The following is a 57671-nucleotide window of genomic DNA, read 5'->3' as shown; positions in this document are numbered from 1 at the left end:
AAAGTATTGTACCCAATGTTATTGAAATTGTTGATATAGCCGGTTTAGTAAAAGGCGCCAGCAAAGGCGAAGGTTTAGGAAACCAGTTTTTGGGTAATATACGTGCCACCAATGCTATTATACATGTACTGCGTTGCTTTGACAACGATAATGTGATACATGTCGACGGCTCTGTTGATCCGATACGCGACAAAGAGATCATTGATACCGAATTACAACTGAAGGATCTGGAATCGATAGAGAAAAAGATCCAGAAAGTGGAGAAAATGGCTAAAACCGGCGGCGACAAAGAAGCCAAAAAAACCTTTGATGTTTTAACCGTTTACAAAGAGCATATGCTGGCGGGTAAATCGGCCCGTACTGCTCCTGTTGCCGAAGAGGATAAAGAATACGTTGCCGATCTGTGGCTACTTACCGCCAAACCGGTGATGTATGTTTGTAATGTTGACGAAGGCTCGGTAAACACAGGCAATGTCTATGTAGAAAAGGTAAAGGCTGCAGTTAAGGAAGAGAATGCCGAGGTATTGGTGATATCGGCACAGATTGAGTCGGAAATTGCGCAACTGGAAACTTTTGAAGAACGCCAGATGTTCCTGGACGATCTGGGGTTGACAGAATCGGGTGTAAATAAACTGATCAAAGCGGCCTATAAATTGCTTGATCTGGCTACTTATTTTACCGCGGGCGTGCAGGAAGTACGTGCCTGGACAATTACCCAGGGCTTTACAGCGCCGCAAGCCGCAGGCGTTATCCATACCGATTTTGAGAAAGGATTTATTCGCGCCGAGGTGATCAAGTATGACGATTTTGTAAAATTCAACGGATCGGAAGCCGCTATAAAAGAAAACGGTAAATTGGGTATTGAGGGCAAAACCTATATTGTACAGGACGGTGATATTATGCACTTCAGATTTAACGTTTAACAGTATATTTGTTAAAAACCTAATTTGAAAATCCTTATGAAAAGATCTTTTTTATTCAAGGCCCTGCTTTGTTTCGGGGCAGTTTTCCTACTACACATGGATAAACCTTTTGCTCAAAATGCCAAACTGATAAGCGAGGTAACACAAGCCACTGAGCAATTACGTAAAGCCATGGTTGATGCCGATACCGTTACGTTGGATAAATTGACATCCGCCGAATTAACCTACGGTCACTCAAGCGGTAAACTGCAAACTAAAAAAGAATTTATAAGTGATATTGCTACCGGAGCATCTGATTTTGTATCTATCGATTTGACCGAGCAGCAAGTAAAAGTAGTAGGTAATACCGCTACTGTGCGCCATATACTTAGCGCAGCCACCAATGATAAAGGAAAAGGCCCTAGTACGGTGAAGCTTGGTATACTGTTGGTATGGATTAAAAATAAAGGACAATGGCAATTGCTTGCCCGTCAGGCAGTAAAAGTGCCTTAAGAAGTCAGAAAGCCCATAGACCATAGTTGATGGCCCATGGAGTCTGAAAATCTGCAAGTAAAAAAGTCCGAAGATTTGGCGAGTGTAACCCTCCAAATTTTCGGACTTTTTCTTTTGATCTTTATGTTTCTATCTTACAGACGTTACTATCCCATGGTCTATCGACCATCGACTATGAACCTATTAAACCTTGATCTTTTTCCACCTGCCGCGTTTAAACAGAATGTAGGCCCCTAAGGTAAGCCCAACTTCGGCAACAGGGATGGAAACAAACACGCCTGTTGGTCCCATTTCAAAATACTTGGCCAGTAAGTAAGCAAATGGTATCTGGAACACCCAAAAGGTAAATAGGTTGATCTTGGTAGGTGTCCAAGTATCGCCGGCACCATTAAAGGCGCTGGTGAAAATCATACCCATACCATAAATAATAAAGCCTCCGCTTAAAATTTGCAGGGAGCGTGAAGCTACTTTTATAACAGCTGCATCGTTAGTGAAAAATGAGGCGAACAAGTGGCCGCAGGTTAAAAATAATATACTTACAACACCCAGAAACACCATAGTATATTTAATGGTTTGAAATACCGATTTTTCAGCCCTGTCAACCTGGCCTGCGCCCAGATTTTGCCCAACCAGGGTTGCGGCGGCGTTGCTTAGCCCCCAGGCAGGTAACAGGAAGAACATCATTAACCGCAGGGACGTTTGATAGCCCGCTGAGCCAGCTTCGCCGCCGGTGGTAGCCACCAGTTCGGCCAGGAATATCCAGCTGCAACTGGCTATCACAAATTGGAAAATACCCGGCGCGGCAATTTTGATGATGGCTTTGATCTGCTGCCAGTCGGGCACAAAATAGCTTAAGCGTATCTTCAGGATGTTTTTTCCGTTGAATAAATTGTAAACCTGGTAACTAACGCCCAGCCCTCTGCCAATAGTAGTAGCGATGGCGGCACCGGTTAAGCCAAATGCCGGGATAGGGCCCAGCCCCCGGATAAAAAGTGGGCATAAGAAACAGTTTGCTATGTTGGCTATCAATAAACTGCGCATTGCTACGGCGGCATTACCGGCCCCTCTGAAAATACCGTTGATCAGGAATAGCATCACAATAATGATACTACCACCCATCATAATCCGAACAAAGTTGGTTCCATGATCGGCAGTTTCGGCAGAGGCACCCATGATCAGCAGGATATCCCGGGCGTGTGTTAACCCTATAATGCTGATGGTAAGGTTAATAATTACGGCGATGATAATGGTTTGCATCCCGGCCTTTGAAGCCGCCTCGGGATTTTTTTCACCGATACGCCGGGCCACTACAGCTGTAGCCGCCATGCTCAAACCTATAGCCAGGGAATATATAACGGTTAATACCGATTCTGTTAAACCAACCGTTTGAATGGCAAGGCTGCTGTTTTTCAAATGCCCCACAAAATACAGATCGACCAACGCGAATACAGATTCCATGGCCATTTCCAGCATCATGGGAATGGCTAACAGGATAATGGCTCTTTTAATGCTGATGGAGGTGAGGTCAACTTCGGCGCCTTTAAGTGATTGCTTTAAAACAGAGAAAAAAGAAGATACTTTACTTTTGGGTTTGGGTTGAACTGTCTCTAACATAGGAGTATTGGTTATATGGAATAAAAAGGAATAGATGTTTAACCATTAATATGAAACCTTTTGGTTACAAATATAAGGAAGGCTTTTGGTTAGGCAAGCATTATTAAAAAATTATAATAGCCCTTACGTTAAAAATGGTTAAAACGATACTGGCCGGCTAATAAACAAGTAAATAGATTAACAATAAATGGGGCTAAAAATATAAGCTTTAAAGCTGTAAAGGCGTTTTATTGTACAAAATGTTAAAAACGCTTTAAATGGTTAAGAAAGTAGAAAAAATAGCGAATACGTATCTAAAACCGAGTAAAAATCGTTAAATTAACAACACCAATTTATACCTTATTTGTCTTACTATTATGGATACATTAGTTACTTATATGTTCCAGATCACGGTAGCCTTTATGATCATACAGGTATGTATACCTATTGTGATCATCGTTAGAAGCAGGCACCAAAACAAAGCAAAGTACAGCGGCCTAACGCAGCTCGAGGTAGAAGAAATGGAACATCAGCATTTTCTCCAGGAGGTAGATGCCATTTTAAATATGAATCATATTTCGCATTGCGAAGATTGAGCAACATAAAGAAAACAAAAAGCCTCTTAAAATAAATTTAAGAGGCTTTTTTGTGCTCCCGACGAGATTCGAACTCATATCGATGGTACCGGAAACCATAATTCTATCCATTGAACTACGGAAGCAGTTGCTGCAAAGATATACATTCAATTGTTTTATTCATGATGGATTGTACAAAAAATAGATTCTGCCTTTAGCAAACTGGTAAGGCGTCTTCCCAACTGCCGCTGTTACCTGGTTTTTATAATCCCTGTCCTGTAAAGATCAAGAGCCTGCTTTAAAATATGTTCGATAGTTTGCACGGGCAGATCTTTATCAGCTTCAAAAAGCATGATCTTCATACGTGATCTTTTTTCGATGATCAAAGCGTGGTGATCAAAGCGTTTACCTTCAACAATGCCAATATAGGGTTGATGATACTTTTTGTGCACCCACAGGTAGCAGAACATTTTACCCATGTAGCAAAAAAACGGCATACCGTATTTCCAATCGGCTGATACGTTTTCGTCTTGCTTCAAAATGATGTCTTTAAGCGCCAATAGACAGCTCCGGATGGGTTCGTCCTTTTGTAGGTAAAAATTATCCAGCTGGGTTAAGGTCATTATGCTTTCTTCACCAGTTTTGACGCGATAAAAGCAAACAGGCCTTGTACCAACCCTGAAGCTATACCAATTACAACGCCAATAACAGTGAGGGCAACTTGTGGCGGTAAATGATAGGGGTTACCATTATACATGGCCGCTTCTGGTGCATGACCGGCTGCATAGTTTTTATAGAAAATAGAGTGTGCTGCTATGATCCATACACAATTAACCAGGCTAAGGCAAAAGCCATGGGTAAAATACATTTGCGTGCAGTTTTTGGCGATAATATAAGCGCAGATAATAAAGATAACCGGCCAGATAGCGCCCTCAATATTACTCGGAATAAAAAACGCGGTGGCAATGCCCATGATCAGGCCAAATATGGAGAGCTTGAGTATCAGGTTCCAGTTCATGTAAAGGATTTTAGGTTTGTTGGTATAAATCTATCCAAAACAAACAGAAAAACAAATAAGATTTAGAACTGGGGAATCAGGAATGACATGCCCAGCATTAATGCCGATAGGAATATCATAAACAACACAAATGTCTTAATATGTTTTAAAGTACGGCCTTCTTTCAGTATTACGCCCCGGAATGGTTCGGATATCAAAAGCGTAAGGCATAGCAGCAGCATAAAAGATAATCCCAGGTGAATACCTATAAACGGAACTTTACTATTCTGAAATGAATGAACTAAATTAGGTAACAACAAAAGGTTCCAGATAACCGCAATAGCTATAGCTGCCGGAATTTTCATAGCGAAGCCACCTTTTTCCTGCATCGCGGTAATCACAGTATCCTCATAAAAAGGTAAGCGTTCTTTATTATCTAAAAAGCCTGTTTGCTGTATTTGTTGCAGAATGGAATTTGTATTGGTGAACGACTTGAAAATAACAGTTGAGTAGTATCCCTTTACTTTGTGTGTAATACGAATACCGCTTGAAAAGATACTCATTCCCGAGGCGGTTATAGAAATTACATCCTCTGGCCTGAAATATAGGTTTCCTAATAAGGAAATATTAAGTTCGAGTTCATTTTGGTTAACCCGGAGGGTAGCAAAAGGCCAGGTGGCATTTATCATGCCATATGTAGCGCCGCCGGTGAGTTCAAATTCGGTTGAGGTCATTTTTATGGCCTAAATAGGGTAGGCAGCATAAAACTATCAAAACAAATCAGTAAAAAGCAGAATTTGGAAGATAATTTTTAAGCCCCGTTTACACCCGTGACGGCACTATCCCAAAAGCTTTTTTAAAAGTATAAGAAAAGTGAGATAGATTCTCAAAGCCAACGTCGAGATATACTTCTGATGGTTTCTGGCCCTTTTCCTTGATGAGGAAATAGGCCTCATTCAATCGCTTTTGCTGCAGCCATTGGCCTGGCGATAAGCGGAAGATCTTTTCAAAATCTCGCTTAAAGCTAGCGAGGCTGCGTCCGGTGAGTTTGGCGAATTGAGCGGTAGGTACATTGAACATGAAATTTTGATTCATGTAAGCTTCCAAGTCTATCTTATAAGGTTCACTGAAATCAAAAAGAAAATCGTAAAAATCAGGATTGAAATTCAGCAGCAACTCAACCGCTTCTTTGGTTTTTAACTCGGCCATGTTATCGGTGGCTCTTTCCGGGTGATCAAAGTAGGGCATCAAAGAATCAAAATAACCTTTGATGAATGGATCTGGCTTCAGTATATGAATATGATTACCAGTATAGGTTTGGGCTGGCGTAAGTTTATGCTCGGCACTATATCTGCGTAAAAATGGCTGGTCTAAAAATATATTGATCGATTTAAATTCTCCTTCAGGTCCCGGTACTTTTTCTGACTTCACCAGTTGGTTTCTGCGGATGAGCCCGATGGTGCCCGCGCTGAATACACGAATGCCTTCATTGGTTTTCTGATGTGTTTCGCCAGATATGATGTACCCGAAAGCATGTTCGGGTACAAATGATTCGTTAGCGCGTTGTTTTTTATCAACGCAGGAGTATAGCAGGTTGTTGAACAATATATGGCTTTTGTCTTCCATTGTCAGTTTAAATATACAATTACTTCAGTTGGGCCAGCAGCATTTTATCAAATGTACGGTCGGGTAGTATTTTGCGCATAAACAATGCCGGGCCAGCCATATAACCGCCATGATAACGTGTTTTAGGTTGTTTGGCCGCTATGGCTTTCCTCACCAGGTCGACAATAATTATCGGGTCTGCATTTTTTTCGTTAGCTTTTTTGGCAATAGCAGAAAATTGTTTGGCTAAATTACCATAAGCGGTATCCCCCGAAATTTTAAGCAGGTTATCCATCGCAATGCTGCTCCATTCAGATTTTACACCACCGGGTTCAATCACCACCACATCAATACCAAATTGTTTTACTTCATTACGCAGGCTATCACTCAAGGCCTCGAGCGCGAATTTACTGGCATGATACCAGCCGCCAAGGGCAGCGGCAAATTTTCCTCCAATAGATGATATATTAATGATCTGGCCAGAGCCTTGCTGGCGCATATGCGGTAATACCAATTGCGTTAAATGAACTGCCCCAAAAACATTTACTTCCATCTGGTAACGCGCATCGGCAATAGGCACGTCCTCAATGGCTCCATATGAACCAAATCCGGCATTATTGATCAGCACATCAATATGGCCTTCGGCTTTTACTATAGTTTCAATACCAGCGATCATCGATGCTTCATCAGTAACATCCATGGCCAATATCTTTACGCCCGATTGTTTAAGGTCGGCCATTTTTTCTACGCGGCGGGCCGCCCCATAAACCGTATGACCATCCTGTGCCAGGTGCCTGGCCATTTCTTTACCCATACCGGCAGAAGCGCCGGTTATTAATATGATCTTTTTCATTTTTTCTCTTTTCTGTGAATTACAAAACAAAGATGGGGGTAAAAGCAGGGGAGCAGGTTTGCTGTGAAGCTCAACTTTACTTTGGTGTGTGGCTCAAAAACAAGACTTCCTTATTACAATCAGAACATAGGAAATTATAGAAAAAGACGTTTATATTTAAGTCATACAATTACTACAAATCAAATCATGTGTAAAAGCATTTATCAATCGGCATGGAAAAGCCTTTTGATTGTAATACTAATAGGATTTTTTGCTGGAACAAGTTATGCCCAGGGGAAATTTGGTGGACAGGTATTTGAAAACAATACCAAAATACCGCTTTCCGGAATAAGTATCGAGAACCTAAATTCGCATTTAAAACAGGTTTCAGCTGCGGATGGAAGCTTTGCTATCAACGCCAAAATTGGCGACCTGTTGTCTTTTTCATCGCCCTATTATCAACCAGATACTGTTTATATCACAAATTTAAGTTATCTGAAGATCTACCTGAATTTAAAAACTAAAACCCTCAAAGAGGTTCAGGTAACATCTGCCGAACTAAAGACAGGATCGTTAAAAATTGCACCGACAAAGGGGCCATTTAACAGTGAAACTGTACTGTACCAAACAGATGCTGCCGGGCGCCCCATCGGGGGCATTAAAATTATGGTACATGACTGGAACAAGGATGAAAATAGAAAAATAAGGGAGCAGCAATTCCTGCTCGATGAGGAAAAAAAGACTCAGATTTCAAAAGTCTTTAGTCCAGAAAATATTGAGAGCTATTTGCCCATAAAAGATCAGGAGCTTAAAAACTTCATTACCCTTTATATTCCCAATATTAAGACCTATAGCAGCCCTGAATTTAATCTGGCGGCTTATTTAAACACCTGTTATCAGGCATTTCTCAAAATACCCACCGGGAAACGGCAGTCAGAAGCTTTCTTAAAGATCAATAAATAACACATAGTTTTCAATGCCAACTTATTGGTCATCTCCAAAGCAGATCAGCAAATATGCTTTGACCTTATCGGGTACAGATTATAAAGTAACAGGAACGGGATCGGCTAAAAATCGCAATCGGCATGTTCAACGTCATTGCCGGCTTTGAGGAAACAAGTTTTGATGGTATCCGTTATATCAGAAAGATTAAAAGGTTTGGCAATAAAGGCGTCGGAACCATAGTTACCTAAGGACTCCAATACCCGGGGATAGGCCGATACCATAATCACGGGAATATGGCACGTTTCGGGTGTGGTTTTTAACAAGTGACAAAGTTCGCCACCGTTTATCCCGAACAGGATGTAATCCAGGATGACCATGTCGGCATTGAAACTGATAGCTGCCTTGCAAATGTCATCGGTAAAATTGATCACCTGAACTTTGTAGCCCTCCATCTCGAGCGCTTCTTTCATCACGTCAAGTATATCCTCGCTATCATCAAGGATTAAGATTTTTTTAGGCATATTGTTAAATTGGTACTCTATATAACGCTGAGTTAACAACTTTTGTTTTTAGCCCTCAAATTATTGCTGTAATAATTAGGTTACACGCTGGTTTTAAGCTGGGTGATGATGGTATCCACCGTTTTTAATACCTTATCCAGGCTGGCCGGGGTGTTGGTTACCTTGGCTATCATGATGCCTCCTTCAATAAGAGAAATAATAGACAGTGCGGTTTGGGCAACATCAATACCAGATTTAAATTCTCCCGCGGTTATACCACCGTTTATGAGGTTTTCTAATTTTTTCTTCCAGTTGGTGATCACCTGTGCCGCTTTTTCTTTTAATACCGGGTTGGTATCATCGGCATCGACAGCGGTGTTCAATATAGGGCAGCCACCATCCGGGAAACTCAATGTGGCAAACCTATGGTAAACCTGCGCGTAAACCATGAGCTTATCATGGTAGTTTGTTGCTTTACCGATATGGAGGTCGATCTGCGTACGTACTTTTGAGCAGTTATATTCAAACGCGGCTACGGCAACTTCTTCTTTATTTTTAAAATTACCGTATATACTGCCCTTGGTAAGCCCGGTAGCCTCGGTAAGGTCTGACAACGAGGTGCCTGCATATCCTTTTTTATTAAAGATACTCGCGGTTTTTTCTACAATGAACTGTCGTGTGCGTGCGGCTTTTGATAATTCCGTTTCCATAATACAAATGTACCAATTGGTATTTTAATATTATAATTTTGTTTAATGCCTGTAGTATAGCAGTTTGTAAAACCAATAAAAGCATATCAATCGATATGCTTTTATTAGAAATTCATCAGATTGAAGATTACGATTTACGCGCTTGCATGAAATTTAACGCCTCGGTTGGGGATGACAGGTATAGCTGGTAAAGCTGTTCGGTATTTCCTACCCGGATCTCATAATTATCGGTTTCAAGAGCGGCTAAGAACTCATCTGCAACCTGCGATGGCGGGATACCTAAATGACCTCCAATTTCGGTCGAAAATTCAGTATCAACTAAAGGTGGCATCAATTCAAATACTTTAACTGTTGTATCTGTTAATGCAACTCTTAAGGCTTGGGTATAAGAGTGTAATGCAGCTTTACTGGCAGAATAGGTGGCTGTTAACTTACCCGGTACAAAAGCTACTATGGATGATACGTTTACAATAGCAGCATCTGTTTGTTTTTTAAGTAAGGGTAATAATTTTTCGTTAAGCCTGATAATAGACAGGTAGTTGGTTTGCATTTCAATACTGGCTCTTTCAAAGGTATCCGTATTGTTAAGCAGATCACTTAGGCCTGCCGCGGCACCCGCGTTATTGATCAGGATATTCAGCTTTGGAAAATCGTTGATTAAAGTGGTAACAAGCGATTCCACATCGGCAGCGTTGGAAATATCGGCATTGATGGCGGTTACATTTTGTAATTGAGCGGCAGCTTTTTGCAAACGCTCGGGGTTACGGCCGATAATAATAACATGATTGTTTTTGGCTGATAGTTGTTTGGCTATTTCAAAGCCTATACCAGCGCTTCCGCCGGTTATGAGTACAGTGTTCTGTGAGGTTTTCATTTTGTTTTAATGTTGATGATTAATTTCAACACCACAAAAATATACCAATTGGTATATTTTTACAATATGCAAAATTCATCTTTGTGTCATCATTGTAAAGATGTCTGTTTTTAAGGTAGTGGTAACAAAAAATAAGGCCCGTTATTGGTATTAATAACAGGCCTTTATATAATGTACTTAAGAAGGGGCTGGATAAGGATAAAAACCGACAAACTCCTGGGGCCATGCGCACCTATCACCAATGATTGCTCAATATCGGCGGTTTTTGATGGGCCGGAGATGAACGCGCCATAACCATAATCGGCGTTGCCTATTTGGGCATAGGCTTGCGCCATAGTAGGCACAAAGGCATCTTTACCTATTACCACCGCCAGGTGCTGGCTAATGAATGGCAGTATCCGTATATTCATCTGGTTTTCTGTAAGCCATAAGGCACCATTTTCGGCAACGCCAAGGTTGGATGCCAATATGGTCAGCTCGGCATCGGCAAAGCTGTGTGACGATTCCTGCATTACATTGCCTGCATAAGTATATTCATCCAGACCCTGAATACCTGATATGATCTTTACGCCGGGTTTAAATTCTTTGCGCAGTATGTCTTTTATCGCTTCCAAATCGTTTACCTCATAAACAAAACAACCTCCGGCACTGGCTACACCGGTGTATTGCTGCACCAGATTATCAGAGGTAGCGGTTAGGGCGCTTAATATTTCCAGATCGGGCAGTGCGGTAGATGTAAATTGATTTTTTTTAACCGCGGCTAATATTTTTTCCCTGCTCATTGTTTTCCTTCCTTTCTTTTGCTGTACCATTCGCCAAATGATTCTTCCGGTGCTTTGGGCATTTCGCGGTGTTTATACCAGGGGTTTAAGCCGTTATTAACTGCGAATGGAGCATATTTAAATACCAGGCGGCCCATTTTGCCACCAGATCTGTATAAACCAGGAGAGGATAGGGTAAAGGCCATGGCTTTCATGGCTATGGTTTTTGAAGCAGGACTATAACCTTCTTTCACAATAACCTGCCGCCATTTATAAAGCTGGTCATGAATATCAATTTTAACCGGGCACACGTTACTGCACGAGCCGCAAAGCGTGGAGGCAAAAGGCAGGTCGGCATATTTTTTCATGTCGAGGTTGGGCGCCAGTATAGAGCCTATTGGCCCGGCAACGGCGGTATGATAGCTATGCCCGCCACTCTTGCGGTATACCGGGCAGGTGTTCATACAGGCACCGCAGCGGATGCATTTTAAAGAATTGCGAAAATCCTCACGCCCTAATTGTATGCTGCGGCCATTATCCACTATGATAATGTGTATAGCTGTATCCTCTTGTGGCTTTTTATAATGACTGGAATAAGTGGTAATTGGCTGACCGGTAGCGCTGCGCGTAAGCAATCTTAAAAAAACACCTAAATGCTTCCTTTCGGGGATGATCTTTTCTATCCCCATCGAGGCGATGTGGATTTCGGCCAAATGGGCACCCATATCGGCATTACCCTCATTGGTACATATCACAAATTCCCCGGTTTCTGCAATAGCGAAGTTGACGCCGGTAAGTGCTGCGCGACGTGTCAAAAACACCTCGCGTAAATGCTGGCGGGCGGTTTCGGTAAGTATCTTAGGATCCGATTCACCTTTGGCCGAGCCTAAATGCTCATGAAAAATATCGCCTATCTCTTCCTTTTTTTTGTGGATACAAGGCAGCACGATATGGCTTGGAGGCTCATTGGCCAATTGTACAATGCGTTCGCCCAGGTCGGAGTCGATCACATCGATGCCCTGTTCCTTGAGGTATTCGTTCAGGTGGCACTCTTCGGTAAGCATGGATTTGCTTTTAACCATGCGGTTGATACCACGCTCCTGTAATAGCTGGTGTACGATTTGATTATGCTCCTTAGCATCGGCTGCCCAATGTACTATGACACCGTTGTTGATGGCATTGGCCTCAAATTGTTCCAGGTATGTACTTAGGTTTGATAATACGTTATTTTTGATCTGCGATGCAGTTTCTCTTAACAGTTCCCACTCTGGCAGTTTATGCGCCTGGACATCGCGTTTTTGGCGTATCCACCATAAGGTTTCGTCGTGCCAGTCAACCCGGGGTTCATCCTGGTTAAATACAGCAGCCAGTTGGGGGTGGCTTTTTCCGGTTGCGTTACTCATGACTGTGATTTAAAATTTCGGCCACATGAATTACTTTAACATCGCTTTTTTGCCGGCGTAAAATGCCTTCCATATGCATAAGGCACGAAAGATCGGCCGAGGTAATGTACTGGGCGCCATGCTCGATGTGATCCTCTACGCGGTCTTTACCCATTTTGGAGGATACGGCTTCTTCTACAACACAAAACGTTCCGCCAAAGCCGCAGCAATCATCCTGGCGGCTTAGGGGCACCAGTTCTAACCCCTGTACCATATCCAGCAGTTGCGCAGGTTTACTGAAAGCGGGAGCAACCAGCTCGCTCATTTGCGATATCCGCAGACCGCGCAACCCGTGGCAGCTTTGGTGCAAACCTACTTTATACGGAAAATGGGATTTTAATTCCTTTACCTGCAATACATCTATCAAAAACTCAGTAAGCTCATAAACCCGTTTACGGATGTCAACAGCTTGTTCTTCTTTTTCGGGCGAATGTAAATGTTCCTTGATATGCAAGGTACAACTACCCGATGGGCATACGATATAATCATAACCCGAAAAATTATCAACAAACAAGTTATTACATCCTGCGGTTAGGTGCTCGTAGCCAGAATTGGCCATAGGCTGCCCGCAGCAGGTTTGATTTTTAGGATAGTGAACCTCAACGCCAAGTTTCTCCAGCAGTTCCAATGTAGCAATAGCCGCTTTGGGGTAAAACTGATCAACATAGCAGGGTACAAATAAAGCTACCTTCATTTTATAGTGTTTACTTTAATTGGTTAAAGCAATATTAGCAGTTATTCACTGTACAACTATCCTGATGCGTCTATCAGGATCAGCGCAATTGGCCTGGTAATTTATTGGTGTATAAATGTAGTTGGTACGGTTACCTGCTAAACAACGAAATTACGGTTATACGAGGCAACTGTTATCAGCTTTTTTTGCAAATGATTGATGGTAATTAGCGTGAATGTTCATTGGTTTATTAATTCATTAATGTTGGAATGCAGGCAATGGAGCGGAAGTTTAAATGGTTTCGAGACCAATAAACTAATGAACCAGTGAACAAATGAACTAATTAATCCGTGATGTATGGTAGTTTGATGTTCTTGTAGGTAGGTTTCTGTAGTTGCACTTTCAGCTTTTTAAAGCTTTCTGTAGGCCCCTGGGTAATAAACATGTTGAGCAGCCATGCAGGAACGCTGCCGCCTGCATCCAGGTGAAGAGTATATTCAATTTTTACATGACTGCTGTCAATCGGGGTAATAATCCATTTACCTACCGAATGCTCAATACGTACAATACCGTCTTTACGCGGTACCATATCCGCCAAACACGGGGCATCAACGGTAACCACTTTGGTTTTAGAGTCTTGGGTTACTTTGATATGGGCAATAAAATCGCGGTTATGTAAAGGCCAGGGTATGGATACTTCAGAATAATAATATAGTTCCGAAGGCGATACCTGTTTGATCATGTCAACAGATTTGGTATGATAAACCCAATCTATACTACCTTTTATATCCAGTAATACAGCAACCAATTGGGCGGCCGAGGCATTGAACTCACATTCTACCTTGATGGCTTTTACTTTGGAATCCGGCACATGCCTGGTGTATACTTTAACACCCTCTTTATTAGTGCTTAAAGCCCAGGGCTCTTCAGCATGGGTGATGTTGATCAATGAAAATGCAAGCAGGACTAATAAAGTGACTTTTTTGTACATGATATAGAGCCGATATAATGTAACAAAAGTATATACAAAACAAGCCGGTTGGTGAACCGGCTTGTCAGTAAAAGGTCATTTGGTGTTAAGTAAATGTAAATATGAAATATCTATGGCAATTGAAGTAATGATTATTTCACCTCAAAAACATAGCTTCCGGCAACAGCTTTATAAGTCCCTGAACCAGTGATCAGTTTACCACCCAAGTAAGTTTTACCTGTGGGTAGACTAATGGTAGCAGTTGAATTTGCGGGTACGGTAACTTTGTAGGTTATACCTTGACCAGTACGTTGCCACGCAGATATGAGTTTGCCATACGGCCCATCATGCGTAGCGGTAAATTCATTTAGACCGGCCACAAAGTGTGGTTGCAGCAGGATGTTTTTAAAACCAGGATGATCCGGATCGGGGTGGATGCCCGCTATCCCTTTATACAGCCAGGCGCCTATCTCTCCAAACATAATATGGTTGAGTGATATGTCTGATTTGGCATCGATCTTCCAGTTTTCATACAGCGTTGTTGCCCCGTTAACCATCCACCATCCCCAGGAGGGGAAAGTTTCCTGCGATGCTATTTTGTAAGCCACATCCGGATAGCCATTGTCGCTCAAGGCGCTTAAAATGGCCTTGGCTCCAAGGATGCCCACGTCAAGATGATAATTATCAGCGGCTACACGTTGCGCCAGATTGGCGGCTACTTTACTTTTCAGGTTTTGCGGAACCACATCCCAGTAAAGCGGTACGCTCAGTTCGGTCTGCAAGCCCTTGCCATATATACCGGTTTCGGTATTCAGGTATTTGGCATTGATGGCATTTTTGATCTTGGTGGCCAGTGCCGAATATTTTACAAAATCGGCCTGTTTACCCAATATTTTGGCGGCTTTGGCCAGGATGCTGGCATCGGTATAATAATATACCGAAGAGGTAAGCTCAACCGGCGATACGGATTTTACCGGCACCCAATCGCCCAGGCCCCAGGTGGTTAAGCCTGTTGGGTAAAGCTCGTCAATGTGGTTTACATACTTTTCGATGCTGGTATAGCTATCCGCCAGGAGTTTGCTATCGCCATAAAACAAATAAATGTTCCAGGGGATAATGGCGATGGTGCTTGTCCAGTCGGGCCCATTACCCCATTCGTAACCCCAGCCGCCGGTTGGAATAATAGATGGGAGCACACCATTGGGTTGTTGCTCGTCGCGATGATCGGCCAGCCATTTTTCGTAAATGGTGATGGCATCAAAATTATATAAACCCGTTTCGCTGGCAATATGGGCGTCACCTGTCCAACCGTTCTTTTCGCGCTGCGGGCAATCGGTAGGGTAGCCAAACAGGTTGCTGAGATAGGAGTTATTGGTAGCGCTCCAGATTTGGTTGATGGTTTTGTTTGATGATGTAACCGTACCGATAGGCGCTACATCGCTATGCATAAAATAAGCTTTCAGGCTCTCTTTGTTTAATTCCACAGGTTTGCTGCTGCTTACCTCTATGTACTGAAAACCTTTATAATTAAATTTAGGCATAAAAGTTTCTTCGCCTTTACCACTCAAAATAAAAATGTCTGTCTGGAAAGGGTCTTTATCATCTGTAGGGCGATAATGCAGGTCGATGTTTGACTGATCAACATGGCCATTTTTGTTCAGCCGCTCGGCGTGTTTCAGGCGGATTACCGTACCCGAATCACCTTTTACGGTGATCTTACTTACGCCCGATATATTTCTGCCGATATCAAATACCCACAGGTTATTGTCAATTTTGGTGATGCTTTTAGCAGCTATCTCTTCCACATTGCGGATGGGCTGCAGGCTCTGCGCTACAATATTTTGTGAAGGGGCCGAACGGTTGATGACCTGTTTCCAGACGGTATCTATAAAATTGGGGGTATTCCAGCCGGGTTGTTCTTTGCGGGCATCGTAATGTTCGGCAGTGTAAATGCTGTTAAAAACTACCGGACTTAAGGATGTTTTCCATTGCGTATTGGAACTTACTGTTTCTACAGAACCATCGGTATATGTGATTCGCAGATCCATACAAAATGCTGGCCTGCCGCGCCATGGCGCCTGGTGAAAATACCATACCGCTGTGCTCTGGTGATTATACCAGCCATTGCCCAGCAATACGCCAATGGCGTTTTTGCCATTTTGTAGTTGCGTGGTTACGTCGTAAGCCACATACAGCGTCCGCCTGTCAAACCGGGTATACATAGGGTCGAGGCGATGGTTGCCGATCTTTTGGCCATTGATATACAGTTCATAAAGCCCCGCTACAGCGATATAGGCCCGTGCCGAGCGGATCTGTTTAGCTACTTTAAATGTATGCCGAAAGTATGGGGCTGGGTTTACCGCTATGCCTTTATTATCGCTTATCCATGATCCCTGCCAGTTGCGCATATCCATCAGGCCGGTTTCAAAACTGGCTATGGTTGATGATGCGAGCTTTTTACCAGCCTGATCCCACAGCAGCACCCGCCAGTAATATTTGGTAAATGGCTGTAAAGCTTTGCCCTGGTAATTAATCAGATTTACAGCGGATACAACTTTGGCGGTTTGCCAGCTATCGCCTTTACCATTGCCAACGCCAATAGAATCGGTACCAACAATAAGTTGATAAGCTGTTTGAGCAGCGCCTTGCCTTTCATCGGCAAGCAACCAACTTAAACGCGGGTGCCGGGAGTCGATACCAATAGGATTAACCAAGTGCTCGCATTGTAAGCCTGCTGCTTTGCCGGGTGTAGCGGCAAAACTTGTGTTGATGATAAAAAAATGAAATAATAAAGCGATGTAAAGCGCGGGCCTACATAAAAGTTGTTTCATACGATGCAATAAAGCTGTTTATAAAGGTAAGCAAGATAATTTAAGGGCTTATAGCAATGTTAAGCCGATATTTTCGCTTGCGCAACCCCAACTGTCTTGAAGGGGAGGGGGGTAGTCGCGAATACCCCCCCCGACTGAATTGAAAGCGCGTCATTGCGAGGTACGAAGCAATCTCTACATAAGCAGAGCCACTCTGTACAGTATAAAGATTGCTTCGTACAGCAATGACGCCCGGAGAAAAATCTTCCACCGTAGGATGAATTTAGCTACAGCAACTCCCTGATCACCGGCCAAACATTATCCAGCATAACACGGTAGCCTTCGGCAGATGGATGTAGCATATCAGGTAAGTTTAAATGCGGTTTACCGGCCACGCCAGCCAGGTAAAAGGGTACAAAGGTCATGTGATTGGCATCGGCTAATTGACGAAATATGGCTTTGAATTCGGCCGCTAATGTTCCGGAGATAAACGCGGGAATTTCCATTCCCATCAAAGCCAGCTTTACATGAGGGAATTTAAGTTTAACTTTATCAATAATAGCCTGCAGGTTTTTATGTGTTACCTGCGGAGATATGCCCCGGATAATATCGTTGGTGCCCAGTTCAAGCACAAATACTTGTATAGGCCTGTTTGTCCAGTAATCCAAACGAAAAAGGCCCCCGGCAGAGGTATCACCACTTAATCCGCCATTAATTACGTGATAAGGCAATTTAGCTGCGTCTATTTTTTGCTGTACCAGTGCCGGGAGCGATTCTGTTTTAACATTTTTTAGGCCATAACCTGCCGTAAGGCTATCGCCGAAAAAAAGAATATTATGCATAGTAATGCAACGACTGTTTTAGAATTTGCTATTGTCTCTGAAGTTGTCTCTGAAATTTTGAGTACGCACGGCTATCTGCTCTAAAGTGAGCTCGCCATATTTTTTTGCACGATCCATCCATTCAGGCCCGTTCTCGGTAAGGTCGTCAATAATCGACTTGCCATTCGACCCCTTTTTGGTCACATAATTTATGCCGTAAGCAACTGCTGCACCAACGACAAGAAGTTTTAGTAAGCCCATAATTTTATTTTTTATTGTTTGTATGACAATGATGATGCCAGTTTGTTACACACAGGTGTAAAGAGTCGGGATATAAGAATCAGGAGTCAAAAGAATAGTTAAATATCCAGGCAGCCAATAGCAAATTTGTAAAAATCATGGTTTACACATTTTACTGGTATTTTTTCATAAATTTTTGATTGTTAATTAATTAAATGAATGTAAACCATGAAAAGTGTAAACCATGTAAACCCACTTTATGCCTGCAAAGAGCAGACGATTATTCCCTGCTTTTTCTTGATTCTAATATCCGACTCTAAATTTTAATTACTTTTACGGCTAAAGTATACCAGTATATGTTTTTTATCCTGTCGAAAATATTGGCGGTCTTGCTTTTTCCCTTGCTGTATGTATTTGTGTTACTGCTGATGGCGGCTTTGGCAAAAAATGCAAAGCGTAAACGTAAATACCTGCTATGGGGCATCGGGCTGCTTTATTTCTTTTCCAATTCATTCCTGATCAACCGACTGGCAAAGGCATGGGATATAGCACCCGCACAACTCGAAAAAAACAAAACATACAGCGCAGCTATTGTATTGGGAGGTTTCGCATCGGATGATAAGGATGGTCGCGGTATTTTTGGCCCCTCGGCCGACAGGTTTATACAGGGGGTTTTGCTGCAAAAAACGGGGATGGTAAAATACATTTTAGTTTCGGGAGGCAATGGTAATTTAAACCCCACGGCCTTCCGGGAAGGGGCTTGGGCCAAATACCAGTTGAAGGCCGCGCAGGTGCCTGATAGCTGCATTCTGATCGAAGATCAGTCGCGCAATACTCTGGAGAACGCGTCTTTAACAAAATCCTTGCTTCAAAAACACGGGCAACGCGGGCCTTACTTATTGGTAACCTCGGCTTTTCATATGCGGCGGTCGGCTCGGATATTCAAAAAAATGGGTGTTGATGTAATATCATATCCCTGTAATTATATAGCGGGAACCGGTGACTTTAGCATAACGGAATTTGTGCCCAGTGCCGATGCGCTAAACAAATGGAATATTTATATAAAAGAAATGATCGGCCTTGCCGTTAACCTCATCACCGGACGTGGTTAATAGTTTAGAGGTTAAGATTTATGCAAAATTAATATTATGGGGATATTGTTGGTTGAGGATGAACCTAATGTGGTATCAGTTATCAAACGCGGGCTTGCCGAATTTGGCTACGAGGTAAGCGTAGCGGCTAATGGCGCGACCGGTTTGCAAATGGCGCTCGATCATGATTTTGACCTGGTAATATTAGATGTAATGCTGCCTGTAATGGATGGCATACAGGTTTGTAAGCTCATCAGGCAGCATAAGCAAACTATGCCTGTTATCATGTTAACAGCCCTTGACTCAACCGAAAATATCGTAAACGGCTTGGATAGCGGTGCCGACGATTACCTGGTAAAACCCTTTAAAATTGCCGAACTGGCGGCGCGCCTGCGTACCCTGTTACGCCGTAAAAGCGGCGAACAACAATCGGCCAGTAATATATTTAAGATCGGCGATCTGGAGTTGAACACCGAATCAAAAATAGCATACCGTAACGGCGACACCTTAAAACTTACTGCTACAGAGTATAGATTGTTGGAGTATTTTGTCAGGAATCAGAAAAAAGTGCTGTCACGCATCCAGATACTGGAAAGCGTATGGGATATTGATTTTAATATGGGTACCAACGTGGTTGACGTATATGTAAACTATCTACGCAAAAAGCTGGAAAAAGGTGGAGGTACCAAATTGATACATACGGTTTTTGGCATGGGATATATCATGAAGGAGGGAGAGCCCGATGAAAATACAAAGTAAAATAACCCTGCTGTTCCTGCTGCTCTCCGGTGTAATATTGTTATTGCTCAACATCACTGTTTTTTACCTGGTATACCGGTTTGGTTTCGACGATTTTTTTAAACGGCTGGAGGCTCGGGTTAATATATCGGCCGAGGTTAACATTTTTCCAAGTGAAAGAAGCAGGGCTTACCAGGAAGTCCGAAATAAATACCTGGAGCGACTGGAAGCTGAACGAATGTATTTTTTTAATACCGATACACTAAACAAAGTACACATTGCTGGTGGCATCGATGAAAACAGCAAACTGATCAAACAAATACTCAGCGATAGCGCGGCCCGCTACAAAGTAGATAATACCTTTTATGCCGGTAAGCTATTTACAAAGGGCAACAGCAAATACATTGTTGTTGTTTCGGCTTCAGATCCCGCCGGTTTCCAGGAGTTGAAGGATCTGCAAAAAATATTGATCTACGGCTTTTTAGTAGCTATGATACTGGTGTATTTTGTAGGTAAAATATTCTCTTTTTATACTTTTCAACCTATACGGCGTATCATTAACAACGTTAAAAATATAACGGCCAATAACCTGCATTTCAGGCTGGATGAACTGAGCGGTAAAGATGAGGTAGCCGAACTATCCTACACCTTTAATGACATGCTTAACCGCCTGGAAACAGCTTTTGAAACACAGAATAACTTTGTAAGCAATGCCTCGCACGAGCTGCGCACGCCCCTAACCATCATCAGTTCTGAAGCTGAGCTTGCCCTAAGCAAAAGCGATGCAAGCCCGGATCAGCGTGAGATATTTGACACCATTTATTCGGAGGCCGAGAAGCTGCGCCAGATACTGAATAGTTTATTGGCTCTTGCCCAATCAGGCTTCGACGGTAAAAAACAACGCTGGGAAAGTATCCGTATAGATGAACTCGTGATGGTAGCGTCAGAGTCGATCAAAAAGATCCATACCGAAAGCAAGATACAGATTGATCTGGAAGATATGCCCACCGATGAGCGCCTGCTTTATGTGAGCGGTAACAGCAATTTATTACAGCTGGCCATTACCAACATCATCAGCAACGCCTGTAAATATTCTGATAACCGGCTGGTAACAATAAGGCTGCTGGCCGAAAACAATAAAGTGATCGTCTCCATTACCGATCAGGGCATAGGCATTCCCGAAAGTGAGCTTCAGCATATTTTTGAACCATTTTTCAGAGCCTCCAATACCCATAATTACGAAGGGCATGGTGTTGGCTTGCCATTAACGCTTAACATTATACGCCTGCACAGGGGCAGCATAGGTATCCGCTCGGACGTGGGCAAGGGCACCGAGATCAAAGTTTTTTTGCCGGTGGATGCATCAGCGTAAAACTCTAATCAAATTCTAATAACTTTCTTAGATCATCTTAATTATTGAGGGCTACACTTGTATCAAACAAAATAGTTCAAGTTAAACCATTAAATAATTACGACTATGAAAACGCTGTTCATCCCCACCGATTTTACCTACCAATCGCTTCAAAGCATCCCTAATATAGCCCAGCAATATTATCCGCAAAAAGTGGATATCAGGCTGGTACATATGCTGAAAATTACCGACAATATGGGCGAGCTGCTGATGCTGTCGCGCCGATCAGCCGAGTACAAGCACATTCCTGATAATTTCTATATCCGCTGCCGTGAAATGGAAAAAGATTTCAGCCACCTGATCAACCGTATCCACATCGATATTTTTTACGGCAGTACGGTAGCTGTTTTTAATAACTACCTGGATGCCCATGAAGTGGATGCTATAGTTCCGCCGCACGATAATTACCAATTGCTTTTTAAAAACAGTATAGACCCACAAGTGCTGATTGCAAAATGCGGAACACGGGTATTAGCTAACACAGAAACAGATGGCGTAATAACAAACCTTATTGCCCAGGAACAAGAATTGATTGAACAACAGTAATTAACCCCTTAATTATTAAAATACTATGCTACTAAAAGAAAACATCCCGGCTACGTACGTATTCGGAAAAATAAAAAAAGAACTCATCATGGTGGCCATCTATGCATCGGCTATTTACCTGGTGCATCAGTACTATAACCTGAAAGAGGTGTCCATCCCTTTAACGGTGCCTACTATTTTAGGTACTATCATATCCCTGTTATTGGCTTTTCGGTCAAATCAGGCGTACGACCGCTGGTGGGAAGCCCGTATTTTGTGGGGAGGCATCGTGAATGATTGCCGAACCCTTACCCGCCAGGTACTAACCTTTGTTGACAGCAGTATCGACGGCGAGGAGAAATGGGCCCTCAAGGAACGGATCGTAAAAAGGCAGATGGCCTGGTGCTACAGTTTGAGCCGCCATTTGCGCAAACAGGATGCTAAACAAAACCTGGAAGCATTTTTAAGCGCTGATGACGTCAGGAACATTCGCAACGTAGATCATGTGCCGTTGGCCTTGAATGAGTTACAAGGGCACGATCTGCGCACCTTGTACAAACTAGGCTGGATCAATGAATACCAGCAGGTAACTATGGATGGCACCTTAACCAGTTTTATGAACTCTATGGGTGGCTGCGAGCGGATTAAGAACACCGTATTCCCGGCTACTTATAGTGTGTATATACACTGGTTGGTACTTTTTTTTGTACTGCTGCTGCCTTTTAGCCTGATGGAGTTTTTTGGTATATTACAGGTGCCCCTGGTAATCGCTATTTCGTCGGCATTTTTCCTGATCGAGAAAATGGCCATCCATCTGCAGGATCCATTTGAGAACATGCCGACGGATACGCCAACTACCGCCATTAGCCGTAAAATTGAGCAGGACCTGAAGCAAATGCTAAAGGACGAAATGCCGCAGGTAACCGATATGGTGACCAACACCCAGCAACAAGCGGTGTTCTATATTTTATAATAACCGGTTAAATGAGTTTTAAATATTTGATAAATAGATGATTGTATGTTAAACGGTAGGTTTTTGGCTCTCCTGTTGCCTTAACCAAACAGCCCGGTCTTCCTGAAAAAGGAGCCGGGCTGTCGTTTGATATAAATATACGAGAAGTTAGGGGTATGGTCAATATTTAAACCTGTTTCCTTTTGCTCGTAAGGTATTTCCGTACGGGGATATCATAAATTACCATCACCAAATAAGCTATTCCAACCAGCAATATGACCGATATCGGGATAATAAGCCCCAGTTGCCCCGGACCTGGTTTGTGGGCGGCGTAATAGTTTCCAAACATCCACATCACCGCATAATGGGTCATGTACAAGGGGTATGATACATTTCCGGCGAATACACACAATTTTTTTACGCCTTGCGTTAGCACGGCTCCCGCGCCCAGTGCAATTAAAAGAGGGAAATAAAAAATTACCACCAGCGGTTCGGTAAGCCAGTTCCATTTGGTAGAGAAAGGCATCAGGAAGGCGAGGGCCAGCAACACCGCCAAGCCCAAAAAGCCCAGCTTGTTTTTAATGATCCAATTGAAGCGGTATACCAGCAAACCGGCTAAAAACGAATAGCTGATGCGTGCACCACCGTCCCCAAAATTGCCCTTACCCCAGCCGCCCATCAGGTTGCCGGAGTGCTGCGCTACAAAACAAATACTCAGTGCCGCCAATATAGCAAGCACAAACAATACACGCTTATGAGCCCGGCAAAGCACAAAGGCATAAACAATATTGGCTATATACTCCCAAAACAGCGACCATGCAGGGGCGTTAAAACCGAATTGATTAAAATAACGGTCAGACATCTCTGGGAAAGGGATAAGTAGTATAGACAGTAAAAATAGCAATATCAGCCTGCCTGCGCTGTATAGCTCCGGATGACCACCAAACGGATCAAACAAAAAGGCTAACAAACCTAGTACCGAACCAAAAATAACAAGGGGGTGCAGCCTGGTGATCCTCGATTTAAAAAACTCCATGATCCCCATTTTACCAATACGATCATCGTAAGCATAGCCAATTACAAAGCCAGACAGGCAAAAGAAAAAATCGACCGCCAGGAAACCATGGCCTATAAAGTTTTGGCTGTAATCGGAGTAGGCTATTTCCATAAAATGGAAGATCACCACGGCCACAGCCGCTACGCCGCGCAGGCCGTCAAGAATTTCAAAATGCTGTTTGGTTTTAAGGATCCCGGGATTGAGTTTGTGTTCGGTCATTGATGTTTGTTTTATGAGGATGCAGGTACGCCGGGGTAATGCGTAAGGCCAAGAATACCGAATAATAACGATTTAGCCAATTTTTTTAAAATATTCATAGTTGAACTTATACAATTGATTTTTCGGAATTGCCAGTAGCTGGCATCAAATTATCCATGCTCTGCACAATCTCCCAATATTTAATTACTTTGGCTTTTTCGGAATTTTTAACGCATTGCATTTTTAAGATGACCTATTGCCTGGGAATTAAAGTTAAAGAGGGTTTGCTGGCTATTGCTGATACCCGCATTACTTCGGGAACCGATACTACCATAAAAAAGAAGATCACGATAGCGCAAAAAGATCATTTTTCGCTTTTTATCATGACCAGCGGTTTGCGCTCCATACGTGATAAAGCCATCACTTATTTTACCGAGCAGTTGGAAAGCCGGGAGTTTAATAAACTGTATAAGGCAGTAAATGCCTTTGGCGAACAGGTAAAACAGGCTGCCGAGGAAGACAAAGCTGCACTGGAACAGGCTGGTTTCCGGTTCGATCTTAATACTATCATTGGCGGGCAGCTTAAAGATGATGATGAACATAAATTGTTTTTGCTTTATCCCGAAGGTAACTGGGTTGAGCTGGACGAAGGATCGCCCTATGTGGTTATCGGGAATGCTGCTCATGGCAAGGCTATTTTAAACCGTACACTTACCGAAAACTCTAGCTTGAGATTGGCCCTTAAAACAGGTTTCCTGTCGTTTGATTCTACCCGGGTGAGCGCCAACGATGTTGATTTTCCGATTGATGTGGCATTGTATAAAAAAGACAGCTTTGAGCTGGTGGAGCAGCGTTATGAGAAAAAGGATCTGGAGTTTATATCCGCACAATGGGCCGAAGAGCTGAAGAACGCGCTTAATCATGTTTCCGAAACCTGGATGGATATAGCGTTTGATAAACTAAACGAAATTGACCCTAAGAATAGATAAAAGATCGTTGAATCAAAGAACAAAGATCTTTTATCTATGCATTCGTTCATCAAACTAATTGGTACCTGATATAGAACTTACTATCCGGATATGAATAAAACATGCCCCTTATCTCTGATTTTAGACCAGATACAGTGTGAATTTTAAGGAAATAATGAGGGGGAAATTTGACGTCGCGGGCAGATTCGAACTGCCGTAGAAGGTTTTGCAGACCTTAACCTATCCTCTCGGTCACGCGACTTTAAAAAAAAACTATAAATCACTTATGGAAGATTAGAAGGGTAAGATCTTTGTTTATCTTTCTCCTATACGGAGCAGGAATTAGCACCTTTTACATTATGCGGATGTACAGGTTGCTAAGACGTCTTTGGGCCTTTCCCTCAGTCTTTCTTGATAAGCGTAATAAAGAACTATTTGTCGTTGTTGACAGTGCAAATATAAAAACTATTTATATAATTCCTATAGAATTAGTAGAATATTTGTGAACTAATTGTACTTTATATTTATCTGGCTTAATTTCAGCTGATTAAAATTAGTTGGCAGGGGCTATTCGATATACACCATCGGCTCTTACAGATATGATGCTGCCGTCTTGAAACTGATAATCACTCCTTACGGCAAGCGTACTATTACTATCAGCCTGAATAAGTTTTATTTCTTTAGTCTTAAGGTTTAAAGTGTAATAACCGTCTATCTGTACCTGGGTATTGTAGTCGAAACACCTATAAAAAGTTAAAATATCACTTTTTATATTAGCTATCACCGGAAAATAAGTTTGATTTCCGTGCACGTAGGCAGATTGGTATACGAGGGAACCATCTTTATAAATGCTGAAAGCGGTTAACAGATCATTAGCGGAAGTGCCTTTTGCTGAACTCACAAAGGCATAGCCCGATGCGTTATCAATATCAATTATACCTGAGTTTTGATCGAGATTTAGAGGCGTTGATATGGAGCCATTGGCGGTATTGATCAAATTATTAGCACACAGAATATGATTAGTGCTATACTCATTTATGCGTACAAAATCGAAGTTATCCAATGAATATTTCACTTTTGACAGATCGCTAAGATTCACAAGGGAAACCGTTTTATCTTCAAATATGGGGTTAGTTACCAGTACATGATTATTTACCACACGGGATATCCGGCCATAATCGTAAGATACAAAATCAACAAAAGTTGATTTTTGGGTATTGATGTCATACCTGGCCAGCGGCACACGGTCGCTGCCCGGGTCAATGGTTACTTGCGGAACATTGGCCGTACTTTTATCACCGTAAATAAGTAACTCATCATCAGATGCTGCCCTTACAAAGGTGGATGGTAATTTATCGCTGATAACATCCACTGCAAAAGTTTTTAATGATAATCTTTTGGTATAAAGTACATTATTTACATCATCGGTTATAAATAAATAGTTTCTGGATGGCGAGAGGTCGGCTGCCTTAGGCCCCAGGCTTTGTTTCAGATCCAATAGTTTTTTATAACTAAAAGCATGTACAAACTGGTGGGTATAATTATTAATGCTGAATTGACGGATAGTATCTGAAGTAGCAACAGCTTGAACTTTGAAATTATACTTAACACCCGGCTTAAAAGTATAATTAATAACAGCCGAGTAATAGTTGTTGTTTTTGGATATGGTTGCGGTTTGCAAGGTATTGGTATCCTGTTTAAGGATTATTTTTGAAGGGACAGGCTGCTGATCTATCCGCAGAAAAACTTGTACCTGGTTATCGGCCAAAGGAGCTATTTTGAAAGGGATAGTGCCGGAATCTTTGATAACTGCTTTGGCGGGCGGTGGGTAAGATGGCATGTCATTTTTCTTTGAACAGGCACTCAGCAATAAGGCAGCGATAATAATAAGGTAGATGTTGTTTTTCATAAGTACAAAATGATAATCAAGATAGGTTTAAAGTATTAAATAAGATTAAACAGATTGTGAAATGTTCGTATTATTCACGACTTATAAATAGTAAAAAGGTTTAATGTTTGTTTAACGATTATTCATTTTTTAGCGTTTATTTATCATTAATGCACATATTTGCACCATGAGTAAGTTATGGCAAAAAACTACCAATGTAAATGAACTGGTAGAGAACTTTACTGTTGGCCGCGACAGGGAATTTGATGAGCAAATGGCAGCCTTTGATGTATTAGGCTCATTGGCCCACACCCGTATGTTGCAAAGCATAGGATTGATGGACGCTGCCGATCTTGACCTGGTACAACGCGAGTTAAAAGCCATATATGCCGATATTGAAAAAGGCGGTTTTACCATCGAAGATGGGGTAGAGGACGTACACTCGCAGGTAGAGCTGCTGCTTACCCAGCGTATTGGCGATGCCGGTAAAAAAATTCATAGCGGCCGCTCCCGTAATGATCAGGTGCTGGTTGATCTGAAACTATTTTTCCGCAATCAGTTGCAACAGGTGGTTGAAGAAACAGAAGCGCTGTTTAGGCAATTGATCTCTCTTAGCGAAAAACATAAAGATGTTTTATTGCCTGGCTATACGCATTTGCAAATAGCCATGCCATCGTCATTCGGTTTGTGGTTTGGTGCCTATGCCGAAAGCCTGGCCGACGACCTGGAACTTGTTTTGGCGGCATATCGCATCACCAATAAAAATCCGTTGGGTTCGGCAGCTGGTTATGGCTCGTCCTTTCCGTTAAACCGTACTTTAACCACTCAATTGCTGGGTTTTGATAGCTTAAATTATAACGTGGTATACGCCCAGATGGGTCGCGGCAAAACGGAAAGAATCATTGCCCAGGCTTTATCATCTGTAGCGGCCACGCTGGCTAAAATGGCGATGGATCAGGCTTTATACCTGAGCCAGAATTTTGCTTTTGTAAGCTACCCGGACACACTCACCACCGGCAGCAGCATTATGCCGCATAAAAAGAATCCCGATGTTTGGGAAATTATGCGCGGCAAATGTAATCGCCTGCAGGCACTACCAACCGATGTGGCCATGATGACCACCAACCTGCCATCGGGCTATCACCGCGAGCTGCAATTACTGAAGGAGTTGTTGTTCCCTGCTTTTGCTGATCTGAAAAACTGCCTGCATATGGCCACTTTTATGCTGCAAAACATCAGTGTAAATACCGATATACTGAAAGATCCCAAATACGCTTACCTCTTCAGCGTGGAAGAAGTGAACCGCATGGTACTAAACGGTACGCCTTTCCGTGATGCCTACAAACAAATAGGCCTGGCTATTGAGCAGGGCGATTTTAACCCCGACAAAACCGTAAGCCATACCCATGAGGGCAGCATTGGTAACCTGGGTAACGAGCAAATTATCGCTGCCTTTGATAAATTGCTAATCAATTTTGATTTTGGAAAAGTTGATACAGCGATAAAAGAACTGGTGAGGTAGGCGACAAATCAACGGAATCATAAAAATCAACATAGATCAACGGTCATGAATGGACAAAACAGAAGCGATATATACCCAGGCCTGGAGGTTGATATTATCCTGAAAAAAGACCAGCGTACAGGAACCCTTACCCGCGGTTTTGTAAAACGATTACTCACCAGCGCCGCTTATCATTCCCGCGGTATCAAGGTGCAGTTAGATGACGGGCAGGTTGGCCGAGTAGCTTGGATAGTAGAAGATGAGGAATAGAAGTAAGAGATGAGAGCCAAGAAGCAAGACAGAAAAACAATCCTTTCTTGCTTCTTGGCTCTTATCTCTTGATTCCTGACTCTATTACCTCAACTCTTGATTCTTTTTTACATAGTTCATTAATTCTACACAATTCATCACCATATTTACGGTATAAACTCGCCTTATGCCTGCAAATAAAATCAAATCAAAAGTGTGGTTCCGGTTGGATGCTCATTACCGGATGCTTATTTCCTTAGGGATAAGTGGCATTGTATTGTTTTTATCCATCGGGCATTTTAGCGCGCCAGCAGTCATATTAACTACCTGGATAGCTTTCGCCTTAGCTATTATCATTATGGATTGGGTGATCATCTTGTCATCCCACCCTATGGAGGTACGCAAAATTGCACGGATAGAAGATTCCAGCCGTACGCTAATATTCTTGTTTGTGATCGTATCTTCGCTGGTGAGCATGCTGGCTATATTTTTCCTGCTAAAATCATCTAAACATCTGTCGGCAGAGGCTGTAACCGGTCATGTTTTGCTGGGGATGGCATCGGTTATTGTTTCCTGGATTTTGGTGCATACTATATTTACGCTGCGTTACGCACACATGTATTATACTACTGATACAGACAATGATGGCAAAAAGAAAACATTAGGCGGACTTGAATTCCCGGGCGATGAAAAGCAGCCTGACTATCTGGACTTTGTTTATTTCTCCTTTGTTATCGGCATGACCTTCCAGGTATCTGATGTGGAGATATCTTCCCGCCAGATCCGGCGCCTGGTCTGGATACACGGTATGATCTCCTTCGCTTTTAATACTGCTATAGTAGCACTGAGCATCAATGTGATATCAGGCCTGGTATCCAACTAAAACAGGGTGCTTTGTGCTTCGATGAATTTAGGACGGAGCAGTTTTGTGCCTAAAGCTTTGTTCAGTTCATCGGTCACATAATCGGCCAGGATGGGCGAGTAACGTTCATCGTGCTGGTGCATAAAAAACCATACCGATCTTAAACCCTGTTGCTGCCATTGTTTAATGCGGGTAACCCATTCATCCAAACGGGCCTTGTCCGAATCAAAATTACCGTTAACCAGTCCGTTACCTACAAATCGGATAAAAGCATGCGGTGTAGGCAGGTTCATGTGTACCACATCGCGCCTCCCGGTAGCATCGGTAATTACCGCGCCGATGTTGAGATCGTGAAAAAGCTTAAATACCTTTTCGCTGTTCTCTGGCACAGCAAACCACTCCTTATGCCTTAGTTCTACAAAAACTGGGACATCTTTAGGTAATTGTTCCAGGTAGGTCTTTAACTCGGGAAAACTTTTGGGGGTATAGTTATCGCTCAGTTGTAAAAACATAGGCCCCAGTTTATCGCCAAAGGCCATAACTCCTTCGTAATAGCTGGTGGTAATATCTTCGGTGTTTTTTAGCCTGCGGATGTGACTGATGCTTTGCGAAAATTTAGGACAGAATTTAAAATCGGGGTTACTCTCGGCTTTGGCTTTCCATTTAAAAATGGTATCGGGCCCATAAACATTATAAAATGTAGCGTTAAGCTCAATACAGTCAAAATGCTTTACATATTCGTCCAGAAAATTGGCCTCTTTGGTTTTTAGCGGATAGATTTGGCCAACCCATTCTTTACGCCCCCACTTGGCGCAACCTACACGTACTTGCATAGGTTCACTACCTTTAGCAGAGGCCAGGGTGCTTAATGTAAGCGCTGTATCAGGTGGAAGGGTGAAATCAACAGCAGCTAATTCTTGCGGGGTAACACGGCCAAATTCCATATCGATATATTATTTTATGCAAGATAGGGTTTTGTTAGGACAGCTGGAATTTATACAAAAGTGGCTGTGCCATAAATCAAATTAACTGCCCTTGGTATTGTGTTACCCTTAAATTGAAATTTAGCCGATAATTTTATACAAAAGTGGGTTTACATATTTCTCGGGAAAATATATATAATTCATTGATTATCAATTATGTATTCTCGTGTAAGCCCTGAAAAGTGTAAACCGTGTAAACCCACTTTTTGTTAATAGAGGCAAGCCAATCAATTACAAGAACATACCACCCGAAGCTTCAATACGCTGCGCGTTGATCCAACGGGCTTCTTCGGTACATAAAAAGGCTACAATGCCGCCAATATCATCGGGCATACCTGGTCTGCCTAAAGCGGTAATGCTGGAGATCCGGTCATGCATGCCTTCGTGCGAAAATGCCTCTTTGGTAAAATCGGTTTCAATAATGCCAGGAGCAACCACATTGGCCGCGATACCGCGTGGGCCAAGCTCTTTTGCAAGATATTTGGTCAATACCTCAATAGCGCCTTTCATCGAAGCATAAGCGGCATAACCAGGGGTCGAAAATCGGGCCAGGCCGGTTGAAAAGTTGATGATACGACCACCATCGGCAATAACCGGCAAGCTTTTTTGGGTTAAAAAGTAAACGCCTTTAAAGTGTATGTTCATGAGGTTATCAAAATCCTCTTCGGTAGTTTCGGCAAATTTCGATGCCGCGTCGATACCTGCGTTATTGATCAGGAAATCAAAAGTGCCACGGCCCCATTTTTCCTGTAGCAACGCGGTAAGCTGACTGATAAAACCATCAAATGATTTAACCACACTGGTATCCAATTGCAATGCGGCCGCTTTTCGACCCAATTTTTCAATAGATGCCACAACTTCTTCCGCTTCCTCTTTTTTACTGCGATAGGTAAGTATCACATCAATACCTTTTTTGGCCAGGTGCTGGGCCGCGTTTTTGCCTAAGCCACGGCTGCCGCCGGTAATCAAAGCTATTTTATTTGTACTCATTTTATTTTTGTTTATTGTTTATGATACAAAGTTGCAGCTAAATAGTGTTGTAATTATGGTGACTACTTCAGTTTAAATGGTAACTGTTTCAGATTAAATGGTATTCATTTCGTGGTTTAAAAGGTCTGCCCAGTATGGTTCAACGGGCTCACCATGACACCTTTTAATCCACCTGTTCATATTGTTTGATCAATACCTGTTCACGGTATTGTTTGGGTGTAACTCCTTCAAAGCGCTTAAAAAACTTAGTAAAGTTGGATGGGTCAAAAGTAAGTTCCGCAGCAATTTCAGCCACAGATATGTTACTGCTCCGAAGCATATCTTTGGCTATCTTCATGATTCTTTCTTCAAAAAAATCACATGGGGCACGACCAGTGGTTAATTTGATAGTATTGCTTAAATGAGTAGGGTGGATGTGCAGCTGACCGGCAAAATCGCGAATCTCCATCATATCCAAAACTTTGTGTTGCAAAAGATCATCCAGGTGCCTGTCAAGCGCCTTCAAAAAGTCGGCGGTTATTTCGTGCTGCCTGGCCAGTATCTTTTTAGGAACGGGTGTTGTTGCCATGATACACAAAGTTAAGCAAACAGGTCTGGCTTAAAAACAGGTTCGGTCCTTTTTTTCGAGGCCTGTTCATAAGCGTAGCCAAGCGTAACGATGTCGGCCTCTTTATAAGCGGTACTGAAAAACGACAGCCCTACAGGCAACTCATGTACTTTACCCATGGGCACGGTGATATGCGGATAGCCGGCTTTGGCGGCAGGACCTGAGAAGGAGAAGCCGTTATCATAATCGCCATTAACCAGGTCGATGCAGATGGACGGGCCGTTGGTTGGGCCAATGATGGCATCCAGCTTATTATCCGTCAGTATTTTATCAATAGCTTTTCTGGTGCCTTCGCTGGTTTGTTTCAAGGCGTCAATATACTCCTTGCTGGTGAGGTCGCCTTTGCTTTGAGCCAGTTCCAGCGTTTCCTGTTTAAAAAAGGGCATGGCTTTGGCTTCGTTCTGCTTGTTAAAAGCGATCACATCGGCCAGTGTTTTCATTTTACTGTTGGCCGTGCTTAGATACTTATTAACGCCGTCTTTAAACTCATAAAGCAATACGGTAAACTCGCCCCGGCTAATGTCTTTCAGGGCTTTGTTCAGTTCTATTTCAACAATGGTAGCGCCTTTGCTTTTCAGGGTATTAATGGCATCATTCAGCAAAGCAACCACTGCTGGATTACCTTCCAGTGCAGATTTCTCTACCCCGAGGCGTTTGCCTTTCAGCCCGTTTGCGTCCAGAAATTTAGTATAGTCGACCGCCACTTTTCCTTTACTGGCGAGGGTATAAGTATCCTGCGGATCGATACCAGCCAGTACACCTAAAACAATAGCGGCATCCTGAACGGTGCGGGCCATTGGTCCGGCGGTATCCTGTGTTTTAGATATAGGGATGATGCCCGATCGGCTCCATAGGCCCACGGTAGGTTTAATGCCCACCAGGCCATTTACTGATGATGGCGATACGATAGAACCATCAGTCTCTGTGCCGATAGCTACAGCGCATAAATTGGCTGCCGCTGCTGTGCCAGAACCGGCGCTTGAACCACTCGGGTTCCGATCCAATATATATGGGCATTTGGTTTGCCCGCCACGGCTGCTCCATGCACTGGTAGAGTGTGTGGAGCGAAAGTTGGCCCATTCGCTTAAATTAGTTTTGCCCAGGATTACCGCGCCTGCTTCGCGCAGTTTGTGTATGATGAAGGCGTCCTGTTTGGCAAAATTATCAGCCAGTGCCAGTGCCCCGGCAGTGGTGTGCATATTATCGCCGGTATTGATATTGTCTTTGATGAGCACGGGTATGCCATGCAAAGGACCACGAACTTTGCCTTGTGCACGTTCTTTATCCATGGCATCGGCCATATTCAACGCATCTTTATTGAGTTCGATAACCGAGTTTAGTTTTGGCCCGTTCTTGTCTATTTTGTCTATACGTTTCAGGTAAAGTTCGGTAATGAGGCGCGAAGTATATTCTTTGGCCTGCATTTTTTGCTGCAGATAGGCGATGGTAACTTCAGATAGTTCAAACAGATCGTCCTTGTTGTTAGCAGCATCATCGATCTTTTTTTCTTCCGCAGGCTGACTGCATGAAGCGGCTACCAAAGTTGATATTGTTAAACCTGCTAATGAGCCTGTTTTCAGGAAGTTTCTTCTGTGCATAAACGGTGGGATTTTAAGCTATTACAAATAACAAAATATTTAGCTAATTAAAAATAGCCAGCCCGATTATGTACCTACAAAATTACATCTGCCCCAAAATTTCGGGGCAGATGCAACAGTTTAGATTTATCTTACCTTTTATAATATACCACCAACGATGCTTTGGATATCACATTTTGATTCAGCATAAAGCCGGTTAAGGCCGCCGAAACTTTGTTATCAACACCAAGTTTGGCTGATTTTAAGGCATAAACCGTGATCACATAGCTGTGGACCGCGTCGTTTTCGGGTGGGCAAGGGCCGCTATAGCCAGGAACGAGCGCATCTGTTAGTCCCTGTATGCTACCAGCCGGTGCTATCCCGGCCGAAGGATTGCCGGCTCCCTGTTTTAATTCGTGTACATTGGCGGGGATATCAAAAATAACCCAATGCCACCAACCACTGCCGGTAGGGGCTTGGGGGTCATATATAGTTACCGCGAAGCTTTGTGTACCAGTCGGGGCGTTTTGCCATTCCAGTTGCGGCGATTTGTTGCTGCCACTACAACCAAATGTATTAGCAACAAATTCGTTAGTGAACTGACCTCCCAGATCTTTGCTTTTAAGGGTAAAGGTTTGTGCATTTACAATGGAACCAAGGCTTACAGCAAACACAAATAAGATGAATGTTTTCATAATCTTTTGGATAATATTTATTTATCCAAAATTGACGATGTTTAATGCCTTGTGGTTATTGGTATAGGTTCAAAAACTATTGAAAACGGCTCAGATCAATAATATTGGCTGCATACAGGACAATAAAAACAGGGTGTCATGGTGAGCCCGTTGAACCATAGTGGGCAGGCCTCTGCGCACGAATCTTCGACAAGCTCAGACTGACAGCCCTTTTTATTATATGTGCTTCTACAATAAATCATGTGGGATCCCGAAATAAATTCGGGATGACGTTTTGGAGTTTGGGTACTTACTGTACGCCGAGTTGATATTGCTTAGGGCTTAACCCAAATTTCTTTTTAAAGGCTGATGAAAAGTTAGACAGATTATCATAACCCAGATCAAGGTATAGGGAGGTCGCATTTTTGCCTTGCGATAATTCCTGCCGCGCTATTTCCAGTTTGCGCTCGCGAATGTATTTACCGGGGGCGATGTGGTACGCTTTTTCAAAATCGCGCTTAAATGATGCCAGGCTTTTGTGGGCCAAAAAGGCCAGCTCTTCGAGCGTAAGGTTATTGAAGAGATTGTTCTCCACTACATTTTTTAACAACAGGGCAGGTGAGGGTGCATTACTCTGTAACAAAGCGATCAATTGCGACTGGTGGCCTTGCAGTAAAACCAGCAGCAGTTCTTCTACTTTGTTCACCGCCAGTTCATAGGACAAATTTTGTCCTTCGTGTATCAGGATCTGCAGGCTTTTAATATAGCCCGCGAGGTAATTGGTCTGCCTGAATTTAATATAATCGGGAGTAGCCGAAGTTTTACTATTTAGCTGATATTTATTTAAGAAACCAATAGCCACGCTCGCTGGAAAAAACACCAGGATGCTGCTGTATTGATATTCATTAAGTGTATGCTCGGCCATGATAGAGTGGCCCTGGGGTATCACAATACCTTCACCGGTGTGTACTACTGTATTATCAGACGGACGATAAATAGCCTTTTCGCCATTGATCACAAAGCTAATGGCATAACAATTAAATACTACCCGGCTATTTTGAAGGCTATCCTGCTCCTGGTAATGCACAAACGAAATATTACCCGCAGTTACCCTGCTTTGGTTTTCGGTAGTTTCAGGTATGTACACGTTTGTCATGCGAATAAAATGCAAATCTAAGGTATCTGCTCAACAGTAGCTTTGGGTATTTGTAAATCAGGATTAATGTTAGGTAATATCAGCTTTAGCTTTTCCCTACTTGAATTGTTGACATCTAAAAAGGTCCAACTTTTACCGCCATCTTTGCTTATTCCTAATAAGTTACTATGTGATAGTAAACGACCCTGAGGTGTTTTAAATGTTATATTTTCTGGTACCAGACAATGAATTTCGGTACCGGCCTTATAAAATTTGCCAGGAGTACCCATAGAAATTGCATCAAAACTCAGGCCCATGCCCTTCATCTGCTCAATACCTGTACTAATAAGCTGAATCATTTTTTCTTTGCCTCCGGCCATTTGTATGGCTTTAGGATAGGTGTTATTGATAATCGTTGGGTAATCGCCTTTTATCATGGCTTGCGCCAGTAAATTAGCTCTTTGCTTAACCAAGGTGGTATCCTGCGCATTAACATGAATGATGAACAGGCCCATAAAACTGCATAGAAGCAAAAAGATTTTTTTCATCTTTGTTTATTTCTTTTTAACCAGAATGGTGTGCGCCAGTTTATCGGTGCCATCAACCTTGCCCGAATATTTAAGGCCTAATATACTTTTTACGAGGTTAAAAACCGATACATTTTCAAATGATGGAATGGTGGTGTGCTTTTTAAAAGAAGGTCCCCAGGCCAGGAAGGTGGCATGCATATCCTTAACCACAGTAGGGTCATATCCATGCCAGCCCGGATGTATTTTTCTGTTGGATAAGTTAAACACTTTAGGGTAGTGGGGTATTAGCAATATGTCGCCAATGCGATTGTGCCAATCATCGGCCTGGCCGTAATGTAATCTGGCCGGGACATTGGTTTTAAGATACACGTCATAATCAACCGATTCCTGTTTTAACTTTTTGTAAGCACCGTCGATATCGGTTTTGTTTTTGGCATACAGTTCCACCAGGATACCATCGCCAGATACTAAAAATTTAGAGGTATCAATAGCCGCGGGAATACCGATGGGGTGTTCTTTGTCGACATAGGTCATGCCATGGTCTGATACAAAAATGAAGTTTGCTTTGATCCCGGTTGTTTTTACAGCTGTGTTTAGCTCATTAACCGCCGAATCCACAAAATGTACCTCATGGGCTGTTTCGGGCGCGTCGGGGCCATACATGTGCCCGGCGTGATCAACCTGCGGAAAGTAGAAAGTGATCAGGTGCGGGCGCTCGGCTGGTGGCAGTTTTAGCCATTTTACCACAGCCTCAATACGGTCATGAATAGCTATCTTTTCATTATAAGTATAATAATAGGTTGGGCGGATGTTCTGTATAGCGGCCTCTGAGGCGACCCAGTAAAAACTGGCCGAAAGCATGCTCTGCTGTTCTGCCAATACCCATAATGGCGAACCGTAATACCAGGAACCATTAGCAACTTTGGCTTTGGTGCCCATGTAATAGGTATCGTGCCGGTCACGGTCATAAAAAGCGTTATTGACCAGGCCCGAATGCGAAGGATACAGACCGCTTACTAAAGCATAATGATTAGGAAAAGTAACGGATGGGTAGGATGGAACCATCGACGCGGCGCTCACACCCTCCTTACTTAAGGCAAGTAGATGGGGAGCCTGGTATTTTTTTGCGTAATCATATCTAAAACCATCCGCCGAAATCAGGATCACGTATGGCTTGTTTTGCTGTCTGATACTGTTTTTACGACCGGGTATGATCTTCTGAACGGTGTCTGCCTGTCCAAATGAGATTACGGCTTGCAAAAAGACTGCAATAAAGAGGATGTACTTTTTCATAGATAACGATATGCGCAAATTTATACCAATAGCATTATCGTTTTGATATGATTGAGTTAAATTACCTCGCTCATGATTTTGAGAGAGGTAATTTAAACGCGCTTACTTGCGTTTTAAAGCCTCAGCAATAGCTTTTTCGACCAGTGGTTCCATTACTTTGTAACCGGCCAGGTTGGGGTGTACGCCGTCGCCGGATAAAGATTGAGGCAAGCCCTTGCGCTCATCGGCCATAGCCGAAAAATAATCAAGATATACCATGCGGTTTTTATCGGCAAAATCTTTGATCATGGCATTCAGACGTACTACCTTTTCGGCAGGAGCCATTCCCGGGCGCCAGGGAAAATCAAATGCTGGTAATACCGACGAAAGAACTACCTTAATACCGGCGGCTTTAGCCAGCAGCGCCATGGATTGAATATTGCCAAAAACATCTTCCAATTTGATGGGGCCATTGTTTTCGGCAATATCATTAATGCCTGCCAGTATCACTACCACGCCGGGTTTTAAGTTGATCACATCATCACGGAAACGCACCAGCATCTGAGTGGTAGTTTGCCCGCTGATGCCCCGGTCATGATAAGGCTTGCCTGCAAAAAATGCAGAGTCGCTTCTGATCCAGAAATCAGTGATCGAGTCGCCCATGTAAACCACACTCTTAGGGTTAGCCTCTTGTGCAATTACCTTTTCGTTATCGGCTGCGTAGCGTTTAATATTGGCCCAGTCCTTACGCAGCTGCTCATCATATTTTTTGTGATTGTTTTCCACCTCAGCCAGTTTTTCCTGTGGTGATTTGGCCTTCGGATCTACCGGTTTTAAAAAGCCTTTTAAGCCCAGCCAGTCGTTAAAACGCTCTATCCAGGTATCTGTAGGTATATTTTGTTTACGCATGCCAAAACCATGGCTCCCTTTTGCATACAAATGCAGTTCGGCGCTGTGGTTGGATGCGAGCCATTTAGAATACAGATCGACGCTATGAGGAGCAAGATGCAGGTCATCATCAGTAGCCGCAGTCAGAAACAAAGGTGGCGCATCATCAGGAATGGCAGATTGCAATGCCGCGGGGAAATACGGGTAGATTGGCGCTACAAAGTCGGGCTTGTTAGCGGGCGTGTATTTATAGGCCGACGCCGCAGCCAAAGTTCCGCCGGCCGAAAACCCCATAATACCTATACATGATGGCGACAAACCATATTCAGAAGCATGTTCGCGCACATAAGTAATGGCTTGCCTTGCATCGGCAATACTTAACGGTATTATTTTGGTAAGACTTTGTTCAAAACCTTTTTTAGCCATATTGGTAGCAAGCTCCTTCATGGGGTCGTTGGTAAGGCTTTGCGTCAATCGGTATTTTAATACAAAAGCGGCCACGCCATGTTGGTTAAGCCATTTAGCTACATCATTACCTTCGCTGTTGATAGATAATACCTCGAAACCGCCACCCGGGCAAATAACCACGGCGGTGCCGGTAGCGATAGCAGGATCGGGTAAAAATACTTCCAGAGAAGGATGTACAACATTGTAAACCAACTTTACATTAAATAGCTTATTTTCACTTTCGCCTTCGGTCCAGTTCCAGTTTTCGGAACCCGGAGCAGCACCCTGGTATAATTGAATGATTTTTTGCTGTGCTTCTGCTGATGTTATGAAAAACAAAAGCCCTATAAATATTAGTTTCAGTTTCATACAATTGGTTTGATTGATAGCTAAATGTAATGCTTAATTACAATATTATAAAAGCATTTAGCACAGATCAATAATTACTCCTGTTTATTGTGTAATATTAAAGATACTTAGCAAGTATCGCTACTATCCTCACAATGTTTTCGTTATATTCATAAAACTGATTTTTTTGATGTTATGGTATCCGGTAAAATAAATGCGTTGTTCTTCCCTGCCATACTGCTGTTATTACTACTATCGTGCAGCAAACAGCCCAAGGTTTTCGAAAGCAATTGTAATGATGGGATATCCTTTAAAAAGGTTGAGTTTACAGAACTGGTGAGTCACTTGAAAAACTATAATGGTCAGTATGTAGAAGTAACTGGAAAATATGTGGAAGGAGTTGAGCAGTCGGCTTTATTAAATGATAGTCTTTTTGCCGATCACTCCTTTAAAAAAGCGTTGTGGGTTGATTTTAGCCAGGAATGCCCATTATACTTAACTGGTACTCGCGAAGGACTATTTCAATATAATAACGGGACGTTTACCCGGATCAATAAGAGATTTATTACGATAAAAGGTAAAATCAATGTGCGCAACACTGGGCATTTAAATAAATATAAAGGCGCGATAGAAAAGGTGAGTTTTATTAAATTGTGATTGAATTATAAATTTATTAATTTTGTGATAAATTAAATAAGTAATTGTAAATTTATATGTCGTTGTTGTTAATTTGCAATAGAAAAAGAATTTTAAGTGTAAAACATTATCTAATAGTTATTGTTTTATCCTTAACTAATGTATTGAAAAGGATAGCTATTATAAAAGTTGGAGGTTAAAAGGAAATATATAGCTTATTATTATCAACAAAATTTTTAAGCATATTAATGGTGATATGTTCAGAGTTCTTGGTTAAACTTAGTTCGGGCGAACTAAGAAATCCTTCAATTTCCTGCAGGGTTTCTGAATTTATAGAGGCAAATCCCATTGACCAGTCTGGGAAGTTTCTTTGTTCGAGTACTCCGGACGCTAGTTTGATGATGTTCTTGTGCCTGATGAAGTCCAATTCGATAGCTCTGTAAATCAGATCCACTGAACTTTCTTCGCCTTCCAGCACTTGCATAAAAGTGCCCTGGCAGTATAGCAGCATGCCTGTAACGCTATACTTTTTATTTTTGGTGCGAGCAATAGTAAGCAAATCTAAAAGCTCTTCTTCAGTCATCAGCCTTACAGCCGTGCTTACATAAACAATATATTTCATCTAATAGGGGCTTGCTATCCGAATAAGTACATATTATGTACCCAAACGGATGCCTACAAATATTGTTTTTTTTTGTGCGAAAATTGTCTTTTTTTCTACTTATTTATTGTAAAATGTTAAACATCAGCGTTGTTGTTAGAGGGCTCAAATAATGAGTTTCATGCCGTCATAGGCCAGTTCAATATTGTCTGGTAATTCCTTTGAAACGTCAAAATGGGTGCCTAAACGATGGCTGATGTGAGTAAGATAAGTTTTCTCGGCATCCATCTCATTGGCGAAATTGATAGCTTCATCAAGCGTAAAATGAGATATATGAGTTTGTTTTTGGAGCGCATTGATCACCAATATTTTTGTCCCTTTTATCTTTTCCTTTTCACTATTGGGTACTGTTTTTGCGTCGGTGATATAAGTAAAATCTTTTACCCTAAAACCCAGTATTGGAAGTTTATAATGCAGTACTTCAATAGGTGTAAAAATATTGTTACCAATTGAAAATGGGCGCAGATCAATAGGGTGTACCATCACCTGCGGTATTCCCGGATAACCTGTTCCGTCAAAAACATATGGAAACTCGCGCACCAGTGCTTTTTGTACTCTTTGATCGGCATATATATCAACGGGGCTGTTTTGTTTGTAGTTAAAAGCCCTGATATCGTCCATACCCGCGATGTGGTCTTTATGCTCGTGAGTGAATACAATGGCATCAAGGTGCTTTACACCGGCTCGTAACATTTGATACCTGAAATCGGGGCCTGAATCAACCACCATGGTTTTATCTTCGGCCTCTATTAAGATGGAGGTCCGTAACCGATTATCCCGGGTATCGGTTGATGTACATACCTCACAGCCGCAGGCAATGACAGGCACGCCCTGTGAAGTTCCGGTTCCTAAAAATGTTATGGTCACAGCTGCAATTTAGTTTGTTTGATCTCCTGCAAAAACGCAACCTGTTTTTCGTCGAGCAGTTTATAATCTATCTCAAGCTCACGCAGTAATTCAACAATGGCCAATATTTTACTTTCCAGGTTTGAAAAACGGTTAACAATAACCATACGACTACTGAGCAATAAACAGGAGCCGGTTTTAAAATTGCCTTTTTCGTACCGCACTTTATATCCGGCCGATTTAAGCAGCATTTCCAGTTTTTCAAGCGTATGATTGGTAGCGGATAGCATTAATTTCAAAATTAGCAAAAGTATGTATAAAAGCACTTTGAATTTAGGGAATTTTGAAAAGCTGACTTTAAGATTGCCTGAATAGAAGCTGTAAATACAGTATATATTAGCTGCAACCATTCAATAATCTGCACCTCCGCACCTAGATCTAATCGTGACCGGTGGACGGCTGTTGCACCATACGGTATTTGCCCGACTTAATGAGCTTTTGCTGCTCGGGCGAAAACGACTCCCGGCCGCCAAAATCCTGCACCCAGTAATTCCGGTACATAGCAACACCTACTTCTTTAAAATCGGGGTTCATGAGATTTTTGCAATGGCCCTCGCTTTTAAACCAGCCGTCCATTACCTCGGCAATACTTTGCTGTCCGGCCGCAATGTTTTCGCCAATGGCAAAGCTTTTATAGCCCTTGAATTTATATCCCGCAGATACGATCCTGTCTTCCATACTTCGGCCATCCCTGCTGGTATGATCAAAATAATTTTGCCGGGCCATATCTTTAGCATGACCTTCGGCGGCATCCTGCAAATCATCATTCCAGGTTAGGGGCGGCGCAGGGTGGTAATATTTCAGGCCACAGTTACAGCCTTTTTGCCTGGTTAAGTTTATACGGTTTAAGAACTCATTTTTAAATTGCCTGCTTTGGCCATAAGCGCCGCAAAATGTAAACAAAGCTGCAAAAGTAAAAATGGTTTTAATGATCAGTTTCCTCATATCATCAGTATGACAATTTTCCTGGCAACGGGTTTAATTAAATTAAAACGGTGATATATGCAACGTTATGATCGTGGTTTTCTTATACGTAAACGCCATATTCCATGTTTGCGGCGTATCGAATAAATGATCACGGCAATGGTCATCAGCGCAAGCAATATAATAAATACTACAATGAGGCTATGCGTTTGACGGAGCTTGTCTTGGAGGGCTTCTTCTTGCCGGCGGGAGGCGTTTTCTTGCTGGAGGCGAGTACTTTTTTTTTGATAATAATCGAGTCTTGTTTTTTAATCCGGAGGGAATCCTGTGTGTTGATGCGTGCCAAACGATCAATTTGGGCCTGGTGTATACTATCATCAATTTCCTCATGCCGTTTTATGGCCAGCGCGGCGTTATCAAAATCTTTCATCTGGCGATATAAACCGGCATAACCAACCTGTACTGCTGATTCTTTTTGCGGATCTTTGTTTTTAACAGACAATGCCAGGGCTTCATTCAAATCGTGCATTGCCCATTTATAATCTTTCATATCGGCCTTTATAGCCGAAAGCTCGATTAACGAAGTAATGATATTAGATACATCTTTTTTCTGGCGGGATATGGCATTGGACTGCAAAATGAACCATTTGGCCTGGATATATCTGTATTGCTGCCGATAAATTTTGGCCAGACTATTATAACAAGTGCGTAAACCCAGCGTATCTGAAATGTTTGAGAAATTATGTAGGGCCAGCATGGTATAGTTTAACGCTTCCGTCTGGTTATAATATTTGAACCGGCGGCTGTGGATAGTGTCGTTTTTTAACAGATACTGATTTGCGATCTCCACATATATGGGACCTTTTAATGAGTCTTTAGTAACCTGAAGTTTTTGTTTCAGGCTGTCCAAATCACCCGCTGCTTGCGCTGATAATCGCAATCCGGCTAAGAGAATAAAAAGGCAGGTAATCAGTTTCTTCATGTAAGGGTTATCGTATCAACAGTTAATTTGAATAATAACCTGTCAAATAGTGTGCCTGTTTCTGATTTATTGATCTGAATATAGGTGATATTAAGCGATTTGTAATTTTTTATAGCCTAAAGATATTTTTGTAATAGAATTTAAACCTGGATGTTACCAGGTAAAAGGAGTTGTATTTTTATGAAGTGATGATGGTATGGAAAATAGTACAGTGTTTGTATTGATCGAATTGTTTTTCTGCTCAAAATTTGGCCCGATGCGGCACACCGGTAGGAATGGAGTATCCGCATAACAATGAGTTTAGATACTGTCGTCACATACCTAATATGCTTTTATTGAATATCGTTTACAAGGGCAGTATATAGTGTGCTTGCGGTTCCATCTGTATTAACTGTCAATACATAAGCTTTTGAACCCAGGCTGAAAGAACTCCTTGTTGATATATAACTTCCGAAACCAACTTTGGTTTTTTGTGTCCAGGTATCCGTTATTGGGTTATATTGAAAACAGTTATTGCTGTAATTATCGGTAGTTACACCGCAAACATAGCCCATATTATTAAGTGTAAAGCCGCTCGCAGTACCGAAGGCATTTACTAAGGGAGTCTTCTTTGTCCAGGTATCGGTTTGCGTGTCGTATTGCTCCAGCCAATTACCGTTGTAGGTTTTATAAACAATATAACCCTTAGTGCCAATAACAAAGCTGCCGGCAATACCGTCAAAATAAGGACTGTTGAATCCACTTATCTTTTTCCAGGAATTTGTTTGAGTATTATAAGCAAAGAAATCGTTAAAGGCACCCACATCAACACCAAAGCCCATGTAAACTGTAGCTCCTGCAGAAAAAAGCGTAGGAACGTTTCTGGCCGCCCCGGGAAATTGTGCTTTGGGGGTTAGCTGTTTGGATGCCGGATCATATTGCCAGAAGGTGCCATTGGCCGCAGCCGAATAAACGTATGCCTTTGAGTTTACTACGGTTACTCCCTGAACATTACCATTGAGTGGAGCTAATTCCTGATACTGCGACCATGTATTTGATTTGGCATCGAATTTAAATACATAGATACGGCCCGTGCCCCCAAGCGGTACCAGGGTATAAGCTTCGTTATTTATTACAAAATTGGAGTTAACAGGACTTGCGAAGGGCAGGTTATTTGCCATCATGAGCCATTTATCAGTAATAGTTACACTACCGCTGTAATTTACTGTTTGCCCTAATACATTTACAGATATAGAGGCGACGCGGGTTGGATAAGGGGCTTCTGGTATTCGGATTTTAATGCTACTACGTGTTGCTGTAAAAATATCGGCCTTTACGCCGTTTACAAACACCTTATTGTAATCATATTGTGCAGACGGAAAGAAATTATTACCGTTGATAACCAGGTTATCTAAGGTATAAGCGTTTGTCGGTACTTGTAAAATTGTGGGACTGGCTAATGAAAATAGGGAAGTGCTTTTAACACTTTGAAATTGAGCAACCACAGTAATGGGTACAGGAGTGTTATAAATAGTAGGAACAATCACTGTCATTTTATTTTTGCTGGTTCCTATAATTTGTGCTTTAACCGTACCAAAATCAACCTCTGTGGTAAAATTACTGATCCTGTCAAAATGATTGCCGATGATTTCCACTGTATCACCCATGAATTTTTTATTGGTAAAAGACGTAATAATGGGTGTGGACAATTGGTAGTTACGATAGGTAGATCTGGTACTATCGCCATCTTTTAGCGTTAAATTGTTACTATAGCGCCCATTCATATAAGGAATTATGCAAGTAATCAGCGAATCCGTAATACTTATCGTTGAAGCTTTATATGAATCAAAATAAGCAGCTGTTTTTTTAATATCAAAGTATTTACCATGTATGATTATGGTATCCCCCATGTCGGCAGTTGCAGGTGTTATACGAGTGATTAGAATTGGCTTGCTGCCTTGTGATATAAATGACAATACGGCACCTTGCTTTTCGGCTCCGTTTAAACTTTTAAACGCTCTGAAAAAATATTTGTGCCCGCTTTTAAGTCCTTCTAAAATATCAGCGTAAAATTTTTCAGTTACCTTTATGCCAAGTGAAATTTTTGCACTCTTTGCGAATAAACTGTCCTCTCCATATTCAAACCCGTAGTCGGTAATCTGGGGATCAGGTGTCAATGAACCAAATAGCCTTACACCTCCACCCTCCATTAAACTGTCCTTTAGGGTAACAATGGTCGGTTTTTGGGTTGGATCAACCTTTTGCTCTTTTTTGCACGATAACACGATGGCCGAAACTACAAACGAGAATAAAAGAAAATAAAAGGTGAATTTATGTAACATTTAATAAGGTTTGGTTTTATAAAAATATAAAGTAATTAAGATCATCGCAAATTATGCGGCCTGTGCTTAATGTAATTTGCCTAAGTAGATAGTTTTCACAATATCACTTGCTCGTATCTATCAGTAGATGTCTGCAACCATTTAACCTTTTTCATTAAAAGGTTAAATAACGATATGCCTAAAATAGCCGTGGTGATACCTGCCAAAACATCCAGCACGTAATGATGACTTGCATAAACAGCGGTAAACCAAATACCCAACATCACAATAGCAAAGAAGATACTGGCCACTTTATAACGGCTTTTTATACCATAGTAAAGCACTATAACCGGGTAAGAGGAATGAAGTGACGGCATAGCCGCAAATACGTTAGAGCCTTTGGTATAGATGGATTTAAAGATGCCGGCATGAAAATACGCGTCGAACTTAGCCAGACCGGCCACGTTACCCGCGGTTAACGGTGTAAAGTGAAATCCATAATACTGAACATACCATGGTGGAGCGGCGGGGAATGTATAATAAACCACAAAACCCAACAGGTTCACCAACACAAATGTGAGCGAGAAATACAGGAATTGCCGTTTATTTTTGAAAAACAAGAAAGCGGCAAAGCCTAAAGGGACTGGTATCCAGCACAGATAAAACAAGCCGGTTACTACATCTATAAATGTTGTGCCGTGGATACGCCAATATTCATTTGGGGTTAATAGTTTATTATGGTCATGTATCCCGAAAATGTGTTTTTCAAAATTGTACAGGTCAGCTATATGAACAGGTGTATAATGGTAGTTCGGGAAGGCCTTCATATAATCAAATATGATCCAGTATACAATGAATATACTAAAGCCTAATATGAATTTGCGCGTAACAGGTGACAGGTAAAAAAGTACATTGAATATACCCACCAATACCAACTCGGATGAGTTGTAACCAATAAGGAAATTGGAAATAACTAAATAAGCTATTGAAAGGAGTGTAACAACCAGTATTGATTTAGCATTTACGGTTACGCTGTTTTGTCTGGTACTATCCACACCTATTTCTTTAAAAAACCTGAACGGAATATTTTATCCCAAAGCGGCGAACTCACACCGTAACCCTTTTCAGGATCCTGGTAGTGATGCAACATATGGTGCTGTTTTATTTTTTTGAAAAGACCGCTTTTGAAGTTAAAATGATGCATGGCATAGTGCGATATATCATAAAACAGATAGCCTAAAATAAAGCCCGGAAAAAAACCAAATATGTAGTTTGCAGGTAACAAAGCTTTAAATAAGAAGTAAAAGCCCGTGGCCAGCGGAATGCTTAATGATGGCGGCAATACCAAACGTTTAGCATCGCTGGGATAGTCATGGTGTACGCCGTGCATAATAAAATGCAGACGTTGGGCCCACTTCCAGTTTTCATTTGGCTGATAATGGAAAACAAAGCGGTGCATGATGTATTCAACAATGGTCCAGATAAATAAACCAGCTAAAAACAAGCCGATATAAAGTAAAAAGTTCATGCCTGCTTCAAAGAAAGCTTCGTATGTACATACCAAGATAACGGGTACAAAAATGTACAGGGGTACGGTATAATGTACCTTTGATAAACCTTCTAAAAAGTCGCTTTTAAACATTCTCACCGACTCCTGAGAATTGGAGACATAATTTTTCTTCATAGCATATCAGGTTTTAAAATTTTAATGATTTCTCTGCCTGTTATTGTCTTTTAATAATATATAAGTTAGCAAAACCTAACCGGGTTCAATTTTAATAAAGATTTACTATTGTGTAAACACCTTTATTTAAAGGTTACGAAGATATGATATTTTAATTATTGAATTACTGAGTTATTGAATTAGTGATTTCTCTTAATTTCAACAAACGTAGTCACTTCAATGTTCTTTAATCAATAATTAGTTATTTTTCTCCGCTTCAATTAAAGCTCTTTTAGCCTCTCTTAACCGGTTAAACGCGGTAATGTTGGTAAGTACGGCCAGTATTACCAATGGAATAGTAAATATAGATATGGTTTCAAATACATGAAACTTAACTCCTGGAATAAATAGTTTGTAATTACCGCCAATGTATTGAGCCACTATACCACTTAAAGCAGCACATAAGCCAATAGTTACTACACGCTCAGGGCGTTGCATCAGTCCGCCTTTAACTTCTACGCCTAAGCCTTCGGCGCGGGCCCTCACATAACTTACCATCATTGAACCAATAAGGGCAATAAACGCGGCAATGGAGCTCAGGAAATAATGGTGAGCAACCAGGTAATAACAAATACCTAAAAACATGATCAGTTCGCTGTAGCGATCAAGTACCGAATCATACAAAGCGCCAAAGGTTGATTTCATATTACCAAGGCGGGCCACCTGTCCATCGAGCATATCAAATAACCCGGCAAACAGAATTAAACCACCGGCCCAGCCTACATAACTCAGATCGCCGCGATTACCCTCTTCCGCACCCAATATAAATATGGCAGCTACGCCCACATTTAACACAAAACCAATTGAGGTCACCGCGTTTGGAGTTAACCCAACCTTGATCAAAATTTTTACAAAAGGATCAATCACCTTATAAATACCTAACTGGAGGTTTGTTCTTAGGGATGTTTGCTGTTCCATTTTTTTGTATTTATGCTGTACAAAATTAAAAATCAAATTTGACACGTACACGGATACCATCACGCGGCACATCCGGATGGTCCAGATAATTGAATCGCCTTACATAATCAACCCGTATAAATTTAAATATATTTTCGACACCAACACTACCTTCCACATAAGGTGTTTTACCCAATGCATAGGTGATCGGTAAGCCATTGGCGTCAATTGGTAATTGATATAATGACGGATGAATATTTGGATTGTTATTATCACTTAAACCACCGTACAACACTTTTGCCGAAAATGTTTCGCGCCATTTTAATCTTTTCAACAAGGGTATTTTATTGAAAAAGAAACCGCCGAAGTGATGGTCAATCCTGAAGCTCGCATACTTATCACTGGCAAACTCCAAAAAGTTCATCAGGTTATAAGAATCGATGTCATAAGCATAAGTTTGGTTGGCTTGGTGAATGGTTAACAACGGAAATGGTACCTGACCAAATATTTTGCCTGCGGAAATACTCAGGTCTGAATATCCCAATTGCGACAGGTATAAACGTTTGTCGATCCTGAAATCAAGTTTTTGATAGTTATACTCACCATTAAATAAACCTTTAACACCTGTGGTATAATCCAATTCAAGGGTAGGGTACGGATTAGGAATAGGTATACGGTAAATTTTACCCTGATAAAATTCCTCATGCGGTGCCCAGCGGATCGTTCCTGTGAGCTCTGTGGTGGTTAAAGAGTTTATCACATTCGGCTGCCCATTTACTACATTATTAAAATATAGCGACCCTGCAGGCGCCTGTTTCCAGTTTTTAAAACCAGCCGCGAATGATAAGTGGTTCTCCAACTCATGCACGTAATCTAACCTGTAATAGTCATTATACAGATACTTATCATTTGTACCGCGTTTAAATGACAACAAGAAGTTATCCTCCTGTACAAATTGCAGGTTTGCACCGGGTATTTTAGTGTCTTTTTGATAACTGGCCCTGATATAGTTTTGCGGGAATTTATAAATAGACTTATTGTTAAGCGAGTAGGTAGCACTTAAAAAGTATTTCCATTTCTCATCCTTAAAACCATAAGCGGCATAAGTTTCGAAATAATAACGTTTGCTTAGTTCTGGTGTAGTACGACCGCCTAAACGCAGACGTAAACCTTCAACCGGATTAAAGCTGTAAAATGTGTTGGCAGGACCGATCTCAAATTTGCCAAAGCCTTTGTAACCTGCAAGCAATAGGGTAGCAATATCAACCGTACGTTTGTATGATGGCATATTCCTCAAACTGTCTACGTTTTTGTAAACTTTTGATTCGGCTGTGGTAAGTGTATCCAGACGGTTCTTCTCCCAGAATGAAGCGGGCCGTGTTTTAGCTTCATCTTGTGATTCTTCCGATTGTTTGGTATAGGCAGTATCCGGCCGCGGATGATTAACTATATAGTTTTTGTAGGTAATGGTTCGCATACCCAGCAACCCGCTTTTACCCTCCTTTTTGGTGGCTCCAAACTCAGCTATGGTATTGCTCCGGCTCAGGTGGTAACGGTTGTCAGGATTCTGTTCAAAATCCAGATCGACCTCCATAGAGCGTATAAAGTTGATGTTGATATGCTTGTTGATCTTCAATACCGCTTTTTGCACAGCGTAGTTGCCGTCAAGGGTAATGTATATCATCCCTTCAAAAAGTACGTCGTTACTGTTACGTGGTGTAAAGCTCAGCTCAACCAGTTTTTGGTTTTTGGCGTCGGTAATGGTATCGGTAATAAAGAATTTATAGTAGTTAGGCGAATTGTTGGATATCGGACTTAAAAACTGACTGGTGATCAAAAAGATATCATTGTCATAAATATCCACGTTATTGTACAGGTGTTTGAAGTATTGTTTAACACCTTCGTTATCAACCGCAGGACCGAAGTTTACCCCACGCTGGCCAATCACAACTTCGCGTTTCTTTTCGGGATTTTTGCGGTAATAATTCTGCGATAGTTTTTCATCCAGATAAACCGGTAATATCGATTTTCCAGGTAAAATGGTGCTATCGCGGTTATCGATGATGAACTTGTATTTTCGGAAAAACTTTCTATCCGAAAACGCTGCAGATACGTTGATAAACCCGAACATCATTTTATCATATTCGCGGTACTCTACATAATCATAAGCTTCGGGGCGGTTTTTGGGTTTGTTTTCGATAACCTGGCGTATCAGTTCAACCGCAGGATTGTCTTTATTGCGGTATTTGGGTTTTTTGCCTGATTTTATCACAACTTCATTCAGTTGTTTGGCCGAAGGATAAAGCTTTACATTGATCACCTGCTCCTTACCCGGTTCAACCGCTAAAAAGGCATCCTTATAACCCAGAAAAGAAATTTTTATTTGCTTAAGTGTAGCGTTTGTGGTCGAAAGTCGGTATTTACCATTATTATCGGTCGCTACGCCAACAGTGGTACCTGTAAATGCAACCGCAACATAAGGAAGGGTTTGTTTATTACTGGCATCCGTAACCGTACCCGTTATAACAGTTGTTTGCGCAAATAATGATGAAGCAGAAAAAAAGAGTATTAAAAAAAATAAACTTTTATAAAAATTTTTAAAATCCATGTACTTTATGCAATTATGCAAATACAAAACTCTTTGTTAATCCTTTACCCTTATTCCTTGTATAAGCTATTTATCACTTTGATATGATAGCCAAATTGTTATGATAACAGGGCACAAATCTCAATTATCCTAATCAATCAAACTGATGTTTTCCTTTACCTTAATTGAGCAGCGTAGATAGTTATATCCGGCCCTATTTGGCCTTGACATAACTATCCCATTAGCTTGTAATTGCGCTTCAAAGGTAGAAAAATTTATTACAGACTAATGTGGTCAAAAAGTCAAATATTCCCTGCACAATGCATCAAAGCCACCTTGCTGCTAAATATTACCATTAAATTATATTACACTGAAAACGGTGCTATGCTTTATATATTATGAGCTGTTTACCGGCAGCCGGTTTTATTGTTTTACCTAAAGTATTGAATTTTAGATTGGTTTAAACAAACAGATATTGGTTGTCATCGGATTTTTATAAAGTTTAACAACCTGATAACAACTATTTTACACAATCAATAAATCAAGGCTTTATGTGTGATAAGGAAATGATCAGTTACCGGTGGCAATTATAAGCAAAAAAATAACCGGTTGTATACAGCATAAGCTGCAAAACAACCGGTTATAGCAGATTTGGTCAAATAAATTATGCTTCGGCGTAAGCTTCTTCGTAATAGTCTAACCCAAGGTGAGTTATCAGATCTTCACCCATCATATAGCGTAAGGTATTTTCCAGCTTGATAAGTTGTTTAAATATATCATTTTCCGGACGAAGGCCTTCGGCTGTTTGAGGCGATTTAAGATAGAATGATAACCACTCCTGTATACCACTCATGTTGGCGCGTTTGGCCAAATCGCAGAATAAGGCCAGGTCAAGAGCGATAGGGGCAGCCAGGATAGAATCACGGCAAAGGAAATTGATCTTGATCTGCATTTTGTAACCCAACCAGCCAAAAATGTCAATATTATCCCAACTTTCTTTATTATCGCCATGCGGAGGATAATAGTTGATGCGTATCTTGTGATAGATCTCGCCGTAAAGCTCCTGGTTTTCCTCCGGTTTAAAAATATCTTCCAGAACACCTAATTTGGATACTTCTTTGGTTTTAAAGTTGTCCGGATCATCCAATACAAGGCCATCGCGGTTACCCAATATATTGGTCGAGAACCAACCGTGTACACCCAATGAACGTGCTGCCAAACCAGGAGCCAGGATAGTTTTCATTAAAGTTTGACCTGTTTTGAAATCTTTACCGGCAATAGGGGTTTGGGTTTCTTTTGAAAGTTCAATTAAGGCCGGGATATCAACGGTTAAGTTAGGAGCGCCGTTAGCAAAAGGCACACCCAATTTTAAAGCCGCGTAAGCGTAGATCATGCTTGGTGCTATCAGTTTATCATCATCCAACAACGCCTGCTCAAAAGCCGCCAAAGTTTGGTGTATGGCCGATGCCTCGTAATAGATCTCGGTTGAGCCGCACCAAACCAAAACAACCCTGTCCAGTCCGTTTTGCTCTTTAAAGTTTTTGATGTCCTCCATTACCTGTTGTGCAAGCTCATAACGTGTACCTTGTTTTACATGTGTACCGTTCAGGTTTTTGGCGTAATTTTTATCAAAGGCGGCTTTCATCGGCTTGATAGATTCTAACTCAGCTTTAACCGAGTTTAATAATCCCGGCTCAAGTACTTTTGCATTTGCAGCTGCCTCGTATACGTTATCTTCATAAACATCCCAACCGCCAAAAACTATATCTCCAAGATTAGCAAGTGGCACAAACTCCTTAATTTTAGGATTACGGTTCTCTGTTCTTTTACCTAAACGGATATGCCCCATTTGCGTAAGTGAACCTATAGGTTGTGAGATACCTTTTTTTACTGCTTCAACACCGGCAATCAGTGTAGTTGCCACAGCTCCTAAACCTGGGATAAGGATACCCAGTTTGCCTTCGGCGGGTGAAATTTTCATTTTCATTGACTTATTTATTGTTGATTATTGGATTGAGGCGTTGTTTGCCATAGTCCGTGGTTTTTACTCTTTTTTTGCTGTTTTAATCCTTTTTCGCTTTACTTAAACGTTTAAGTAAAGCGAAAAAGGATTAAAATTCTATTTGCATATTCCGTGTTCAAAAGTAACTTAAACGTTTAAGTTGTAAAACAAGGAAAGCGGATTTTTTATTTTCATCATTACATTATTTAATTGGGATCAAAGCCATTTATTGGCTTTATACCAGGTTAGTGTCTCGGCCAAACCCGTTTTGAGGTTATACGCCGGGTAAAAGCCCAGATCTGATTTTGCGCTTTCGTTATCGCAATACCAGTTTACTGCCATGAGCTCATCTATCTTTTCGATATTCACTACAGCGGCTTTATTTCTCAAAGAACTCACTTTTTCTGATATGGCGGCAATTATTTTTACAAAATTTACAGGCAAATGAAATTTAAAGGTAGTTATACACAATATTTCCTTAGTCAGGTCACCTAATTCATACTTGCTGTAAAAGTTGCCGTCGCTCAGGTTATAGGTTTGCTGATTGCCGCCATGTAGAGCCTTTATGGAGGCCTTTGCCACATCTTTTACGTAGATAAAGCTTAGCTTTTGCTGGCCTTTGCCAATATATGGCTCAAGCCCTTTTACTACTTGCTTAAAGAATATGAAGATGCCGGTATCCCTTGGCCCGTAAACAGCGGTAGGGCGTAGTATGGTATAATTTAAGTTTTCAACCGTGCGCAGTTGTTGCTCTGCCAGTAGCTTGCTGCGGCCATAGGCTGTAACGGGGGCAGGAGGGGTAGCTTCGGTTATGATACCCGTTAATGTGTTAAGCGGACCTATTGCGGCCAGGCTGCCTATCAGTACAAACTTTTGCAAACCAGGACAAGCATCAGCTGCTGCTGTTGCCAGGTTATGCGTGTAGGTAGCGTTAATGTGATTATATTCGGCTTGTGACCGGGCCGATGTAACGCCAGCCGCATGAATGATATAATCGGGCTTAATATCGCTGAGCTGTTGTTTTAACGTTGGCAGATCTTTGTAATTGAGTTCGGCATAGTTAATAGTAAGGTGCTTTAGGTGATCAATATTGCTGCTTTTGCGTATGGCAGCGTAAACTTCCAGATCCTGACTTAACGCTTCTTCAATTAAGTGATACCCAACAAAGCCACTGGCACCGGTTATTAAAACCCGTTGTTTCATATGGCTTTTTCGTATAGCCTGTATTTTTTATAGGGATTGCCGTTTATGGCTTCTATAGCCCGGTTTACCATATCGTTGTGTTCCAGGGTCCAGCCGGCTTCGGCTTGTTTCATGCCTTTACGCCTGTACTCTTTAATAATGGTACCATATAAGCAAGCTTCGATACCCATTTTACGGTAGCCATCAATAACGCCCAGCGCATATATACGCAGGCTTTGTATTTTTTTACGACCGAATAAGAGTTTGAAAATACCCGTAGGTAACAGGCGACCACGCTTAATTCTCTTAAAAATCTCGTTGTAGTTGGGCAGGGCCAGTCCAAAGGCAACTATTTTACCTTCCTGTTCGGCAACCAGTACAAAATCTTTGTCGAGTATTAACTTCAGATCTTTGGCCAGGTAATCAAACTCATCATCACTTAGCGGAACAAAGCCTTCATTATGATCCCAGGCTGAGTTATAAACTTCGCGGAGCTTAATGGACTCCTCTTTGAAGTTTTTGAGGTTTAAAGTGCGGATAATGATATTGTTACGTTTTAAACGCTCCTCCAACGCGCTTAACAAGCGTACCGATTTATCGTCGTAGCTTTTATCGTCCCAGTGCCAGGCAATCAGATCGGCGTTTTTGGTAAAACCATAACCATCTATCAGATCGGCATAGTAGGGGGCGTTATAGGTTTGCATTAAAAACGGCGAACTGTCAAATCCTTCTATTAGTAAACCGCAGGGTTCGTTGGTTGAAAAATTAACAGGGCCAATCAGTTTCTGGGTCACACCTTTTTGTTTGAGCCAATCGGTAACTGTATTAAAAAGTGTTGTTGCTACCTCTTTGTCATTAATGCAATCAAAAAAGCCAAAAAAACCATCATTGGTATTGTTGAACTTGTTATGTGCATTATTGAGTATAGCTGCAATGCGACCTACAATTTTATCGCCATCATAAGCTAAAAAAGTTTGTACGGTATTATGCTTATGAAAAGGATGTATAGTTAACAGATCGCGCTGAGCTATGAACAATTCCGGAACGTAGTATGGATCGTCCTGATACAAATCATGTGGAAAATCAATAAATGACGCTAATTCTTTTTTCGAACTAACAGTTACAATTTTTATCATGAGTGGTATTTATAAAATTGTTGCTTGAGGTATAAAATGAAACGCCCGTGTGCAGGAGCTTGTTTTGATAAAAAAGCTATGAGCACACGGACGTTTTTGTTTATTTAGATATTTTCTTTAACAGAAGCTGCAGATACACCAACTTCTTTAAATGCTTTTGAAAGTTTTTCAACGGCTTCGTCAATTTGAGCAAAGGTGTGCGTAGCCATTAATGAAAAACGCAGCAATGATGAATCTGAAGGTACGGCCGGCGAAACCACCGGGTTAACAAATACACCTGCAGCTTGCAGATATTTGGTTACCAGGAAGGTTTTTTCGTTATCACGTACATAGATAGGTAATATCGGGCTTTCTGTAGGGCCAAGGTCAAAACCTTCATCCAACAAAAGTTTTTGAGCGTAATTGGTATTGTCCCAAAGTTTTTGGATACGCTCAGGTTCAGATTCGATAATATCCAAAGCCGCAATTACACTGGCAACCGAACCCGGAGGCATACTTGCACTAAACATTAATGAACGTGCACGGTGTTTGATATAATCGATAGTGTCCTTATCGGCTGCAATAAAACCACCTAATGATGCCAGTGATTTACTGAATGTACCCATGATCAGGTCAACATCTTCGGTAAGGTTAAAGTGCGATGCGGTACCTGCACCTTTATGGCCAATAACGCCTAAACTGTGGGCATCGTCAACCATAATATTGGCACCAAACTCGTCGGCCAGTTTAACAATCTCCGGCAATTTAACAATATCACCTTCCATGCTGAATATACCATCAACAGCGATAACCTTCACCGCCTCTTCGGGCAAAATGCTCAGTTTACGTTGCAGATCGTCCATATCATTATGGGCGTATTTGATCACTTTTGAAAATGATAGCCTGCTGCCATCAATGATAGACGCATGATCATATTCATCTAATATAAGATAATCATTACGGCCTGTAATGCAGGAAAGCACACCCAGGTTAACCTGGTAACCGGTGCTGAGCAAAACAGTGGCTTCTTTACCTACATAGTCGGCAAGCCTGTTCTCTAATTCGATATGAATATCAAGTGTACCATTCAAAAACCTCGAACCGGCACAGCCTGTGCCGTATTTGTCAATTGCTTTCTTCGAAGCTTCTTTAATCTTTGGGTGATTGGTTAGCCCTAAGTAGGAATTGGAACCAAACATTAACACCCTTTTGTTATCTATTATTACTTCAGTGTCCTGAGCAGACTCAATAGGCCTGAAATAAGGATACAATCCCTTCTCCCGGAGCATATTTGCAACCTGGAACTCGGCGATTTTCCCATGTAGTTTTTTAACCATGTATTAACCCTGCTTAAATTTTGTGTAAAAATACCATGAATAAGCATATAACCTATATGGTAAATGTAATTTTTTAAAAAAATGCTTATTCTGATCTCAAAACAGCGGCAAGCATTCTAAATTATATCACGGCAAATTAATTAATTTTTTTATTTATTTCGCACCACAATTTTTCATTTTTTTGTAAAAAGCCCAAAAACGCATGATTTTGGCATGTTTTTATAAATTTTACGTAAAATTCTTGTTCTTGATTTTAATTTAGTAATATTAATCACATATTAGCGCCGCCCCTGTATAAATCGGTAAAAACCCAGAGATTGATTTTTTGTTGTTTTCACTGATAATTAACATCACCTATAGCCACCTTATGAAAAAAAATAAGTATTTAGTATTTTTCATTACAATCGTCTTAACATTAATTTTACATTCACCAACCTGGTCACAAACCGTCGCTGATAGCATTAACGGGCCTGTTTCTTTAAAGCAATGTGTTGAGTTTGCCCTTCGTAACCAGCCCGCGGTTCGGCAGGCCTCCATCGATGAACAGATCAATGAAAAGGATATCCGGATAGGGCTTTCTGCCTGGTTACCCCAGCTCACCGGATCGGGGATATATAATTACTATTTTAAAGGAACGCCGCAGGCAGGGGCGTCGGGGGCCAACTTTCCGTCAAGCTCGGGCATCCGTAATCTGTCTACACTCGGGTTACAGTTAAATCAGGTGATCTATAATAACGATGTATTACTGGCAGCCAAAACCGCTAAATATTCTCGCCAGTATTATAAACAAAACACGCTGAGCAGCCAGATCAATGTAGTATCTGACGTGAGCAAGGCATTTTTTGATGTGTTGCTTTCTCAAAAACAACTGAACATCACCAACGAAGATATCATCCGCTTACAAAGAAGCCTGAAGGATGCTTATAACAGGTATCAGGCAGGTGTATCTGACAAAACAGATTATAAACAAGCCACTATATCGCTCAACAATTCATTAGCCACGCGCAAGCAAACCGAAGAGGCTATTAAAAGTAAAACGGCTTATTTAAAACAGATCATGGGGATCGACGGATCAAAAAATCTGGATCTGGCCTATGATTCATCCCGTTATGAGCAAGCAGCCGTTATTGATACCAATCAGCAGTTGGATTTTAATAACCGCATTGAATACCGTTTGCTGCAAACCACTAAAGTATTGCAAAACGTTAATGTTAATTATTACAGGTTTGGATTTTTACCTTCCTTGTCGGCAGTAGGTAGTTATAACCGGGCTTATTTCAGCCATGATTTTTCAGATCTGTACGACAAGGCATACCCAACGGGCTATGCGGGACTTACTTTAAGCCTTCCGATTTTTCAGGGCACCAGGCGCCTGCAAAACCTAAGCAAAGCTAAGTTGCAGGTTGAGCGTACCGATCTTGACTTGGAAAATAGCAAAAACACCATCAATACCGAATATGTACAGGCACTGGCCGGTTATAAAAGTAATTACACCAGCTACCAGCTGATCAGGCAAAATGTTGATCTGGCTAAGGATGTATACAAGGTGGTAAGCCTGCAATATCGCGAGGGTATTAAAACCTATCTTGATGTTATAGTATCGCAATCAGATCTGCGTACAGCCGAATTAAGCTATTATAATGCGCTGTTTCAATTACTATCCAGCAAGATCGATCTGCAAAAGGCTTTGGGAACGCTTGGCGTAGATACTAATCAATAATTTAAATAATAAGGCACCTGAGCTTAAATAAACGAATAACTGCGC

The 57671-nt window shown here is 41.7% G+C and carries 56 protein-coding genes, 1 tRNA gene and 1 riboswitch (1 of these 58 only partly in view); of the genes, 15 read left to right on the top strand and 42 right to left on the bottom strand.

Annotation, left to right across the window (positions count from 1 at the left end):
- A protein-coding gene (gene ychF, locus FHW89_RS11965) for a redox-regulated ATPase YchF (RefSeq protein WP_172335264.1) crosses the window boundary here: on the top strand, positions 1-923 show its 3' portion. Its footprint begins 181 nt before the window's first position; the window shows 923 of its 1104 coding nt (coding positions 182-1104); its start codon lies off the left edge, out of view; the stop codon is at positions 921-923.
- Positions 924-959: 36 nt separating this feature from the next.
- Positions 960-1415 (top strand): nuclear transport factor 2 family protein, encoded by a 456-nt coding sequence (locus FHW89_RS11960; RefSeq protein WP_172335263.1) that lies wholly within the window; start codon positions 960-962, stop codon positions 1413-1415.
- A gap of 183 nt (positions 1416-1598) precedes the next feature.
- Here FHW89_RS11960 and FHW89_RS11955 read toward each other — a convergent pair whose 3' ends face one another.
- The gene (locus FHW89_RS11955; protein ID WP_172335262.1) at positions 1599-3029 is read right to left on the bottom strand and encodes an MATE family efflux transporter; all 1431 of its coding nucleotides are present in this window, start codon (positions 3027-3029) and stop codon (positions 1599-1601) included.
- Positions 3030-3385: 356 nt separating this feature from the next.
- Between FHW89_RS11955 and FHW89_RS11950 the strand changes: the two genes are divergently transcribed.
- The gene (locus tag FHW89_RS11950) at positions 3386-3604 is read left to right on the top strand and encodes a hypothetical protein (RefSeq protein ID WP_172335261.1); all 219 of its coding nucleotides are present in this window, start codon (positions 3386-3388) and stop codon (positions 3602-3604) included.
- 53 nt (positions 3605-3657) lie between these two features.
- On the opposite strand, the gene FHW89_RS11945 is transcribed toward FHW89_RS11950, so the two are convergent.
- The 6 genes from FHW89_RS11945 to FHW89_RS11920 form a co-directional block, all read right to left on the bottom strand.
- Positions 3658-3729: transfer RNA gene (locus FHW89_RS11945), tRNA-Arg, on the bottom strand.
- 105 nt (positions 3730-3834) lie between these two features.
- Complete coding sequence (locus FHW89_RS11940) at positions 3835-4206, bottom strand: DUF1801 domain-containing protein (protein ID WP_172335260.1); 372 nt, start codon at positions 4204-4206, stop codon at positions 3835-3837.
- Positions 4206-4601, bottom strand: coding sequence for a hypothetical protein (locus tag FHW89_RS11935; RefSeq protein WP_172335259.1), 396 nt, complete (start codon positions 4599-4601; stop codon positions 4206-4208). Before FHW89_RS11935 ends, FHW89_RS11940 begins: the two co-directional genes overlap by 1 nt.
- A 62-nt stretch (positions 4602-4663) precedes the next feature.
- A complete protein-coding gene (locus FHW89_RS11930; RefSeq protein ID WP_172335258.1) occupies positions 4664-5314 on the bottom strand; it encodes a hypothetical protein in 651 nt (216 codons plus the stop codon).
- An 88-nt stretch (positions 5315-5402) separates the two neighbouring features.
- The gene (locus FHW89_RS11925; protein ID WP_172335257.1) at positions 5403-6206 is read right to left on the bottom strand and encodes an AraC family transcriptional regulator; all 804 of its coding nucleotides are present in this window, start codon (positions 6204-6206) and stop codon (positions 5403-5405) included.
- A gap of 19 nt (positions 6207-6225) precedes the next feature.
- Positions 6226-7038, bottom strand: coding sequence for an oxidoreductase (locus FHW89_RS11920; RefSeq protein WP_172335256.1), 813 nt, complete (start codon positions 7036-7038; stop codon positions 6226-6228).
- A 63-nt stretch (positions 7039-7101) separates the two neighbouring features.
- Between FHW89_RS11920 and FHW89_RS11915 the strand changes: the two genes are divergently transcribed.
- Positions 7102-7980 carry a hypothetical protein gene (locus FHW89_RS11915; protein WP_172335255.1) on the top strand — a complete coding sequence of 293 codons (879 nt, stop codon included), beginning with the start codon at positions 7102-7104 and terminating at the stop codon, positions 7978-7980.
- 104 nt (positions 7981-8084) lie between these two features.
- On the opposite strand, the gene FHW89_RS11910 is transcribed toward FHW89_RS11915, so the two are convergent.
- From FHW89_RS11910 to FHW89_RS28635, 10 genes are all read right to left on the bottom strand, one after another.
- Positions 8085-8483 carry a two-component system response regulator gene (locus FHW89_RS11910; protein ID WP_172335254.1) on the bottom strand — a complete coding sequence of 133 codons (399 nt, stop codon included), beginning with the start codon at positions 8481-8483 and terminating at the stop codon, positions 8085-8087.
- An 80-nt stretch (positions 8484-8563) separates the two neighbouring features.
- Positions 8564-9172, bottom strand: coding sequence for a TetR/AcrR family transcriptional regulator (locus tag FHW89_RS11905; protein WP_172335253.1), 609 nt, complete (start codon positions 9170-9172; stop codon positions 8564-8566).
- 127 nt (positions 9173-9299) lie between these two features.
- On the bottom strand, positions 9300-10046 hold the full coding sequence (locus FHW89_RS11900) for an SDR family oxidoreductase (protein WP_172335252.1): 747 nt from the start codon (positions 10044-10046) through the stop codon (positions 9300-9302).
- Positions 10047-10210: 164 nt separating this feature from the next.
- Positions 10211-10828: an LUD domain-containing protein gene (locus tag FHW89_RS28835; protein WP_253952220.1), complete on the bottom strand. Its 618-nt coding sequence runs from the start codon at positions 10826-10828 to the stop codon at positions 10211-10213.
- Positions 10825-12210: a lactate utilization protein B gene (locus FHW89_RS11890; protein ID WP_172335251.1), complete on the bottom strand. Its 1386-nt coding sequence runs from the start codon at positions 12208-12210 to the stop codon at positions 10825-10827. Before FHW89_RS11890 ends, FHW89_RS28835 begins: the two co-directional genes overlap by 4 nt.
- Positions 12203-12943 carry a (Fe-S)-binding protein gene (locus FHW89_RS11885; RefSeq protein WP_172335250.1) on the bottom strand — a complete coding sequence of 247 codons (741 nt, stop codon included), beginning with the start codon at positions 12941-12943 and terminating at the stop codon, positions 12203-12205. The genes FHW89_RS11890 and FHW89_RS11885 overlap by 8 nt, the downstream gene beginning before the upstream one ends.
- Before the next feature lie 322 nt (positions 12944-13265).
- Complete coding sequence (locus tag FHW89_RS11880; RefSeq protein ID WP_172335249.1) at positions 13266-13913, bottom strand: START domain-containing protein; 648 nt, start codon at positions 13911-13913, stop codon at positions 13266-13268.
- Positions 13914-14044: 131 nt separating this feature from the next.
- Positions 14045-16723, bottom strand: coding sequence for an alpha-L-rhamnosidase (locus FHW89_RS11875; protein ID WP_172335248.1), 2679 nt, complete (start codon positions 16721-16723; stop codon positions 14045-14047).
- Positions 16724-16989: 266 nt separating this feature from the next.
- Positions 16990-17544, bottom strand: coding sequence for an arylesterase (locus tag FHW89_RS11870; RefSeq protein WP_172335247.1), 555 nt, complete (start codon positions 17542-17544; stop codon positions 16990-16992).
- Positions 17545-17562: 18 nt separating this feature from the next.
- Entirely contained in the window at positions 17563-17784 is a 222-nt protein-coding gene (locus tag FHW89_RS28635) for a YtxH domain-containing protein (RefSeq protein ID WP_216650546.1), read from the bottom strand.
- 335 nt (positions 17785-18119) lie between these two features.
- Between FHW89_RS28635 and FHW89_RS11860 the strand changes: the two genes are divergently transcribed.
- From FHW89_RS11860 to FHW89_RS11840, 5 genes are all read left to right on the top strand, one after another.
- Positions 18120-18875: a YdcF family protein gene (locus FHW89_RS11860; protein WP_172335246.1), complete on the top strand. Its 756-nt coding sequence runs from the start codon at positions 18120-18122 to the stop codon at positions 18873-18875.
- 36 nt (positions 18876-18911) lie between these two features.
- Positions 18912-19613: a response regulator transcription factor gene (locus FHW89_RS11855; RefSeq protein WP_172335245.1), complete on the top strand. Its 702-nt coding sequence runs from the start codon at positions 18912-18914 to the stop codon at positions 19611-19613.
- Positions 19597-20964 carry a HAMP domain-containing sensor histidine kinase gene (locus FHW89_RS11850; RefSeq protein ID WP_172335244.1) on the top strand — a complete coding sequence of 456 codons (1368 nt, stop codon included), beginning with the start codon at positions 19597-19599 and terminating at the stop codon, positions 20962-20964. Before FHW89_RS11855 ends, FHW89_RS11850 begins: the two co-directional genes overlap by 17 nt.
- A 105-nt stretch (positions 20965-21069) precedes the next feature.
- Positions 21070-21549: a hypothetical protein gene (locus tag FHW89_RS11845; protein ID WP_172335243.1), complete on the top strand. Its 480-nt coding sequence runs from the start codon at positions 21070-21072 to the stop codon at positions 21547-21549.
- Between the two features lie 25 nt (positions 21550-21574).
- Positions 21575-22501 (top strand): bestrophin family protein, encoded by a 927-nt coding sequence (locus FHW89_RS11840; RefSeq protein ID WP_172335242.1) that lies wholly within the window; start codon positions 21575-21577, stop codon positions 22499-22501.
- Positions 22502-22667: 166 nt separating this feature from the next.
- Here the strand turns inward: FHW89_RS11840 and FHW89_RS11835 are convergent, their stop codons facing one another.
- Complete coding sequence (locus tag FHW89_RS11835) at positions 22668-23756, bottom strand: acyltransferase (RefSeq protein WP_172335241.1); 1089 nt, start codon at positions 23754-23756, stop codon at positions 22668-22670.
- Positions 23757-23983: 227 nt separating this feature from the next.
- Here FHW89_RS11835 and FHW89_RS11830 point away from each other — a divergent pair, with 227 nt between their 5' ends.
- On the top strand, positions 23984-24724 hold the full coding sequence (locus tag FHW89_RS11830) for a peptidase (protein WP_172335240.1): 741 nt from the start codon (positions 23984-23986) through the stop codon (positions 24722-24724).
- Positions 24725-25015: 291 nt separating this feature from the next.
- Positions 25016-25124: riboswitch (SAM riboswitch) on the bottom strand.
- Between the two features lie 132 nt (positions 25125-25256).
- Here the strand turns inward: FHW89_RS11830 and FHW89_RS11825 are convergent.
- A complete protein-coding gene (locus FHW89_RS11825) occupies positions 25257-26612 on the bottom strand; it encodes a hypothetical protein (RefSeq protein ID WP_172335239.1) in 1356 nt (451 codons plus the stop codon).
- A 166-nt stretch (positions 26613-26778) separates the two neighbouring features.
- On the opposite strand from FHW89_RS11825, the gene argH reads away from it, so the two are divergent.
- The 3 genes from argH to FHW89_RS11810 all read left to right on the top strand — a co-directional run bounded on the left by argH (position 26779) and on the right by FHW89_RS11810 (position 29224).
- A complete protein-coding gene (gene argH, locus FHW89_RS11820; protein WP_172335238.1) occupies positions 26779-28113 on the top strand; it encodes an argininosuccinate lyase in 1335 nt (444 codons plus the stop codon).
- Between the two features lie 45 nt (positions 28114-28158).
- On the top strand, positions 28159-28362 hold the full coding sequence (locus FHW89_RS11815) for a YwbE family protein (protein ID WP_172335237.1): 204 nt from the start codon (positions 28159-28161) through the stop codon (positions 28360-28362).
- Between the two features lie 166 nt (positions 28363-28528).
- The gene (locus FHW89_RS11810) at positions 28529-29224 is read left to right on the top strand and encodes a DUF1345 domain-containing protein (RefSeq protein ID WP_172335236.1); all 696 of its coding nucleotides are present in this window, start codon (positions 28529-28531) and stop codon (positions 29222-29224) included.
- Here the strand turns inward: FHW89_RS11810 and FHW89_RS11805 are convergent.
- The 9 genes from FHW89_RS11805 to FHW89_RS11765 all read right to left on the bottom strand — a co-directional run bounded on the left by FHW89_RS11805 (position 29221) and on the right by FHW89_RS11765 (position 38675).
- Entirely contained in the window at positions 29221-30147 is a 927-nt protein-coding gene (locus tag FHW89_RS11805) for a DUF72 domain-containing protein (protein ID WP_172335235.1), read from the bottom strand. The genes FHW89_RS11810 and FHW89_RS11805 overlap by 4 nt on opposite strands.
- Positions 30148-30417: 270 nt before the next feature.
- Positions 30418-31176 carry an SDR family NAD(P)-dependent oxidoreductase gene (locus FHW89_RS11800; protein WP_172335234.1) on the bottom strand — a complete coding sequence of 253 codons (759 nt, stop codon included), beginning with the start codon at positions 31174-31176 and terminating at the stop codon, positions 30418-30420.
- Between the two features lie 163 nt (positions 31177-31339).
- Positions 31340-31744 (bottom strand): AraC family transcriptional regulator, encoded by a 405-nt coding sequence (locus tag FHW89_RS11795; RefSeq protein ID WP_172335233.1) that lies wholly within the window; start codon positions 31742-31744, stop codon positions 31340-31342.
- 11 nt (positions 31745-31755) lie between these two features.
- Complete coding sequence (locus FHW89_RS11790) at positions 31756-33381, bottom strand: amidase (RefSeq protein WP_172335232.1); 1626 nt, start codon at positions 33379-33381, stop codon at positions 31756-31758.
- A 131-nt stretch (positions 33382-33512) separates the two neighbouring features.
- On the bottom strand, positions 33513-34055 hold the full coding sequence (locus FHW89_RS11785; protein ID WP_172335231.1) for a YbhB/YbcL family Raf kinase inhibitor-like protein: 543 nt from the start codon (positions 34053-34055) through the stop codon (positions 33513-33515).
- A gap of 289 nt (positions 34056-34344) precedes the next feature.
- On the bottom strand, positions 34345-35190 hold the full coding sequence (locus tag FHW89_RS11780) for an AraC family transcriptional regulator (RefSeq protein WP_172335230.1): 846 nt from the start codon (positions 35188-35190) through the stop codon (positions 34345-34347).
- Between the two features lie 17 nt (positions 35191-35207).
- Entirely contained in the window at positions 35208-35717 is a 510-nt protein-coding gene (locus FHW89_RS11775; RefSeq protein WP_172335229.1) for a hypothetical protein, read from the bottom strand.
- A 6-nt stretch (positions 35718-35723) separates the two neighbouring features.
- Complete coding sequence (locus FHW89_RS11770; RefSeq protein ID WP_172335228.1) at positions 35724-36992, bottom strand: ectonucleotide pyrophosphatase/phosphodiesterase; 1269 nt, start codon at positions 36990-36992, stop codon at positions 35724-35726.
- Positions 36993-37094: 102 nt separating this feature from the next.
- Positions 37095-38675: a GDSL-type esterase/lipase family protein gene (locus FHW89_RS11765; protein ID WP_172335227.1), complete on the bottom strand. Its 1581-nt coding sequence runs from the start codon at positions 38673-38675 to the stop codon at positions 37095-37097.
- Between the two features lie 174 nt (positions 38676-38849).
- Here FHW89_RS11765 and FHW89_RS11760 point away from each other — a divergent pair, with 174 nt between their 5' ends.
- The gene (locus tag FHW89_RS11760) at positions 38850-39311 is read left to right on the top strand and encodes a hypothetical protein (RefSeq protein WP_172335226.1); all 462 of its coding nucleotides are present in this window, start codon (positions 38850-38852) and stop codon (positions 39309-39311) included.
- A 175-nt stretch (positions 39312-39486) separates the two neighbouring features.
- On the opposite strand, the gene FHW89_RS11755 is transcribed toward FHW89_RS11760, so the two are convergent.
- From FHW89_RS11755 to FHW89_RS11690, 14 genes are all read right to left on the bottom strand, one after another.
- Entirely contained in the window at positions 39487-39912 is a 426-nt protein-coding gene (locus FHW89_RS11755) for a BLUF domain-containing protein (protein WP_172335225.1), read from the bottom strand.
- A 144-nt stretch (positions 39913-40056) separates the two neighbouring features.
- Positions 40057-40818: an MBL fold metallo-hydrolase gene (locus FHW89_RS11750; protein ID WP_172335224.1), complete on the bottom strand. Its 762-nt coding sequence runs from the start codon at positions 40816-40818 to the stop codon at positions 40057-40059.
- Positions 40815-41087 carry a hypothetical protein gene (locus FHW89_RS11745; RefSeq protein ID WP_172335223.1) on the bottom strand — a complete coding sequence of 91 codons (273 nt, stop codon included), beginning with the start codon at positions 41085-41087 and terminating at the stop codon, positions 40815-40817. Before FHW89_RS11745 ends, FHW89_RS11750 begins: the two co-directional genes overlap by 4 nt.
- A 148-nt stretch (positions 41088-41235) precedes the next feature.
- A complete protein-coding gene (locus FHW89_RS11740; RefSeq protein WP_172335222.1) occupies positions 41236-41802 on the bottom strand; it encodes a CAP domain-containing protein in 567 nt (188 codons plus the stop codon).
- A 169-nt stretch (positions 41803-41971) separates the two neighbouring features.
- Complete coding sequence (locus FHW89_RS11735; protein ID WP_172335221.1) at positions 41972-42763, bottom strand: hypothetical protein; 792 nt, start codon at positions 42761-42763, stop codon at positions 41972-41974.
- A 332-nt stretch (positions 42764-43095) separates the two neighbouring features.
- On the bottom strand, positions 43096-45084 hold the full coding sequence (locus FHW89_RS11730) for an IPT/TIG domain-containing protein (protein WP_172335220.1): 1989 nt from the start codon (positions 45082-45084) through the stop codon (positions 43096-43098).
- A 95-nt stretch (positions 45085-45179) separates the two neighbouring features.
- The gene (locus FHW89_RS11725) at positions 45180-46118 is read right to left on the bottom strand and encodes a phosphatase PAP2 family protein (protein WP_172335219.1); all 939 of its coding nucleotides are present in this window, start codon (positions 46116-46118) and stop codon (positions 45180-45182) included.
- A gap of 2 nt (positions 46119-46120) precedes the next feature.
- The gene (locus tag FHW89_RS11720; RefSeq protein WP_172335218.1) at positions 46121-46747 is read right to left on the bottom strand and encodes a sterol desaturase family protein; all 627 of its coding nucleotides are present in this window, start codon (positions 46745-46747) and stop codon (positions 46121-46123) included.
- A gap of 237 nt (positions 46748-46984) precedes the next feature.
- Positions 46985-47704 (bottom strand): CDP-alcohol phosphatidyltransferase family protein, encoded by a 720-nt coding sequence (locus FHW89_RS11715; protein WP_172335217.1) that lies wholly within the window; start codon positions 47702-47704, stop codon positions 46985-46987.
- A 25-nt stretch (positions 47705-47729) separates the two neighbouring features.
- Positions 47730-50291, bottom strand: coding sequence for a DUF5686 and carboxypeptidase-like regulatory domain-containing protein (locus tag FHW89_RS11710; protein WP_172335216.1), 2562 nt, complete (start codon positions 50289-50291; stop codon positions 47730-47732).
- A 643-nt stretch (positions 50292-50934) separates the two neighbouring features.
- The gene (locus FHW89_RS11705; RefSeq protein WP_172335215.1) at positions 50935-52257 is read right to left on the bottom strand and encodes an inositol-3-phosphate synthase; all 1323 of its coding nucleotides are present in this window, start codon (positions 52255-52257) and stop codon (positions 50935-50937) included.
- Between the two features lie 231 nt (positions 52258-52488).
- Positions 52489-53475 (bottom strand): NAD(P)-dependent oxidoreductase, encoded by a 987-nt coding sequence (locus tag FHW89_RS11700; protein ID WP_172335214.1) that lies wholly within the window; start codon positions 53473-53475, stop codon positions 52489-52491.
- Positions 53472-54590: a hypothetical protein gene (locus tag FHW89_RS11695; protein WP_172335213.1), complete on the bottom strand. Its 1119-nt coding sequence runs from the start codon at positions 54588-54590 to the stop codon at positions 53472-53474. Before FHW89_RS11695 ends, FHW89_RS11700 begins: the two co-directional genes overlap by 4 nt.
- A gap of 104 nt (positions 54591-54694) precedes the next feature.
- The gene (locus tag FHW89_RS11690) at positions 54695-55906 is read right to left on the bottom strand and encodes a pyridoxal phosphate-dependent aminotransferase family protein (protein ID WP_172335212.1); all 1212 of its coding nucleotides are present in this window, start codon (positions 55904-55906) and stop codon (positions 54695-54697) included.
- A gap of 367 nt (positions 55907-56273) precedes the next feature.
- On the opposite strand from FHW89_RS11690, the gene FHW89_RS11685 reads away from it, so the two are divergent.
- Positions 56274-57626, top strand: a complete 1353-nt coding sequence (locus FHW89_RS11685; protein ID WP_172335211.1) for a TolC family protein — start codon at positions 56274-56276, stop codon at positions 57624-57626.
- The last annotated feature ends 45 nt before the right edge of the window (positions 57627-57671 follow it).

The sequence above is a fragment of the Mucilaginibacter sp. SG564 genome, assembly GCF_013149275.1.
Lineage (GTDB): Bacteria > Bacteroidota > Bacteroidia > Sphingobacteriales > Sphingobacteriaceae > Mucilaginibacter.
Note: the sequence above shows the minus strand (reverse complement) of the source record. Positions and strands in the feature narration are given on the sequence as shown.

Coding starts and splice junctions, on each gene's coding strand:
- FHW89_RS11960 (WP_172335263.1), top strand. CDS start 960: ATGAAAAGATCTTTTTTATTCAAGGCCCTGCTTTGTTTCGGGGCAGTT.
- FHW89_RS11955 (WP_172335262.1), bottom strand. CDS start 3,029: ATGTTAGAGACAGTTCAACCCAAACCCAAAAGTAAAGTATCTTCTTTT.
- FHW89_RS11950 (WP_172335261.1), top strand. CDS start 3,386: ATGGATACATTAGTTACTTATATGTTCCAGATCACGGTAGCCTTTATG.
- FHW89_RS11940 (WP_172335260.1), bottom strand. CDS start 4,206: ATGACCTTAACCCAGCTGGATAATTTTTACCTACAAAAGGACGAACCC.
- FHW89_RS11935 (WP_172335259.1), bottom strand. CDS start 4,601: ATGAACTGGAACCTGATACTCAAGCTCTCCATATTTGGCCTGATCATG.
- FHW89_RS11930 (WP_172335258.1), bottom strand. CDS start 5,314: ATGACCTCAACCGAATTTGAACTCACCGGCGGCGCTACATATGGCATG.
- FHW89_RS11925 (WP_172335257.1), bottom strand. CDS start 6,206: ATGGAAGACAAAAGCCATATATTGTTCAACAACCTGCTATACTCCTGC.
- FHW89_RS11920 (WP_172335256.1), bottom strand. CDS start 7,038: ATGAAAAAGATCATATTAATAACCGGCGCTTCTGCCGGTATGGGTAAA.
- FHW89_RS11910 (WP_172335254.1), bottom strand. CDS start 8,483: ATGCCTAAAAAAATCTTAATCCTTGATGATAGCGAGGATATACTTGAC.
- FHW89_RS11905 (WP_172335253.1), bottom strand. CDS start 9,172: ATGGAAACGGAATTATCAAAAGCCGCACGCACACGACAGTTCATTGTA.
- FHW89_RS11900 (WP_172335252.1), bottom strand. CDS start 10,046: ATGAAAACCTCACAGAACACTGTACTCATAACCGGCGGAAGCGCTGGT.
- FHW89_RS28835 (WP_253952220.1), bottom strand. CDS start 10,828: ATGAGCAGGGAAAAAATATTAGCCGCGGTTAAAAAAAATCAATTTACA.
- FHW89_RS11890 (WP_172335251.1), bottom strand. CDS start 12,210: ATGAGTAACGCAACCGGAAAAAGCCACCCCCAACTGGCTGCTGTATTT.
- FHW89_RS11885 (WP_172335250.1), bottom strand. CDS start 12,943: ATGAAGGTAGCTTTATTTGTACCCTGCTATGTTGATCAGTTTTACCCC.
- FHW89_RS11880 (WP_172335249.1), bottom strand. CDS start 13,913: ATGTACAAAAAAGTCACTTTATTAGTCCTGCTTGCATTTTCATTGATC.
- FHW89_RS11875 (WP_172335248.1), bottom strand. CDS start 16,723: ATGAAACAACTTTTATGTAGGCCCGCGCTTTACATCGCTTTATTATTT.
- FHW89_RS11870 (WP_172335247.1), bottom strand. CDS start 17,544: ATGCATAATATTCTTTTTTTCGGCGATAGCCTTACGGCAGGTTATGGC.
- FHW89_RS28635 (WP_216650546.1), bottom strand. CDS start 17,784: ATGGGCTTACTAAAACTTCTTGTCGTTGGTGCAGCAGTTGCTTACGGC.
- FHW89_RS11860 (WP_172335246.1), top strand. CDS start 18,120: ATGTTTTTTATCCTGTCGAAAATATTGGCGGTCTTGCTTTTTCCCTTG.
- FHW89_RS11855 (WP_172335245.1), top strand. CDS start 18,912: ATGGGGATATTGTTGGTTGAGGATGAACCTAATGTGGTATCAGTTATC.
- FHW89_RS11850 (WP_172335244.1), top strand. CDS start 19,597: ATGAAAATACAAAGTAAAATAACCCTGCTGTTCCTGCTGCTCTCCGGT.
- FHW89_RS11845 (WP_172335243.1), top strand. CDS start 21,070: ATGAAAACGCTGTTCATCCCCACCGATTTTACCTACCAATCGCTTCAA.
- FHW89_RS11840 (WP_172335242.1), top strand. CDS start 21,575: ATGCTACTAAAAGAAAACATCCCGGCTACGTACGTATTCGGAAAAATA.
- FHW89_RS11835 (WP_172335241.1), bottom strand. CDS start 23,756: ATGACCGAACACAAACTCAATCCCGGGATCCTTAAAACCAAACAGCAT.
- FHW89_RS11830 (WP_172335240.1), top strand. CDS start 23,984: ATGACCTATTGCCTGGGAATTAAAGTTAAAGAGGGTTTGCTGGCTATT.
- FHW89_RS11825 (WP_172335239.1), bottom strand. CDS start 26,612: ATGAAAAACAACATCTACCTTATTATTATCGCTGCCTTATTGCTGAGT.
- argH (WP_172335238.1), top strand. CDS start 26,779: ATGAGTAAGTTATGGCAAAAAACTACCAATGTAAATGAACTGGTAGAG.
- FHW89_RS11815 (WP_172335237.1), top strand. CDS start 28,159: ATGAATGGACAAAACAGAAGCGATATATACCCAGGCCTGGAGGTTGAT.
- FHW89_RS11810 (WP_172335236.1), top strand. CDS start 28,529: ATGCCTGCAAATAAAATCAAATCAAAAGTGTGGTTCCGGTTGGATGCT.
- FHW89_RS11805 (WP_172335235.1), bottom strand. CDS start 30,147: ATGGAATTTGGCCGTGTTACCCCGCAAGAATTAGCTGCTGTTGATTTC.
- FHW89_RS11800 (WP_172335234.1), bottom strand. CDS start 31,176: ATGAGTACAAATAAAATAGCTTTGATTACCGGCGGCAGCCGTGGCTTA.
- FHW89_RS11795 (WP_172335233.1), bottom strand. CDS start 31,744: ATGGCAACAACACCCGTTCCTAAAAAGATACTGGCCAGGCAGCACGAA.
- FHW89_RS11790 (WP_172335232.1), bottom strand. CDS start 33,381: ATGCACAGAAGAAACTTCCTGAAAACAGGCTCATTAGCAGGTTTAACA.
- FHW89_RS11785 (WP_172335231.1), bottom strand. CDS start 34,055: ATGAAAACATTCATCTTATTTGTGTTTGCTGTAAGCCTTGGTTCCATT.
- FHW89_RS11780 (WP_172335230.1), bottom strand. CDS start 35,190: ATGACAAACGTGTACATACCTGAAACTACCGAAAACCAAAGCAGGGTA.
- FHW89_RS11775 (WP_172335229.1), bottom strand. CDS start 35,717: ATGAAAAAAATCTTTTTGCTTCTATGCAGTTTTATGGGCCTGTTCATC.
- FHW89_RS11770 (WP_172335228.1), bottom strand. CDS start 36,992: ATGAAAAAGTACATCCTCTTTATTGCAGTCTTTTTGCAAGCCGTAATC.
- FHW89_RS11765 (WP_172335227.1), bottom strand. CDS start 38,675: ATGAAACTGAAACTAATATTTATAGGGCTTTTGTTTTTCATAACATCA.
- FHW89_RS11760 (WP_172335226.1), top strand. CDS start 38,850: ATGGTATCCGGTAAAATAAATGCGTTGTTCTTCCCTGCCATACTGCTG.
- FHW89_RS11755 (WP_172335225.1), bottom strand. CDS start 39,912: ATGAAATATATTGTTTATGTAAGCACGGCTGTAAGGCTGATGACTGAA.
- FHW89_RS11745 (WP_172335223.1), bottom strand. CDS start 41,087: ATGCTATCCGCTACCAATCATACGCTTGAAAAACTGGAAATGCTGCTT.
- FHW89_RS11740 (WP_172335222.1), bottom strand. CDS start 41,802: ATGAGGAAACTGATCATTAAAACCATTTTTACTTTTGCAGCTTTGTTT.
- FHW89_RS11735 (WP_172335221.1), bottom strand. CDS start 42,763: ATGAAGAAACTGATTACCTGCCTTTTTATTCTCTTAGCCGGATTGCGA.
- FHW89_RS11730 (WP_172335220.1), bottom strand. CDS start 45,084: ATGTTACATAAATTCACCTTTTATTTTCTTTTATTCTCGTTTGTAGTT.
- FHW89_RS11720 (WP_172335218.1), bottom strand. CDS start 46,747: ATGAAGAAAAATTATGTCTCCAATTCTCAGGAGTCGGTGAGAATGTTT.
- FHW89_RS11715 (WP_172335217.1), bottom strand. CDS start 47,704: ATGGAACAGCAAACATCCCTAAGAACAAACCTCCAGTTAGGTATTTAT.
- FHW89_RS11710 (WP_172335216.1), bottom strand. CDS start 50,291: ATGGATTTTAAAAATTTTTATAAAAGTTTATTTTTTTTAATACTCTTT.
- FHW89_RS11705 (WP_172335215.1), bottom strand. CDS start 52,257: ATGAAAATGAAAATTTCACCCGCCGAAGGCAAACTGGGTATCCTTATC.
- FHW89_RS11700 (WP_172335214.1), bottom strand. CDS start 53,475: ATGAAACAACGGGTTTTAATAACCGGTGCCAGTGGCTTTGTTGGGTAT.
- FHW89_RS11695 (WP_172335213.1), bottom strand. CDS start 54,590: ATGATAAAAATTGTAACTGTTAGTTCGAAAAAAGAATTAGCGTCATTT.
- FHW89_RS11690 (WP_172335212.1), bottom strand. CDS start 55,906: ATGGTTAAAAAACTACATGGGAAAATCGCCGAGTTCCAGGTTGCAAAT.
- FHW89_RS11685 (WP_172335211.1), top strand. CDS start 56,274: ATGAAAAAAAATAAGTATTTAGTATTTTTCATTACAATCGTCTTAACA.